Source organism: Armatimonadota bacterium, assembly GCA_017303935.1.
Taxonomy (GTDB): domain Bacteria; phylum Armatimonadota; class Fimbriimonadia; order Fimbriimonadales; family Fimbriimonadaceae; genus JAFLBD01.
On the sequence record JAFLBD010000002.1, the window covers coordinates 692059 to 747685 of the forward strand.

62 protein-coding genes, 2 tRNA genes and 1 other RNA gene (2 of these 65 running past the window's edge) are annotated in these 55627 nt (G+C 53.3%); 43 read left to right on the forward strand and 22 right to left on the reverse strand.

Annotation, left to right across the window (positions count from 1 at the left end):
- Together J0L72_07815 and J0L72_07820 are read left to right on the forward strand one after the other, a co-directional pair.
- Positions 1 to 671 carry the 3' portion of an ATP-grasp domain-containing protein gene (locus J0L72_07815; protein MBN8690684.1) on the forward strand. 463 nt of this gene lie to the left of the window's left edge, so the window shows 671 of its 1134 coding nt (coding positions 464–1134); the start codon falls outside the window, past its left edge; its stop codon occupies positions 669 to 671.
- Between the two features lie 13 nt (positions 672 to 684).
- Entirely contained in the window at positions 685 to 912 is a 228-nt protein-coding gene (locus J0L72_07820; GenBank protein MBN8690685.1) for a heavy-metal-associated domain-containing protein, read from the forward strand.
- Here J0L72_07820 and J0L72_07825 read toward each other — a convergent pair.
- Positions 909 to 1160, reverse strand: coding sequence for a hypothetical protein (locus J0L72_07825; protein ID MBN8690686.1), 252 nt, complete (start codon positions 1158 to 1160; stop codon positions 909 to 911). The genes J0L72_07820 and J0L72_07825 overlap by 4 nt on opposite strands.
- 175 nt (positions 1161 to 1335) lie before the next feature.
- Between J0L72_07825 and ssrA the strand changes: the two genes are divergently transcribed.
- The 3 genes from ssrA (at position 1336) to J0L72_07840 (ending at position 4599) form a co-directional block, all read left to right on the forward strand.
- Positions 1336 to 1688: a transfer-messenger RNA gene (gene ssrA / locus J0L72_07830) on the forward strand.
- 117 nt (positions 1689 to 1805) lie between these two features.
- Complete coding sequence (locus tag J0L72_07835; GenBank protein ID MBN8690687.1) at positions 1806 to 3494, forward strand: cellulase family glycosylhydrolase; 1689 nt, start codon at positions 1806 to 1808, stop codon at positions 3492 to 3494.
- A 61-nt stretch (positions 3495 to 3555) separates the two neighbouring features.
- A complete protein-coding gene (locus J0L72_07840) occupies positions 3556 to 4599 on the forward strand; it encodes a PEP-CTERM sorting domain-containing protein (protein ID MBN8690688.1) in 1044 nt (347 codons plus the stop codon).
- On the opposite strand, the gene J0L72_07845 is transcribed toward J0L72_07840, so the two are convergent.
- Positions 4596 to 5009: a hypothetical protein gene (locus tag J0L72_07845; GenBank protein MBN8690689.1), complete on the reverse strand. Its 414-nt coding sequence runs from the start codon at positions 5007 to 5009 to the stop codon at positions 4596 to 4598. The two genes, J0L72_07840 and J0L72_07845, sit on opposite strands and share 4 nt — an antisense overlap.
- A gap of 57 nt (positions 5010 to 5066) precedes the next feature.
- Between J0L72_07845 and J0L72_07850 the strand changes: the two genes are divergently transcribed.
- A complete protein-coding gene (locus tag J0L72_07850; protein ID MBN8690690.1) occupies positions 5067 to 5315 on the forward strand; it encodes a 4Fe-4S binding protein in 249 nt (82 codons plus the stop codon).
- Positions 5316 to 5321: 6 nt separating this feature from the next.
- On the opposite strand, the gene J0L72_07855 is transcribed toward J0L72_07850, so the two are convergent.
- Positions 5322 to 5930: a PilZ domain-containing protein gene (locus J0L72_07855; GenBank protein MBN8690691.1), complete on the reverse strand. Its 609-nt coding sequence runs from the start codon at positions 5928 to 5930 to the stop codon at positions 5322 to 5324.
- A gap of 104 nt (positions 5931 to 6034) precedes the next feature.
- Between J0L72_07855 and J0L72_07860 the strand changes: the two genes are divergently transcribed.
- Positions 6035 to 6580: a MarR family transcriptional regulator gene (locus tag J0L72_07860; GenBank protein ID MBN8690692.1), complete on the forward strand. Its 546-nt coding sequence runs from the start codon at positions 6035 to 6037 to the stop codon at positions 6578 to 6580.
- A 109-nt stretch (positions 6581 to 6689) separates the two neighbouring features.
- Entirely contained in the window at positions 6690 to 8951 is a 2262-nt protein-coding gene (gene lon, locus J0L72_07865; protein MBN8690693.1) for an endopeptidase La, read from the forward strand.
- Here the strand turns inward: lon and acs are convergent.
- Positions 8948 to 10966, reverse strand: a complete 2019-nt coding sequence (gene acs / locus J0L72_07870; protein MBN8690694.1) for an acetate--CoA ligase — start codon at positions 10964 to 10966, stop codon at positions 8948 to 8950. The two genes, lon and acs, sit on opposite strands and share 4 nt — an antisense overlap.
- A gap of 54 nt (positions 10967 to 11020) precedes the next feature.
- Here acs and J0L72_07875 point away from each other — a divergent pair, with 54 nt between their 5' ends.
- On the forward strand, positions 11021 to 11512 hold the full coding sequence (locus J0L72_07875) for a hypothetical protein (GenBank protein MBN8690695.1): 492 nt from the start codon (positions 11021 to 11023) through the stop codon (positions 11510 to 11512).
- Positions 11513 to 11595: 83 nt separating this feature from the next.
- The gene (locus J0L72_07880) at positions 11596 to 11991 is read left to right on the forward strand and encodes a hypothetical protein (GenBank protein ID MBN8690696.1); all 396 of its coding nucleotides are present in this window, start codon (positions 11596 to 11598) and stop codon (positions 11989 to 11991) included.
- Here J0L72_07880 and J0L72_07885 read toward each other — a convergent pair.
- The 4 genes from J0L72_07885 to J0L72_07900 all read right to left on the reverse strand — a co-directional run bounded on the left by J0L72_07885 (position 11966) and on the right by J0L72_07900 (position 16092).
- The gene (locus tag J0L72_07885) at positions 11966 to 12499 is read right to left on the reverse strand and encodes a hypothetical protein (GenBank protein ID MBN8690697.1); all 534 of its coding nucleotides are present in this window, start codon (positions 12497 to 12499) and stop codon (positions 11966 to 11968) included. The two genes, J0L72_07880 and J0L72_07885, sit on opposite strands and share 26 nt — an antisense overlap.
- A gap of 289 nt (positions 12500 to 12788) precedes the next feature.
- The gene (locus J0L72_07890) at positions 12789 to 13661 is read right to left on the reverse strand and encodes a hypothetical protein (GenBank protein MBN8690698.1); all 873 of its coding nucleotides are present in this window, start codon (positions 13659 to 13661) and stop codon (positions 12789 to 12791) included.
- Between the two features lie 220 nt (positions 13662 to 13881).
- A tRNA-Ser gene (locus J0L72_07895) sits at positions 13882 to 13969 on the reverse strand.
- A 62-nt stretch (positions 13970 to 14031) separates the two neighbouring features.
- Positions 14032 to 16092, reverse strand: a complete 2061-nt coding sequence (locus J0L72_07900; GenBank protein ID MBN8690699.1) for a thioredoxin domain-containing protein — start codon at positions 16090 to 16092, stop codon at positions 14032 to 14034.
- Positions 16093 to 16152: 60 nt separating this feature from the next.
- On the opposite strand from J0L72_07900, the gene gatC reads away from it, so the two are divergent.
- From gatC to J0L72_07960, 12 genes are all read left to right on the forward strand, one after another.
- A complete protein-coding gene (gatC, locus tag J0L72_07905; protein MBN8690700.1) occupies positions 16153 to 16443 on the forward strand; it encodes an Asp-tRNA(Asn)/Glu-tRNA(Gln) amidotransferase subunit GatC in 291 nt (96 codons plus the stop codon).
- A gap of 6 nt (positions 16444 to 16449) precedes the next feature.
- Positions 16450 to 17901: an Asp-tRNA(Asn)/Glu-tRNA(Gln) amidotransferase subunit GatA gene (gene gatA / locus J0L72_07910; GenBank protein ID MBN8690701.1), complete on the forward strand. Its 1452-nt coding sequence runs from the start codon at positions 16450 to 16452 to the stop codon at positions 17899 to 17901.
- Positions 17902 to 17974: 73 nt separating this feature from the next.
- Positions 17975 to 18793, forward strand: coding sequence for a hypothetical protein (locus J0L72_07915; GenBank protein ID MBN8690702.1), 819 nt, complete (start codon positions 17975 to 17977; stop codon positions 18791 to 18793).
- Entirely contained in the window at positions 18790 to 19614 is an 825-nt protein-coding gene (locus J0L72_07920) for a hypothetical protein (protein ID MBN8690703.1), read from the forward strand. Before J0L72_07915 ends, J0L72_07920 begins: the two co-directional genes overlap by 4 nt.
- Positions 19611 to 20330, forward strand: coding sequence for a nucleotidyltransferase family protein (locus J0L72_07925; GenBank protein MBN8690704.1), 720 nt, complete (start codon positions 19611 to 19613; stop codon positions 20328 to 20330). The genes J0L72_07920 and J0L72_07925 overlap by 4 nt, the downstream gene beginning before the upstream one ends.
- A gap of 30 nt (positions 20331 to 20360) precedes the next feature.
- Positions 20361 to 20609, forward strand: coding sequence for a hypothetical protein (locus J0L72_07930; GenBank protein ID MBN8690705.1), 249 nt, complete (start codon positions 20361 to 20363; stop codon positions 20607 to 20609).
- A gap of 124 nt (positions 20610 to 20733) precedes the next feature.
- Positions 20734 to 21987: a SufS family cysteine desulfurase gene (locus J0L72_07935; protein ID MBN8690706.1), complete on the forward strand. Its 1254-nt coding sequence runs from the start codon at positions 20734 to 20736 to the stop codon at positions 21985 to 21987.
- Positions 21978 to 22391, forward strand: a complete 414-nt coding sequence (locus J0L72_07940) for an SUF system NifU family Fe-S cluster assembly protein (protein MBN8690707.1) — start codon at positions 21978 to 21980, stop codon at positions 22389 to 22391. The genes J0L72_07935 and J0L72_07940 overlap by 10 nt, the downstream gene beginning before the upstream one ends.
- Positions 22392 to 22393: 2 nt before the next feature.
- Positions 22394 to 22756, forward strand: a complete 363-nt coding sequence (locus J0L72_07945; protein ID MBN8690708.1) for a DUF59 domain-containing protein — start codon at positions 22394 to 22396, stop codon at positions 22754 to 22756.
- A 31-nt stretch (positions 22757 to 22787) separates the two neighbouring features.
- Positions 22788 to 23255 (forward strand): Rrf2 family transcriptional regulator, encoded by a 468-nt coding sequence (locus tag J0L72_07950; GenBank protein MBN8690709.1) that lies wholly within the window; start codon positions 22788 to 22790, stop codon positions 23253 to 23255.
- Between the two features lie 50 nt (positions 23256 to 23305).
- Positions 23306 to 23593, forward strand: coding sequence for an iron-sulfur cluster assembly accessory protein (locus J0L72_07955; GenBank protein ID MBN8690710.1), 288 nt, complete (start codon positions 23306 to 23308; stop codon positions 23591 to 23593).
- Positions 23593 to 24090: a DUF488 domain-containing protein gene (locus J0L72_07960; protein MBN8690711.1), complete on the forward strand. Its 498-nt coding sequence runs from the start codon at positions 23593 to 23595 to the stop codon at positions 24088 to 24090. Before J0L72_07955 ends, J0L72_07960 begins: the two co-directional genes overlap by 1 nt.
- Here J0L72_07960 and uvrC read toward each other — a convergent pair.
- Positions 24087 to 26012, reverse strand: coding sequence for an excinuclease ABC subunit UvrC (gene uvrC, locus J0L72_07965; GenBank protein ID MBN8690712.1), 1926 nt, complete (start codon positions 26010 to 26012; stop codon positions 24087 to 24089). The genes J0L72_07960 and uvrC overlap by 4 nt on opposite strands.
- 36 nt (positions 26013 to 26048) lie before the next feature.
- A complete protein-coding gene (locus J0L72_07970; GenBank protein MBN8690713.1) occupies positions 26049 to 26414 on the reverse strand; it encodes a hypothetical protein in 366 nt (121 codons plus the stop codon).
- Between the two features lie 205 nt (positions 26415 to 26619).
- On the opposite strand from J0L72_07970, the gene J0L72_07975 reads away from it, so the two are divergent.
- From J0L72_07975 to J0L72_07990, 4 genes are read left to right on the forward strand one after another with little or no spacing between them, the layout of a single operon-like run.
- On the forward strand, positions 26620 to 27147 hold the full coding sequence (locus tag J0L72_07975; protein MBN8690714.1) for a sigma-70 family RNA polymerase sigma factor: 528 nt from the start codon (positions 26620 to 26622) through the stop codon (positions 27145 to 27147).
- Positions 27148 to 27184: 37 nt separating this feature from the next.
- Positions 27185 to 27376 (forward strand): putative motility protein, encoded by a 192-nt coding sequence (locus tag J0L72_07980; GenBank protein MBN8690715.1) that lies wholly within the window; start codon positions 27185 to 27187, stop codon positions 27374 to 27376.
- Between the two features lie 41 nt (positions 27377 to 27417).
- Positions 27418 to 27771: a hypothetical protein gene (locus tag J0L72_07985; GenBank protein MBN8690716.1), complete on the forward strand. Its 354-nt coding sequence runs from the start codon at positions 27418 to 27420 to the stop codon at positions 27769 to 27771.
- On the forward strand, positions 27764 to 27973 hold the full coding sequence (locus J0L72_07990; GenBank protein ID MBN8690717.1) for a hypothetical protein: 210 nt from the start codon (positions 27764 to 27766) through the stop codon (positions 27971 to 27973). The genes J0L72_07985 and J0L72_07990 overlap by 8 nt, the downstream gene beginning before the upstream one ends.
- 71 nt (positions 27974 to 28044) lie before the next feature.
- On the opposite strand, the gene J0L72_07995 is transcribed toward J0L72_07990, so the two are convergent.
- The 4 genes from J0L72_07995 to J0L72_08010 form a co-directional block, all read right to left on the reverse strand.
- Positions 28045 to 28602: a hypothetical protein gene (locus J0L72_07995; protein MBN8690718.1), complete on the reverse strand. Its 558-nt coding sequence runs from the start codon at positions 28600 to 28602 to the stop codon at positions 28045 to 28047.
- 88 nt (positions 28603 to 28690) lie between these two features.
- On the reverse strand, positions 28691 to 29170 hold the full coding sequence (gene coaD, locus J0L72_08000; GenBank protein MBN8690719.1) for a pantetheine-phosphate adenylyltransferase: 480 nt from the start codon (positions 29168 to 29170) through the stop codon (positions 28691 to 28693).
- A gap of 8 nt (positions 29171 to 29178) precedes the next feature.
- Positions 29179 to 30837, reverse strand: coding sequence for a protein kinase (locus J0L72_08005; protein ID MBN8690720.1), 1659 nt, complete (start codon positions 30835 to 30837; stop codon positions 29179 to 29181).
- A 70-nt stretch (positions 30838 to 30907) separates the two neighbouring features.
- The gene (locus J0L72_08010; protein MBN8690721.1) at positions 30908 to 31342 is read right to left on the reverse strand and encodes a hypothetical protein; all 435 of its coding nucleotides are present in this window, start codon (positions 31340 to 31342) and stop codon (positions 30908 to 30910) included.
- Positions 31343 to 31421: 79 nt separating this feature from the next.
- On the opposite strand from J0L72_08010, the gene J0L72_08015 reads away from it, so the two are divergent.
- The 6 genes from J0L72_08015 to J0L72_08040 all read left to right on the forward strand — a co-directional run bounded on the left by J0L72_08015 (position 31422) and on the right by J0L72_08040 (position 40623).
- On the forward strand, positions 31422 to 33092 hold the full coding sequence (locus tag J0L72_08015) for a DUF5107 domain-containing protein (protein MBN8690722.1): 1671 nt from the start codon (positions 31422 to 31424) through the stop codon (positions 33090 to 33092).
- Entirely contained in the window at positions 33089 to 35176 is a 2088-nt protein-coding gene (locus J0L72_08020; GenBank protein MBN8690723.1) for a M60 family metallopeptidase, read from the forward strand. Before J0L72_08015 ends, J0L72_08020 begins: the two co-directional genes overlap by 4 nt.
- 89 nt (positions 35177 to 35265) lie before the next feature.
- Positions 35266 to 36390: a CofH family radical SAM protein gene (locus J0L72_08025; protein MBN8690724.1), complete on the forward strand. Its 1125-nt coding sequence runs from the start codon at positions 35266 to 35268 to the stop codon at positions 36388 to 36390.
- A 30-nt stretch (positions 36391 to 36420) separates the two neighbouring features.
- Positions 36421 to 39177, forward strand: a complete 2757-nt coding sequence (ileS, locus tag J0L72_08030) for an isoleucine--tRNA ligase (protein MBN8690725.1) — start codon at positions 36421 to 36423, stop codon at positions 39175 to 39177.
- Positions 39171 to 39692, forward strand: a complete 522-nt coding sequence (lspA, locus tag J0L72_08035; GenBank protein MBN8690726.1) for a signal peptidase II — start codon at positions 39171 to 39173, stop codon at positions 39690 to 39692. The genes ileS and lspA overlap by 7 nt, the downstream gene beginning before the upstream one ends.
- 160 nt (positions 39693 to 39852) lie before the next feature.
- Positions 39853 to 40623 carry a PEP-CTERM sorting domain-containing protein gene (locus tag J0L72_08040; GenBank protein ID MBN8690727.1) on the forward strand — a complete coding sequence of 257 codons (771 nt, stop codon included), beginning with the start codon at positions 39853 to 39855 and terminating at the stop codon, positions 40621 to 40623.
- Here the strand turns inward: J0L72_08040 and J0L72_08045 are convergent.
- Both J0L72_08045 and J0L72_08050 read right to left on the reverse strand, forming a co-directional pair.
- On the reverse strand, positions 40620 to 41678 hold the full coding sequence (locus tag J0L72_08045; GenBank protein MBN8690728.1) for a glycosyltransferase: 1059 nt from the start codon (positions 41676 to 41678) through the stop codon (positions 40620 to 40622). The two genes, J0L72_08040 and J0L72_08045, sit on opposite strands and share 4 nt — an antisense overlap.
- Positions 41679 to 41684: 6 nt before the next feature.
- Positions 41685 to 42371, reverse strand: coding sequence for a hypothetical protein (locus tag J0L72_08050; protein MBN8690729.1), 687 nt, complete (start codon positions 42369 to 42371; stop codon positions 41685 to 41687).
- Positions 42372 to 42421: 50 nt separating this feature from the next.
- On the opposite strand from J0L72_08050, the gene J0L72_08055 reads away from it, so the two are divergent.
- Positions 42422 to 42496 (forward strand) — tRNA-Val (locus tag J0L72_08055).
- Between the two features lie 70 nt (positions 42497 to 42566).
- Here the strand turns inward: J0L72_08055 and J0L72_08060 are convergent.
- A complete protein-coding gene (locus tag J0L72_08060) occupies positions 42567 to 43163 on the reverse strand; it encodes a cytochrome P460 family protein (protein MBN8690730.1) in 597 nt (198 codons plus the stop codon).
- 135 nt (positions 43164 to 43298) lie between these two features.
- On the opposite strand from J0L72_08060, the gene J0L72_08065 reads away from it, so the two are divergent.
- The 3 genes from J0L72_08065 to J0L72_08075 all read left to right on the forward strand — a co-directional run bounded on the left by J0L72_08065 (position 43299) and on the right by J0L72_08075 (position 45132).
- Positions 43299 to 43949, forward strand: a complete 651-nt coding sequence (locus tag J0L72_08065) for a hypothetical protein (GenBank protein ID MBN8690731.1) — start codon at positions 43299 to 43301, stop codon at positions 43947 to 43949.
- A 350-nt stretch (positions 43950 to 44299) separates the two neighbouring features.
- On the forward strand, positions 44300 to 44635 hold the full coding sequence (locus J0L72_08070) for a winged helix-turn-helix transcriptional regulator (protein MBN8690732.1): 336 nt from the start codon (positions 44300 to 44302) through the stop codon (positions 44633 to 44635).
- On the forward strand, positions 44632 to 45132 hold the full coding sequence (locus J0L72_08075; protein ID MBN8690733.1) for an SRPBCC domain-containing protein: 501 nt from the start codon (positions 44632 to 44634) through the stop codon (positions 45130 to 45132). Before J0L72_08070 ends, J0L72_08075 begins: the two co-directional genes overlap by 4 nt.
- A 1-nt stretch (position 45133) precedes the next feature.
- Here the strand turns inward: J0L72_08075 and J0L72_08080 are convergent, their stop codons facing one another.
- A complete protein-coding gene (locus J0L72_08080) occupies positions 45134 to 45619 on the reverse strand; it encodes a DinB family protein (protein ID MBN8690734.1) in 486 nt (161 codons plus the stop codon).
- A gap of 24 nt (positions 45620 to 45643) precedes the next feature.
- Positions 45644 to 46108 (reverse strand): DinB family protein, encoded by a 465-nt coding sequence (locus tag J0L72_08085; protein MBN8690735.1) that lies wholly within the window; start codon positions 46106 to 46108, stop codon positions 45644 to 45646.
- A 93-nt stretch (positions 46109 to 46201) separates the two neighbouring features.
- Between J0L72_08085 and J0L72_08090 the strand changes: the two genes are divergently transcribed.
- The 7 genes from J0L72_08090 (at position 46202) to J0L72_08120 (ending at position 53371) form a co-directional block, all read left to right on the forward strand.
- Entirely contained in the window at positions 46202 to 46531 is a 330-nt protein-coding gene (locus tag J0L72_08090; protein MBN8690736.1) for a winged helix-turn-helix transcriptional regulator, read from the forward strand.
- A gap of 2 nt (positions 46532 to 46533) precedes the next feature.
- Positions 46534 to 47001 carry an SRPBCC domain-containing protein gene (locus tag J0L72_08095; GenBank protein MBN8690737.1) on the forward strand — a complete coding sequence of 156 codons (468 nt, stop codon included), beginning with the start codon at positions 46534 to 46536 and terminating at the stop codon, positions 46999 to 47001.
- A gap of 9 nt (positions 47002 to 47010) precedes the next feature.
- Positions 47011 to 48972 (forward strand): hypothetical protein, encoded by a 1962-nt coding sequence (locus J0L72_08100; protein ID MBN8690738.1) that lies wholly within the window; start codon positions 47011 to 47013, stop codon positions 48970 to 48972.
- Positions 48973 to 49458: 486 nt separating this feature from the next.
- Positions 49459 to 50658, forward strand: a complete 1200-nt coding sequence (locus tag J0L72_08105; protein MBN8690739.1) for a FixH family protein — start codon at positions 49459 to 49461, stop codon at positions 50656 to 50658.
- A gap of 11 nt (positions 50659 to 50669) precedes the next feature.
- A complete protein-coding gene (locus J0L72_08110; protein ID MBN8690740.1) occupies positions 50670 to 51143 on the forward strand; it encodes a hypothetical protein in 474 nt (157 codons plus the stop codon).
- Between the two features lie 3 nt (positions 51144 to 51146).
- Entirely contained in the window at positions 51147 to 52655 is a 1509-nt protein-coding gene (locus tag J0L72_08115) for a hypothetical protein (protein MBN8690741.1), read from the forward strand.
- A complete protein-coding gene (locus J0L72_08120) occupies positions 52652 to 53371 on the forward strand; it encodes a hypothetical protein (GenBank protein ID MBN8690742.1) in 720 nt (239 codons plus the stop codon). Before J0L72_08115 ends, J0L72_08120 begins: the two co-directional genes overlap by 4 nt.
- Positions 53372 to 53389: 18 nt before the next feature.
- Here J0L72_08120 and J0L72_08125 read toward each other — a convergent pair whose 3' ends face one another.
- The 3 genes in view from J0L72_08125 to J0L72_08135 are tightly spaced (at most 7 nt apart) and all read right to left on the reverse strand, a layout consistent with a single transcriptional unit that may run on beyond the window.
- A complete protein-coding gene (locus tag J0L72_08125; protein MBN8690743.1) occupies positions 53390 to 54220 on the reverse strand; it encodes a metal ABC transporter permease in 831 nt (276 codons plus the stop codon).
- Positions 54221 to 54227: 7 nt separating this feature from the next.
- Positions 54228 to 55229 carry a zinc ABC transporter substrate-binding protein gene (locus J0L72_08130; GenBank protein MBN8690744.1) on the reverse strand — a complete coding sequence of 334 codons (1002 nt, stop codon included), beginning with the start codon at positions 55227 to 55229 and terminating at the stop codon, positions 54228 to 54230.
- Between the two features lie 4 nt (positions 55230 to 55233).
- Positions 55234 to 55627, reverse strand: the end of a protein-coding gene (locus J0L72_08135; GenBank protein MBN8690745.1) for a hypothetical protein. It continues 686 nt past the right edge of the window; 394 of the gene's 1080 nt are visible here — the last part of the coding sequence; the start codon falls outside the window, past its right edge; its stop codon occupies positions 55234 to 55236.

The window sequence follows — 55627 nt, forward strand, 5'->3', positions numbered from 1 at the left end:
GAACACGGTTTGTCGAAGACACAGACGAGTTCGATCTCTACCGCAATCTTTGGCAATCGGGCGGTGGTTGGCTGGCTGAGCAGAAAGTGGATTTCAAACGCGAACTTGCCGTGATGGTTGTGGCCGCGCCAAATGGAATTTCGGTGTATCCGACGATGGAAACGCGGCAAGTCAATCACGTCTGCGATACGGTTTCTCCGGTGGATGCTGACGGCTCAGCGGTTGCGATTGCAGCAATCCGGGCGCTCGGCTGTATCGGGCTCTTTGGCGTCGAATTGTTCGAGACTCAATCCGGCGAAATCTTGGTCAACGAAATCGCGCCAAGACCGCACAATTCGGGCCACTACACCTTGGATTGGGGCGGCGCGAGCCAGTTCGAACAGCATGTCCGAATCGCGCTAGGACTGCCTCCCGCGCCGATTGATGGTTATCCGACGAGCATGGCAAATCTGCTTGGGCAAGAAACCCAGATCGACTACCGCGCCGGGCTTGGTGCAGCGTTGATCAAAGACCCAGGCTGCTTTGTGCATTGGTACGGAAAATCGAATCGGCCAGGAAGAAAGGTCGGGCACATCAACGCATCGGGACTGGACTCCCTTAACCGAGTTATTGAGGCAAGAAACACTTTTTATTCGGCTTGGGCACCCAAAGATTCGACCCAAGATAGTTAAACTATCATTAACCATGAAAACGGTTGAATTGAAGATTGTTGGAATGTCGTGCAACGGCTGTGTGAAGCATGCCACCGAGGCGCTCAACGGGGTTGATGGCGTGATCAGCGCGCGAGTTTCGCTTCCAAACAAGGGCGTGGTTTCGATGAACGACGATACAGCGCTGGAAGCGATCATCGAAGCGCTCATCGAAGCGCTCGATCAAGAGGGCTACACCGCCACCCCAGCAGAAGCCAGCTAATCGAGGCGCGCCATCAGCGGGTCGAGCACCGAATCCAGTAGCACCAGACACTCGATGTTGTGGTCGCGCACGATTGCGTTTTCGATGGCGAAATTTAGCGGGAGGAGCCGGGGCAACAAGCCTTCGACATCTTGAAACCACTCGCCATATTCCGCTGCGTGTTCGCTTTGGCTGAACACGGCAAGGCCGGCGAGCTTCCACTCGGGGACGTAATAGCAAGCCTGACGACCATCGGGCGCCTCTAGCACCCAGATCGGATCAGGGAACCCTGCCGCCTCGGGACAAGGCAGCAACCCCCGTGCGATAGACGGACTGCAAAGCCCACCGCTCATGAACCAAGGGACGTTTGAACTGTCCCAAAAGGTTTGGGACCATTGGAACGGGGCGCAATCAGGCGGTGTTGTATACTAGTGAAGACAATTTGGGGGCGAACGGGTTCGACAGGGCTGGTTCGACTTAGAGTTGCGAGCCGAGGCGCCGCTGGCCTCGTAAAAAGCGGCAAAAAAATAACTGCAAACAACAACTTTGCATACGCTGCTTAATTAAGCACGTCATCGAGCTGACGCCAGCCGTAAGCGTTAGAATCCGGTGTGATCAAATACGGATCGTTTCGTGAGCTTCTGTTCGTAGCAAGCGCGACTAAATAAACCGAACTGGGCAAGAAGTCAGCCGGCCCCTGGAGAGACTTCTGCCGAGACCAAGTAACGGGGAGACGCTCGTGGTAATTTTGAGGGCGACAGTTTTGGAACGGGGTTCAATTCCCCGCGCCTCCACCAAATTTTTCCTTTGTTGATTTTTCGCCAGCCAAGGTTTTCTGCCTTTTCCCGCATTTCGGCACAAAATTTGTTGCGTGACTGACAGATTCGTCTTATACTGGGAACAGAGGCAATGTAATGAATTCGTTCAAATCACTCTCACTTTTGGCATCAGCCATGTTCTTCAGTTCGTTGGCATCTGTTTCGTATGGGCAAGGTAATCCTCCGGGCGACCCACCGGGTGAAACTGAGTTGAATGAGCTAAGTTGCACTGATCCCATACCAAAGTACTTACGCTATGGCGTAAATCTTGACGGCGTGTATCAGGCAGATTGGGCATACATGCTTGGGCGACCTTGCTACGACGAGCGCCGACTAGATGACTTACTCATAGAGGCAGACTTTGTCAAGCTCCGTCTTGCTGGTTTTGAGCATGTTCGGATTCCGATTTCACCAGTGGCTTTCGGAGTCCATGACCAAACGGGCAAAGTCGAGCCAAGTTTCATATTTAAGAGAGAGGCTTCCGATCCATCCTTTAGCCCCGGTAATTGGCCAGTTGGATATCATATCAATGCCCAAGAGAATTTCGAGGCTCTTGCCGCCGACATCATTGCGGCACAAGCCCAAGGACTAGATGTCATTTTGGATTGCCATCCTTGGCTTGTGTCTCAAGCGCACTACGATTATGAGTGGAAAGGCGGTGCTGGAACAACGAAGCCACCATCGGGGACTTTCTTAGAAAATTTCTGCACCGATGGCCCCATGCCAATTCCGATCACTCAAAATCATCCACTACCAAAGTTTTGGTCCTCATTTTTGGCGGAACTTAGAATTCATCTAGACGTTCTTGAAAATCCGCTCTGCGGAGGAAATGTGTTTCAGGGCATTCACTTTGAAGTTTTGAATGAACCGATGGTGAATTTTTGGGGGCAAATAAGTGAAACGCAGTATGGTCCGCGATACTCCGAGGGTGCGTCGAATACATCTCTGGATCCTGCGATTGATCGACAGTGGAAGTTCGATCAACTGGCCAACTGGAAAGCAATCCAAGCCCAAGCAATAAAGGCTATTTACACTGAGGTCGATCCGGAAGGCAACCGGATTATTGTGTCGACTCTCACGAATCTTGTTGATAGTTTTGGCGAGCAAAAGCGGCAACCACTTGTCCCTGGAACGCCAACTTACCAATTCACACCGTACAGCCCCAGCGAAATGACGGCGATTGGGTGTCCAGAAAGTTACAGCCGGCGACTGATTTATGCCTATCATCCGTATTTGCCATTCAAGTACACGCACAAAGAACCGATAGGCGGAATCGCACCAGAGTATCTAAAAAAGCGAGATTACGGCGACAATTTTGTTGCTCCCCATACCTCATTTTTCTATCGCGATAATATCCTGGAAAGTGAGAACTCCAGCACAAGAACGAAGGCGATGCCCTACATGTTTGATTGGGTCGGCTCCTACGATAACCCCGCAATTATTGCAACGGAATTTGGCGTCATAAAGCGTGATGGAGACCCATACGCGGAACCGGACCCTGTACCCACAAATCCTACTACGCTGGACGTAGACGACTGGCAACGATACAAATGGCACTATGACTTGCGCACTCTAATGGAGGCTCACAACTCTGCATGGACAGTCTTTGGATATACCAGTACTTGGGGCGTGACTGGCAGGTTTGTCTATCTTGAGCGGTTTAAACTCAACGAAAACCCAATATATCACCGAAGTATAACCCGAAATGGCGGGGGAGTGATTCATCCGATGATGATCCAGGCTCTCTTCAGTGATACCAGACCAAGTGACGGTAATGATGACTAATCGAATTCTGTCCTTGGGGCTTGTTCTTGCATCAAGTTTCTCTCATGCATTGACTTGGTCAATGCGTGAAGTCAACGTGCCGGGACAAACCAATCTCAGGATCACCGGAATCAATAACTCTGGACAGATGTCTGCCCAGAGTAGCGATGTAAACTTTACAACTTCCAGCATTCACCGGATAAATATCAATGGGCAAGTCGAGTCCGCAACTGCCGGAAGTCTCCAGTATTTTGCTGTTCGCTCGGGCGGGATCAGTGAGGCAGGTGAAGTTGTGATCAACGGTGCGCCGCGTGCAGGAACAGGTGTAAAGCCAGTCGGTTATTGGACGCCAGGCGTAGGAGCAACAAGCCTAGTTTCTGTTGAGCCAGCTTTCTATAGTATCGGAACTTTCAATATGAACAGTTCCCATGTTGCAGTGGGCTGGGCGCAGTACACCGGACCTGACAGTTCAGTTCCCTCCGGTATGGCGATGGCGTTCTCTCCTACCAGCGGCGGTACGCTGAACCCAGGCTATTGGGACGGCGACAACATGGCCAGAGACATCGATGAAGCCGGAAACATTGTCGGATGTGTAAACCTAAATCCGATAATGTGGCGACCAGATGGAAGTTATGTTTCACTGGCCCAGCCGAACACGTATGGGTCGGCATGCAGCATCAATTCCAGCGGTCTCATTAGCGGCACACTGAACGATTCGGCCGGCAAACACCTTGCAATCTGGAATACATCTGGTCAGTTGCTCCACAAAATCTACATCGGCGATAAAGATTCAACGCCTAATCCACAGTCTGAGCAAATGTATATGAACGAGAACGGTGATGTGGTGGTAACTGTGCTCAAGAATGGTGCATTGCGCCACTGTTTTTGGTCGGAGTCAACAGGACTCCTTGACATCACCACGTCTTTCACCAACACCAGCGGTGGACGACTGAACATCATGGGGATCAACAACCGCAGGGAGATGATCGCTGGAGGCTATTTTGGAAACGCCTACAAGCAAAACCTCCTCCTCACCCCAGTGCCAGAGCCATCTGAGCTGATCGTTCTCGGGGTTGGGCTGGTGGGCGTCGTTCTCCGGCGACGCAAGAGAAAAGCAACCCGTTAGTTAGGGTCGCCGAGCTGACCGACGAGCACGACGTAGCCATCCGGATCCATGGCGCGAAGCTCGCCCGCAGGCATGTGGTGAGGGTGTGAAATGCCGAGCACGCATCCGTGACCAGCAAAATCGGCTTCCGACTCCGACAAGCCCGCGTCCACCAAATGCGCACGAAACGCCTTGACATCGGGGGCGTAGGTGTAGAACAAAACGGCCTGGATCGTGTGGTCAACCGGCCCGGAAGCCCGCGCCAGCATCAGCTTCTGGCCGCCGACTTCCATCATCGCCCAGAACGGATCATCGGCTGGCCCGTACACCGAAACGCAACTCATCCCCAGAATTTCGTAGAAGCGAATGGAGTTCTTCACGCTTGCGACGTGAGCATAGGGCGCAATCCCGGTGATCATCTTGTGGGTCATTCTACCCAGATTCTCAGCGGGTATCCTATGATTTCGAACTCAGAGGATTGAAAAACGATGCCTTACGTTGTCACAGAAGCTTGTATTGGAGTCAAGGACAAATCTTGCATGACCGTCTGCCCGGTGGATTGCATCTACGAAGGCGATGACATGGTGTTCATCCATCCTGACGAGTGCATCGACTGCGGACTGTGCGAACCTGAGTGCCCGGTCACCGCGATCTACGTTGATACCGACGTTCCTCCGAATTTCAAGAGCTATGTCGAGAAGAACGCGGTTGAAGCAGAGAAGCTCCGCAGCAAGTAATTCGGATTAGGCGGATTCGCGGCGGCTGACCAATGAATTGAATTGGTTGAGCCATTTTCCGGTGGTGATCCGGTCGTTTTGCCCGAGTTTGATTCCGATGCGATAGGAACCCATGCCGTCTTGCATCTCGCGGCAGTATTGCACCGTGCCATGAACTTGGAGCGTGCTACCTGGGCCTTTGATTTCCATTCGAACCACTGATCGCACTGTCACGCTGCGGCTCACGGCGATCGAAACTCCCGCCTTTGAGATATCCAGCACCATGCCCTTGAGCGGGCCATCCATATCCTGCATGTTGGCCAAGAACAACTCGGTGGCGATGCGCGCAGGCTCGGTGCAGTTGACAAATCGAAAATCGCCGTTGTTGCGGCAATGAGTTCCCAAAGCGTTGGTGGTAGACACCGTGCCCGAACCTAAAATTCGCTTATCGGGGCCGTGAATCTCGAAGATGACTGGCTCGTTGTCGCCGATGGTGGCGGGCACGTTGAGCAAAAACAACGAGTCTTCGGCGTCGATTGTCTTCACAACGGCGCTTAGAATTTTTCCGGTTGACAGCACCGTGATTCGTACACGCGTGCCTGCGACCTTGGCGAGCTCTTCTTGAGTCGTTGCCATCCCAAATAGGTTATATGGTCGAATTGAGGCTGATCTTTACTAAAACTGGTGTTTTGACCTGCCTTGCTGGGAGGGTCTAAACTGGGTTATCCTGTGGGTTAGAAGTGAACAACTACGAAGAGTTTTCTCGCGAAGAGCGCGCCGTTTACGATGTCCAAGAAAAATTCATCATGGAATGGGGGCGGATGAGCTCGAGCTGGGGCATCAATCGCACCATGGCGCAGATTCACGCGCTGCTCTTTATCACTGGCCGGCCGCACAATGTTGAGGAGATCATGGATCGGCTGAGCATCAGCCGCGGAAACGCCAGCATGAATCTGCGCGACTTGATGGATTGGGGCATCATCCGGCGGTTCCGGCGCAAAGGCGATCGAAAGGATATGTATCTGACCGATTCTGAGCCTTGGCAGATGGTCGCTCGGGTGGTGCGCGAACGCAAGCGCCGTGAGCTTGATCCGACGTCGAAAGTGCTTCAGGAATGCCTGGAGAACATCCCGCCGAATTCTCCAATGGATGAAGCTGAGCAGTTGCGCCATCGACTCGCAGGATTGTTGGAACTGTTCGCTTTGGTGGATTCGCTGTACGAACAGGTCTTTCGCAGCGATGAGACCTTCCGGCAAACGCTCAAGCTATTCGGCGCCAAAGAGTGAAGATTGAGGCCAAATGCGCCGAAAATTCACTCAAAGGTGAACCAATTTGGGCGTCCGCCAAAAGTCTTTTGCGTCTCAATCTGCTCCTGTTTTGCCCGTTCGCGATAACGTGCATTTCCCCCAGCTGATCAGCACATTGCTGGTCGGTCGCGAGATGAGTGCGCGCGCGGTCCATGCCGCATTGGGTGGTAACCAGCATGTTGTGGTGGTGGGGCAGCATGATTCTCTGGTCGAAAAGCCGAAGCCTGAAGACCTCTTTTCGATTGGAACCTTGAGCGAAGTGGTCCAGGTGATGCCAATGCCCGACGGCACTCAGCGCGTTGTATTGCGCGGCCTAAGCCGGGTGCGCTTGGACAAGCACGAGATGCACGATGGGCACTACTTTGCGTCGTTCGAAGTGCTGCTCGAAACGGATCGTGATGAACCGAAGGATGAAGCTCTTCGCCGGTCAGCCGTCGAGGAAATTATATCGATCGCCAACGCGGGCCGCGCGATTCCGTACGAAGCGCTGGAGCAGCTTCCCGAGATTCGATCCAACTGCTTGCTGGCGGATACCATTGCCGATTTGATGCCGATTTCAACGGCGCAAAAACAACAGATTTTGGAAGAGCTCGATAGCAGCGTCCGCATCGAAAAATTGGTCCAGCTGCTTGTGAGCGAACGTCAGCTGCTGGATATCCAAAGCGAAATTCGCGCTCGGGTAGAAGCTGAGCTCGGTAACACGCAGCGCGAATATTTCCTTCGCGAGCAGTTACGGGTCATTCAACAGCAACTCGGAGACGAAGCTGTCCTGAGCTCTGATAACGAGGGGCTTTGGGATCAGCTGGTGGCGAGCGGTTTGCCGGAAGAACAGCTTGCGAGAGCTCGTCAAGAGATTTTGCGGTTAGAGAGGCTCCCGTCGCAATCCCAAGAAGGCGGCGTTATTCGAAGTTATCTCGAATGCTTGGCGGACTTGCCTTGGCAAAAAGCCAGCACGTCAGAAATTAGTGTTAAAAATGCGGAAAAAATCTTGAATTCGCATCACTTTGGGCTTGATCAGATTAAGACTCGAATTTTGGACTTTTTAGCGGTGCGGCAATTGAACCCATCCATTCCTGGGCCGATACTGTGCTTCTCGGGGCCGCCTGGTGTTGGAAAGACGAGCTTGGCGAGGTCGATCGCGGAGGCTCTGGGTAGGAAATTCATCCGAATTTCTGTGGGCGGCGTTCGTGATGAGGCGGAGATCCGTGGCCATCGCCGAACTTATATTGGAGCCATGCCGGGGAGGATTATGCAGGGGATTCGGCAGTGTGGCGAGCGCAATCCCGTGATTTTGTTGGACGAGGTGGATAAGATCGCATTGGATTTGCGTGGCGATCCTACCAGCGCGCTGCTCGAAGCGCTCGATCCGGAGCAGAATTCTGCATTCAGCGATCACTACATCGAAGCACCGTTTGATCTGAGCCAAGTTTTCTTCATTTGCACCGCCAACGTACCGGAGCAGATTCCTGCCGCACTGCGGGATCGGATGGAGTTTATTGAGTTCAGGAGCTATACCGAAAGCGAAAAGCTACAGATTTCTGAGGATTTTCTCATCCCTCGTGCGAGGGACTCACACGGGCTCAAGAAAAATCAACTTAAAATCAGCAAAAAATCCTTGCAGTCGATTGTCCGGTTGTACACGCGAGAATCCGGAGTGAGGCAGTTGGAGCGGTGCATTGCGACCATTGCGAGAAAAAATGCTCGAAAAATAGCTGAAAATGCAGAGGCTACTTCCATTTCGAACGACGAGTTGTTGCAACATGCATTAGGTAAGCCGGTCTTTTCATACGGGAAAAAGTCTAAAGCGGACGAAATTGGTTCGGTGACCGGATTAGCTTATACACCGTTTGGAGGGGACATTCTGCCAATTGATGTTAATCTAATGCCAGTGAGTGGTGCACAACCAGAGATTCTTTTGACGGGTTATCTCGGAGAAGTGATGAAGGAGTCTGCGATGGCGGCAGTGACCTATCTTCGCTCGACCCAACTTCACCCGAAAGATGAAGAATTTAGGTTCGACGTCCATCTTCACGTTCCAGATGGTGCGATCCCAAAGGATGGGCCGAGCGCGGGGGTTTCGATTGCTACAGCACTTGCTTCAGCACACCTCAAGCGACCGGTCAAGGCAGACGTTGCCATGACTGGCGAGATCACTTTGCGTGGCAAAATCTTGGCCGTGGGCGGTATCCGAGAGAAGGTTATCGCGGCGCATCGGTCAGGGATACGAACAATTCTATTGCCGAAAGATAACGAGCGAGACCTCGATGAAATTCCGGCAGAAATTGCAAAAGAAATCCAGGTGCATCTAGTGACACACCTGGACGAAGTATTCGCTTTGGCTCTGGCTTAGCCCTCGGACGATTCGTACTTTTGCTTCAACGCCGCGACCACGGTGGGGTCGTTCAATGTCGTTGTATCTCCTAGTTCTCGACCCTCGGCAACATCTCGAAGCAGTCGCCGCATGATTTTGCCACTTCGAGTTTTCGGAAGCTCGGAGGTGATAATGATGTCGTCCGGCCTCGCCACCGGGCCGATCTTGTGTGCGACGTGTGTCTTGAGATCGTTTACCGTTCGGTCATCCACGAGATAGGTCGACTTGATCACAACAAAGGCACAGATTGCCTGACCTTTGAGTTCGTGAGTTTTGCCGATGACGGCCGCTTCAGCCACGCCCGGATGGTCAACCAATGCGGATTCGACTTCCATGGTGCTGATGTTGTGCCCAGCGACGAGCATGATGTCATCGACTCGACCGAGCAGGAACAAGTAACCATCTTCATCAAGCTTGACGCCATCACCAGGGAAGTACTTGCCTGGGAATCGCTCCCAATAGGTCTTCTTAAAGCGGTCTGGATCGCCCCAAATTCCGCGAAGCATTCCGGGCCATGGGTGAGTCAATGCAAGAATTCCGCCGATCGCGTGCTCAGGCTTTTCAACATGACCGCTGATCTCGGTGAGCACTTTACCGTCCTCATCGACAATCGTCGCGAAGATTCCAGGCAACGGACGGCACGCAGAACCCGGCTTGGTGGTAGTAATCCCCGGCAATGGCGAAATCATGATGTTCCCGGTTTCCGTTTGCCACCAGGTATCCACGATGGGGCACTTTCGCCAACCAATCCACTTGTGGTACCAGACCCAGGCCTCGGGGTTAATCGGCTCGCCGACGGAACCAAGGAGCCTGAGACTGCTGAGATCGCAATTCTCGGGATAGTGGGTGCCCCACTTCATAAAGGTCCGAATCGCAGTTGGAGCGGTGTAGAACACGGTGACCTTGTGCTTCTCGATCAGCTTCCAGAATCGGTCCTTGTCTGGCGTGTCTGGTGCGCCTTCGTAAACGACGACGGTCGCGGCATTTGACATCGGGCCATAGACAACGTAGCTGTGGCCAGTGACCCAGCCGCAATCTGCGCTGCACCAGTAGATGTCGAATGGCTTCAGGTCAAACACCCATCGGCTGGTGGCATTGACGCCGGTCATATAGCCGCCGGTAGTGTGCATGATGCCTTTTGGCTTGCCGGTCGAGCCACTGGTGTATAGAATAAACAGCAGGTCTTCGCTATCCATCGACTCGCAAGGGCAGTCTGTGGACTGTTGTGGAACGAGGTCGTGCCAGTAGAAATCTCGGCCAGCCACCATTGTTCCCGCGTTGAAGGTGCCGTCGCCAATTCTGCGAAGAACGAGCGATTTTTCAATGGTTGGACAGCCCAGTGCTAGGGCGTCATCCACAGTCTTTTTGAGCTCGACAACCTTGCCGCGTCGCCATCCACCATCTGCAGTGATGATGACCTTTGCACCAGCGTCATTGACGCGCTCGTGAATCGAATCCGCGCTAAACCCACCAAAGATCACACTGTGCGCCGCACCAATCCTCGCGCAGGCGAGCATTGCAAAACAGAGTTCAGCGACCATTGGCATGTAAATGCACACGCGGTCCCCTTTTTGCACGCCAAGAGATTTTAGGGCGTTGGCCAGGCGTTGAACTTCGGCTAGCGACTCTGCGTACGAGTAGTGGCGAACATCGCCCGGTTCGCCTTCAAAAATGATGGCGGTTTTGTCGCCCAGTCCTGCTTCGACGTGGCGATCCAGACAGTTGTAGCAAGCGTTGAGCTTTCCTCCGATAAACCACTTGGCATCAGGAAGGTCCCATTGCATCGGCTCGGTCCACTTTTCGAACCAGTCGAGTTGTTCGGCTTGCTCTTCCCAGAAGGCTACTGGGTTCGCGGCAGCGCGGGCGTACAGCGACGCATCCTTGACGTTTGCCTGGTGCCGGAAAGCTGCTGGCGGTGCGTAGAGGCGAGATTCTTCAAGAAGTGTATTGATTGTTTGGTGATCAGTAGGATTTGACAACAGCGTCTCCCTCATTCGTGACAAGATAATGAGTACATCCCATTTTAACCAGGGAAAGGCTCTAGAAACATGATCCTCCGCGTAGACAAGCAAAACTTCGCCGATGAAGTGAAATCGAGACTGGCCGTAAACGAGGTTTACGTACAGCCTCGTGGACGACGAACCGAGGTCACGGCGTCCAAGCCTGGCGCAGGATTGGTGATCGCCTCTAAATTCCCAGAGTCGGTGACGCTGGCAACGCGAACTCTGGAAGAAGCGGGATTCGTCGTTCGGGAAGGGCTGTGGGCGGATTCGATCGAGGACCTAGAGCACGACGAGCGCACGCCGTTCGTGCTGGCAGTGGCCTACAAGAGTGAGAACGGGGCGCCTGGAATCTGGGTCGATGCGGACCATTACGAACGATCGCATGGAGAAGTTCTCCGTAGGATGTTTGAAGAGTTCGTGGAGAATGGGGAAGTGAAGGAGACCACCTTCGACGAGTTTGTGAATGCGATTTCTGCGAACGTGGTGGTGCTCAGTCCACACGAGATCGAGTCGTTTGCCGAGAGAAACCTTTGCTAAAGTTGCAAGAAAATCGCAAAATATTCAACAAATATTCCTAAAGATTCCCCTATAATATCGGTTAGGAGCGTGGTTCTTCGCCAATGTCTACCGGATTCACTCAATTTGTTGGCATCGATAACTTAACGCCTGGCACTCAGGAGGCGCGGCATATCCCTCCTATCACCAATGTCGCCGTCGGAAGCCCTCGGCCCCGGGCTGTGGTGCTCGTTGATGAGCCGGTGAAGCGTCATTGCATCGTTCGGCGGTACATGGCGCAAGGCTACCGAGTGGTGTCGGGATCGATCAAGGACTTATGGCTTTACCGCCAGGTGTTTCCCAGGGCGACTTTTGTGTTTTCCGAAATGCACCCGCTTTGCTCGGCGATGGTTGAGTCTTCACAAACAAAATGCCACCTCGTGACGGAGTCAATCGAGGTGGCAGAGCTCGCTTATGCGATGGGTGCTCAGGCCGTTATCGGCCCAATCCACCCTGACTAAAGCGCATGGCCACGTTTACGACGGATAAGAGCGCTGAAATCACCGTCACCACAATCGCGACTGTTTTCAAGGTGCTTCCGGAAGGATTTCCACGTGCGATTTCTTTATCTGCACCTTTGATCGCCAAGTAGCCGAAGATTGGCCAGCAGCAGCACAAGGTCAGTACGATGAACGCGTAAACCTTGTTCGTCTCGGATGGCGAATTATCTATTGGTCCACCCATTGGACCTCGTGGATATGGTGCGCCTCCACCTGATGGTTGATTGGAGAATGCGCCTGGTGCCGACGGTGCTTGATAGGATGGTGGGTTGCTCGGCATTTGAGTTACCGGCTTGGGAACATTTAGTCCTGGCACATCCGCACCCATTACGCGCGCACCGGTGGCCGCGTCTTCGAGCTGGGTCTGAGCGGTCACGCGCCCTTCCAACGCCCACTGATTCAACGTCGCCAAGTCGGCTGGGCCATATTTTTGCCCTGTCGCCATATCCACAACAAAATACTGATTCATGTTTTGAGTCCCCTCTGGGTTCAAGACGCAACAACACTCAAGTTGGATGCACGCCGACTCGATGCTTGGGAATTGGGCGAGATTCTGACCGCACCTCCCCGAGGCCACGCCCTCGTGGGATTCGCTCCGCTCCCCCACTCCGCCTCGGTGCGGTCAGCGTGGCTAGGCAATGTGAGTTCTTGGCGAAAATCAGTAGGTGATCGGCTATCATGCGGTTCTGTATGGGGAAAGAATTTGCAAGTACTTCTGAATCCTCCCCGGCAAAAACAGAATTGAATTCTTATGAGACCTACATTGCGGTTTTGCTTGGCGTCGAAGTCAATTCACTCCATCGCTGGTCCGCAAAATTCGCAAATCTGAGGAGGAGAATCAGAGCAGTAAATGCCTCGTCCTCTGACAAGGCGGTGTTGGCACCATGTGCTGACTCGTCTCGCCAATAGTGGAGCAGGCCAGTGTAGTTCGCAAGACTGCTGGTTACAACACCATTTTGATTTGCAAGTATGATTCGTTCGATTTTGCTTCTCCCGCTTCCAGTTCGATATTGCTTTAGGACTTCTTCTTCGTTTCCAAGTCTCGCAATGGCAAGAGCAAGCAGGATAGATTCCGTCGCCGCTCCACACATTGCGCAACATGCAAAGTAAATTCTCGCCTGATAGCATGCCAGGGCCTCCTTGCTTCTCGTGAAAAACCCACTTCCAAATCTGGTTGAGTGAGAATAGAGCAATTGTGAGAATCTACTATGTTCATTGGGTAAACACTCATGCAAATTAGTTTCAGATAACCATTTGCGACCAAACTCCGTGATCGAGAAGTCTGCCCCGATTGTGCGTGTTGAAACTTGTCCGTTGTCCTGCATTGGATAACTTGGATTCGGACTTAGCACGCCGCGAAGTACAAGGTGCCAGGCTGCGGCATAAAGTGGTTCTGAGTTTTTCTTTAAATCGGTTCGTGCTGAGAACATTCCTTGACCCGAGTGCTCCTTTCGAAGCCTCTCGAATTGCTCATCGCACAATAGTTTTACAACTTCTGGAATATACAGGTCGGCAGATGATGAAAAACGCGAATTGGTCCCAACTTGAAGGCATCGACTTCGAAGAAATGTTATTACATGGACCAGGGCACATTCTTCGGAGAGTTCCGGCAAATGAATTGTCAAGTGCATTGAGTGATTTTAACAAATGGAACTGATGTGAAAGTGGAAAAACTAACAACAGGATCGATTGTTTTTGAATTTGAGAAGAACTCTGTTCTGCAAATTCGATTAATGTAACATTCGATGTTACTCTCCAATCACCAGCTGATTACTGCTCCTTGTGATAGCCATCCGATATGGGAAAAATGCCCATACGTCCCCGTTTCGGAAAGCGTTCTAGGCGGGAAAATGGCGGAGAGGGTGGGATTCGAACCCACGGTACCTTGCGATACACCGCATTTCGAGTGCGGCGCACTAGACCACTATGCGACCTCTCCGGGCCGGGCAAATTATATCCAAAAATAGGCGGATTCTGCCAAGGCAAGCATCGACCGCGCGTCTAGCGTACGGTCATCGCGGCTTGCTCAACGCTATCAGTATCGGTTCTTTCCCCGTTTTTGTACACCGAAAAAATCGGGCCGGGTTCGGTAGGGCGAGGAACGACCAGTGCGGCTGGTGCGCGTTCAAAAATCGCTTCTGAGTTCGCCAATGCGTTTGGACCACGGCAAATCACGACGCGGCCCTCGCGGGTCGAGTATCCGGCGGCGAATACGCCAGAACAGCGACGCTGAGTTTCATTGGCGATCAAGGCAAAATTGCCCACGCCGCCGCGGGCGAACTCGATGAGCTCTTGACCCGCCTTTTGCTCGGCTTCACCTTCAAACGTGGAGAGGATCAGACCGTAATCGTTGGCGAGATCGATGGCTTTCGCGGACGTGCTCATGCTCAGCCGGTCGACCAGTTCAGGAATGGATTGCCCGCCTGGAAGTACGTCCGAACGTTGCGGACTGTTGTTGATCAGAACCCCTTGGCGGCGAGTCGCAAACAACTCAATGGCCCTGCGCAGAACCTTTAATCCATCCGAAAAGTCGTCGGACGATCCGGTCAACAAGAACTGTTGCAGCGCGGCGTCGGCGTAGGCGAGATAGTCGCCAAGATAGGCCGGCTCGGCCGAAGCCTCACCCGCTTGGCGTAAGACGTCGTTGTATCCCGATCGAAACGTGGCGAGATTCTTGAACAGCGTTGCAGCTTCTCGGATATAGGTGCGGTTATCCATCAGACGCGCAGTTTCGATCAATCGCGCGACGACTGTCGAATTGACGTCGTTGACGTAGAGCCCAGATCGCTTGACATCAAGAGTCTTTGGACGCTGCCGGAGCGATTCTAGCATCGCCAAGATTTGGTCCTTGTATGATTCAAAATTTGCAATCGAGACCATGCGCGGGTGCATCTCTGGATTGCGGTTCGCGTTGAGGTCCAAGTACCAATCCAAGTTCAATTGCTCTTCGATAGAGAAGTTTTCTGCAAGAAATCGAACGGAAAAGCTACTGGCTTGGCTGCGGTTCATTCCGACCGCGTCGCTCTTTTCGTAAGCGTCGTAATAGGGCAATGCCGCACGTTCGCGCTGGAACATTTTCAGAGTCAACTCGGCGGCTTCCCGGTAGATCGTTTTGCCTGTGATTCGATAAGCCTTGGCACATATCAAGGCCATTTCGGCATTCAGAACGGCGTACTTTTCGTAGTCGACACCGGTCCAACCTTTCCCGCGCGCTTGATAGAAAAACCCACCGCGAATCCAGTCTACGATGCCCGAGCAAATGACAGGTTCGAGTGATGCCGAAAGGAGGTCTACGTCACCCACCCGGATCAGAAAATCGTACGCTTGCGGATTTAATCGATAGAGAGTTCGTACAGGCCATCCGCCAGAATTCTTGTCCAGATTGTCTGCGAGCCACTGGCGATGTTGATCGGTGTCCAGCGTCTGGTACGAGCCCGAATCCAGGAGTGTGTTGGCCTGCGTGGCTTGACTGGCTCCGGGCGCTGCACCGGTGTAGTTTGGGTTCTGAATCTGACGGAACGCGTTCAGTTGAAATCGCAGGCTCTCGGCCGCTCGCCGGATGTTCTGTGTCGGATCAGAATCGAAGAGGAGTCTGTTGCCGAACACCTTGGCATCCGGTGTCAAGTACCAGATTTGGAAGCTAGGGTCCCAGCCGTCGCGTGCGCGATAAATAGGATCGAATAGGCTGGCGAGATACGGCTGAAGCGTCGCGTCAACTCGAATGCAGACGAAATTGCGGCGATAAATCTCGGCGAACTCTGGATCTTTGAAGACCGAGTCCTCATAAACTTTTCCAGCTCGACTACTGGCATCGCCGACGACGAATAGAATCGGCTTGTCTTCACGTTTAGCCTGGGCCAGGGATTCGACTGAGAGCTTTTGCCACGGAATCTCTTGCTGGGTGCCCTGCTGGAAGAAAGGTGGATCGGTGGTATCGACATTCTGAGAACCGGGTGGCGGCACAAAGCGTCGCAAAGACTCTGCTACGGCTCCCGAAAATGCGATGAGGAGAACCGTCAAGGTGACCGCTGGGTAAAAAGTCTTTTCTTTTGAGCGACGCATGACTCGGTATCTATTGTGGGACGTTTTGAAAATGGATGAGAGAGGTTATAATCTAGGGCAATGAGCATTTCGCTCGATGAAGTCAAGCATATTGCAAAGCTGGCCCGGTTGGAACTTACCGCCGAAGAGCTTTCTGCGTTCCAGGGTGAGCTGAATGCGCTCCTGGGGCACTTTCAAGACGTCAACCTTGTTGACGTGACGGGCTTTTTACCAAAGCCTCATGCTGTCGCGCTCCAAAACATCATGTCCATGGATGTTGTCCGCCATGGATTGCGCCGAGAAGACGCACTTCGCAATGCGCCAACGAGCAAAGCTGGGCTGTTTGTGGTTCCCACCATCATCGAGGACTAAACCGAGATGCTGAATAAACTTTCTGCAACGTCCCTTGCGGCGAAACTCTCCGCACGTGAACTGACGGTTTCCGATGTCGTTCAGGAGCATCTTGCGGCCATCGACGCGAACGATTCCAAGCTTGGAACATTTCTCACTCGAGCGGATGAGGGGCAGATCGAAGCTCAAGTCAGTGCTGCCCAAGCCATGGTTGACGCTGGCACGGCAGGACCGCTCACCGGAATTCCAGTCGCGATCAAAGACAACATCTCGACTGAAGGATTGCGGACGACATGCGCAAGCAAAATCCTAGAGAATTACATCCCGCCGTTTGATGCGACTGTCATCAAAAAGCTGAAATCTGCGGGTGCGATCATCGTTGGGAAAACCAATCTCGATGAGTTTGCGATGGGCGGCTCCAACGAGCACTCCGCCTTCTTCCCGGCCCGAAACCCTTGGGACACAACACGATCCCCTGGCGGTTCATCCGGTGGTTCGGCTGCTGCTGTCGCAGGGCGATTAACCCCAATATCTCTGGGATCCGACACGGGTGGATCAATCCGGCAACCCGCCTCTTTGACTGGAATTGTCGGCTATAAGCCGACTTACGGAATGGTGTCGCGATATGGTTTGGTCGCATTCGGCTCTTCGCTCGATCAAATCGGACCCTTCGCCCGAACAGTCGAAGATGCGGCGGCACTCGCAACTGTAATTTCTGGGCATTGTGAATTGGATTCGACCTCGCTTCCTGGAAATGGCCTCGACTTTTCAACCCTGAAATCAGGAAGCTTGAAGGGTGTTCGATTCGCGGCTCCAAAAGAGTTCTTTGGTGAGGCACTTGATGCTGGAGTTGCCGCGAAGGTCCAAGAAGTGATCGAACTCTTGCGGCGGGAAGGTGCGGTCGTCGACGAAGTTTCCGTTCCAGAAATCGCTCAGGGCGTAACGACTTATTACATCATCGCTCCGGCCGAAGCCAGTAGCAATCTGGCACGGTTCGATGGCGTGCGTTATGGGCCGCGGGAAATGCCGACCGCAACGCACGACCTCACAGAAGTCACCCGAGGGCGACTCTTCGGTCACGAAGTTAAGGCGCGAATCATGATGGGCACCTACGTTCTGAGCGCGGGCTATTACGATGCGTATTACTTGCGCGCCCAGCAGGTCCGTGGAAAGATGGTGGCTTCATTCGAGGCGCTGTACCAAAATTACGATTTTGTGATTGGTCCGACATCACCGATTCCAGCGTTCAAGATTGGCGAACTGCAAAACGATCCGATGGCGGAAAAGCTAGTCGACCTTTGCACCATTCCGGCGAATATGGGTGGATTCCCGGCGGTTTCGTTGCCTTGCGGGCTCTCGAACGGACTGCCAGTCGGTGTGCAACTGATGGGCAAAGTGTGCGATGATGCGCGCATGATGAGCATTGCGTTCGCCCTCGAAAGCGCACTAGCATTCAGCGACGAACCCAACCTAAACTAGTTTCGTACAAAGGACCATGAACGCAGAGCAGCGTCATCGCAGGGAGATTGTTCTAAAAGGGATAAAGAGCCCTTTGAGGATCGCATGCGCTACCGCTGCTGGTCTCGGTCTGCTGTCGATTTTTCTTCCAATATCAACTGGATATCACGTTGCCGGCGCGATGCTGATGTTGGCGACGGGTGGGCTCTGGTACAGCAATTGGGTCGAAGATCGTAAGCGTCCGCTTTTCAAATATCACCCCTATGTTGCGCTTTGGAAGACGGTGGTTGACCGGCTAGAGCGATTTGAGAAGGCGTATGCAGGTGTGCATGGCACGCTTGATGAAGAACTCCCCATTCTGAAGAAGAAGGTTTTGGACACCGCGGACACGGTTTTTGGAGCGCTATTGCGCGCCGACGTCATGCGGATTGAGCTTGAAAAGAGCGAGGGACCCAATGCGGGAGCCTTCCTCGCTGCGCCGGATATGAGCCGCCCAGCCAACGATGCCAAGGTTCAAGAGCTGTATCAACTCGCAGACCGAAACATGGCTGAATATCGCCAGCGGTTAGGCGCGGTCACCTCGGGAATTCATCGCTGCGAAGCGCAGACGACTGTGTTCGTGACCACCCTCGATAACCTTAGAATGCGGTTGCTTGGATACAGATTGATCGGTAAATCGCCGGAGATCGAGCACCAGCAGTTCTTGGATTCAATTGGATCGGCAAAGGCCGAACTGGATGCAGTCGACAAGGCGCTTGAAGAGCTTAGCTTTGATCGACTCGTGGCGCAGTCTGAGCTCGAAATGGCGGTGGCTCCCGTGGAACTGTCGCCAACGCTTGAGGATCGATTGAATCAAGTGACCGCACCTCCACCGTTGCCGGTTGACGCCAAAATCGAGGATCGACCTGAATGAAAATTCGGGCGACGTGCCACGCGAAGATCAACCTTTTTTTGAGTGTCGGCGCGCCGGAGCCCAGTGGTTACCACCCCATTCGAACCGTGTTTCAATCCATCGCATTAGGCGATGAAATGACAGTCGAAACCGCTGATTCTGAAACCGTTATTTTCTCCGGAGCCGAAGTTCCTTCCGAAAACACCGTATCGAAAACCTTGCGGTTGCTCAGGGAAATCCACAACATTCCGCCACTTAAAATCCAGATCGAAAAGTTGGTTCCACCAGAGTCTGGGCTTGGCGGAGGTAGCGCAAATGCTGGGAAGCTGATGTTGATCGTTTCTCGGATTATCGGACGCCCGGTGGATGATTTCTTCGGAGATGTGGCAAGCGTAGTCGGTGCAGATGTCCCCTTCTTTTTGACCGGTGGGACCGCACTGGGCGAAGGTTATGGAGACCGGTTGACCGCAGAGGATGATATTCCGGAAAAGGCTGTGGTCATCGTCCGGCCGAATGAGGGGATATCGACTGGAGCGGCGTATGCGGCTTTGGATCGAACACCACGGCCTTTCTTAGATTTCCCGACCGAGCTTCCGCCGAGGTCACCCTACAACGACTTTGAGCGTGTCGCGCCGTGCGTCTGCGGTGAGATCGCCGAGCGGTTGCAAGCATTAGGTTCTGAATTTGCAATGCTCTCTGGCTCAGGAAGTGCTGTTTTTGGGCTCTTTTCGGACAACGAGTTAGCGCAGAAAGCTGCGTCAAATCTGCAGGAGTTTGGGAAGGTGATCGTCACACGCACCGCAACCCGTGCAGAATCACTACAGGTGGAGCAGATTTCATGAAGGCTATCGTGATGGCGGGGGCAAAACTGCGCGAACCTGATGCCAGCGAGCTCGGGCTGGTTTGGCGGTGCGAAGTGCCGGTCAAAGGGCGCCCGATGGTTGACCATGTTCTCGATGCGCTCAAGCCAAATTTTGAACCAATTGTCATCGGAGGGCCAGAACGGCACGATGTTTGCTGGATAGAAGGTGGACACACGCTCCTTGAAAATTTTAAGAAAGGGCTGGACGCAACCGATGAGCAACGGTTGATGGTGGTGGGGTCAGATATCCCATTCATCCAGCCAGAAGACCTTCAGCGATTCTACGATCATGCCGATCCGTTAGCAGCGATTAACTATCCGATTGTAGAAACGAGCGAGATCGACCGTGCGTTTCCGGGCATGAAGCGCACGGTACTTTCTCTGAAAGAAGGCACTTTTACGGGTGGGAACGCCTTCGTCGTCGACCGATTCTTAATGAACCGGATTCTGCCGACGATCGAAAAGACTTTCGAAGCGCGAAAGAGTCCGATAAAACTCGGTCAGGTGCTGGGGATGAGAACGCTGATGCTGGTTCTCAAAACGCAGTTCTTCAAGGGTTCAGTATCGATTTCTGAACTCGAAAGCCAGGTTGGCAAGTCGCTTGGAGCGAAGGTGAAAGCGATCACCGGGCAAGCCCCAGCAATTGCAGCAGATATTGACACAACTGAGCATTTTGCCTGGGTCCGAACTCTCTAGAAATGGCAATAAACAGCCGACATGTATTCCATGGCTGTTACAACGTCCATGCCCAAGATGATCGATCCGAAGCTCACGGAATCGTATCTCATGAATCTAGTCGGAGTAGTTGATGCTTCAGTCTGGTGGCAAGATGGCGACTTAAACGCCTACGTCACCGTGCTCGACGAGAGTCCGTTCTCGCAGAGCGACTACAAGCGATGCTGTGTACAGGATCTTGGCCTGCACCAAACGCCGCGAAACATCACGATCGAGCAACGCCGCCTTCGAGTAGCGTAAGCCCGATCTAACTTTACTTCAATGTCTGCAGAGCCCCACGCCGAGAGGCTGTGGGGCTTTGTTCTAACTGATGCCCGAATTTGCACTATTGCGTATAGATTTACGTATCTAATAAAATAGAACTATGGCCACAACCTCCCAGCAAGCGCTGGTGAATCAAATCCGCGCCGAATTCCCGATCCTAGGGAGATCGGTGAGAGGCAAACGACTGGCCTATCTCGACAACGCTGCGACCACCCAAAAACCCCAGTCGGTGATCGACGCGACCGCAAAATTTTATTCCGATCAGAACGCGAATATCCACCGGGCCGTTCATGAGCTTAGCGAGATTTCGACTCAAATCTACGACACAGTTCGGGCCGAGTTTGCTCGTTTCGTATGCGCTCCAGACGCGGACTCGGTGATTTACACCAAGGGGTGTACTGAGTCGATAAATCTGGTGGCAAGCAGTTGGGCGGAGCCCAACCTTGAACCCGGAGACGTGATTCTGGTCTCGCACATGGAGCACCATGCAAACATCGTGCCCTGGCAAGTCGCGGCCGAGCGGAAGGGCGCCACAGTTGTGCCGATTGCGATCACCGATTCGGGCGAAATTGATCTCGAGGATCTTCAGTCCAAACTTAAGGAACACCGAGTACGACTGGTCGCGGTCAAGCATGTTTGCAACACCTTGGGCACGGTCAATCCCGTTCGCCAGATCGTTGAAATGGCGCACTCCTCGGGAGCATTGGTGTTGGTGGATGGCGCGCAAGCATTAGCGCATGAAGAGATCGATCTGACTGAGCTTGATGCTGACTTCTATACTTTCAGTTCGCACAAGGCGTACGGCCCAACCGGGCTAGGATTCCTTTATGGTCGGAAGTCGCTTCTGAAGCAGATGCGGCCCTACCAAGTCGGCGGGGATAACATCAAAATCGTCAGTTTTGAAAAGACTTCGTTCGCCGATCTGCCCAACAAATTTGAGCCTGGCACTCCAAACATTGCGGGCATTGCGGGTTTTGCTGCGGCTCTAGAGTTCTTGCAGCGGATCGAAGTTTCGAATTCAAATTCAGCCGCCCGAGTGCACGAACAGAAGCTGCTCGAACTCGCGACAGCTGGGTTATTAGAGATTCCCGGCGTCCGGATTATCGGGAGTGCGCCGAACAAGGCTCCTGTGATCAGTTTCGTTTGTGAATGGGGCCACCCGCATGATGTCGGGACGATCCTAGATCAGCACGGAGTGGCAGTGCGCACGGGCCACCACTGTTGTATGCCACTTATGAAGCGTATGGCAGTTCCGGCGACAACTCGGGCGAGTTTTGCCGTGTACAACGACGAAGAGGATGTCGAGCAACTCCTCGTAGCGGTCAGGTCGGCAAGGAATCTACTTTGGAATTAAACGAGCTTTATCAAGAAGTGTTGTTGGATCACAACAAGCGGCCCAGAAACTATGGGTCACTGCCGGAAGCCACTCACAATGCCGATGCCGTCAATCCGCTCTGCGGGGACGAGGTGCACCTGCACCTCGTTGTGGATGGGGACACCGTCAGCGACGTTCGGTTCGAAGGGAGCGGCTGCGCGATCAGCGTGGCAAGCGCGAGCATGCTCACCGAAGCCATCAAGGGAATGAAGGTGGAAGAGGTGCGCGATTTGGCGAAGCGATTCCGCGACGTTCTGGTCGAAAAGAAGCAGGATGATCTCGGAGATTTGGAAGTTTTTACGGGAGTGCAGAATTTCCCGATGCGAGTGAAATGCGCCACGATGGCCTGGCACACGGCCGTCGAAGCGCTTGAAGGAGTTTGACCATGCCAGAACCTATTGACACCACAACAATCCAGGAGAGAACCCTGAATACCATCCAGAAGAGCTTGCTGGAAAACGATGTGGTGGAAGCCCTTCGCGAAATCTATGACCCAGAACTTCCGGTCAACATCTACGACCTTGGCTTGATTTACGACATCGACGTTGCGGACAACGCTGACGTGTTGGTCACCATGACTCTGACCTCACCCGCCTGTCCTGTCGCAGAGTCATTGCCCGGGGAAGTGCAGGACGCGGTCAATCAAGTTGCGGGAGTCAGGGACGGCCGAGTGAATTTGGTTTGGGACCCCCCATATAGCCTCGATCGGATGCCTGAGCACATTCAACTTGAATTAGGCTTGATGTAAAATCAATCATATATAGTAAAGTAAAGAAAACATGAAGGTTTCTGCGCAAAAAGAATATGGGCTAAGGTGCCTGCTGGCAATTGCCAACAAGGGCGCTGGTGCGACTATGACCATTCCGGAACTGAGTGAGGCTGAAGGAATGAGCCAGCCCTATGTGGGGAAGCTGATGTCGATCTTGAGAAAGGGAGGCTATGTGACCAGTACTCGCGGGCAGATTGGTGGATATTGCTTGGCGAGCCCAGCGAGCGAAATCAAGCTATCGGCGGTTTTGGCTGAACTTGGAGGACGACTCTTCTCGGAAGACTTTTGTGATCGGCATCCTGGGATTCAAGAGCAGTGCGCGCACCTTCACGACTGCGCGTTGAACGGACTTTGGGCAAAGGTGCAAGCCGTGGTTGACGAGGTTCTTTCCCAAGCGACGCTACAAGATTTGGTAGACCGCAAGTTCGACGTCTTCTCCAATGTCGATCGAGAAAGCACCATACCTGTAATGCAGTGAGCGAATTTCCTATTCAAATCGAACCTAGCGCGTTGGATTACCTAGCAAAAATGCTGGCACGCAAAGGCCAGCCGGGCGATTTCATTCGAGTCGGAGTCAATGGTGGCGGATGCTCCGGGTTTGAATATCTCATCAAGATCGAGTCGGTCCAGCGAGAAAGTGATCTCGAACTGATGATCGGTGAAGTGAAGTTCGTGTGTGACCCAAAGAGCGCAAAGTTTCTTTCTGGAGCATTGCTCAAATCCTCTGGGAACTTGATCGGTGGTGGCTTGACTTTTGAAAATCCGAATGCCGAAAGAAGCTGTGGCTGCGGCACTAGCTTCACCCCGAAGTCCTGATGCCGCTACTTTCAGTTGGTTACGGCAAAGACAATTTTGATGCGCTCATCGAGCGTTTGGCACCGTTCAGAATCAGCCATCTCGCCGACGTGCGAACCAATCCTTATTCACGGTATCAAACCGATTTCAGAGGTAAGGAGTTCGAAGACGCGGTCAACAAATCCGGCATCAAGTACGTGTTCTTGGGTGACCGGCTTGGAGGCAAACCGAGCGATCCAGAAGTGATGACCGATGGTGAAATCGACTGGCAGAAAGTACGCCACTCGGTTTGGTATGTCGAGGCTTTGGACAAGCTTGTGGAAGCGGCAGAAAACGATAAAAATCGAATCTGCCTGATGTGTGGATGCGGAATGCCAGGGGAGTGCCACCGTGGAACAAAGCTGTGCGAATACCTTCTGGAGCGCGGCCTCGATACCCTGCACATCCTGCCAAACGGGGAAACGATTCTCCAAAGCGAATTGCGCTTACAGTGGCTCTCGCAACCGGCTTTGTTCTAAGGCTCGTTCAGAAAATCGTGGATCTTCTTTGCGAGCACTAAGGTGATCGTGGGCACGGCGGCGATCTCTTCGACAGTCGCGCGCCGGATCGCTTCTGATGACCCAAAGGTTCGCAAAAGCAATCGCCTCCTTCTCGGTCCGATCCCTGGAATCTCGTCCAGCACGCTCCCATGAGCACGCTTTTCTCTCAACTTGCGATGGAACGAAAGCGCGAAACGGTGGGCCTCATCTCTCAGCTTTCGTAACATCAGCAGCCCGGGCGACATCATCGGCAGTTCAAGGTCGTTGTATGCGTAGCCTGCCTCTTGCCCTTCGTCATAGACATAACTGCCGCGACGGAGCTTTTCTTGTGGCGAGAGTTCGACATCCTTGACTTTGGTTGGCACCACGATGAGCTCTTGCTTTTTCGCGAGCCCAACCATCGGAACGCTGAGGTTAAGCTGATCTCGCGCCTTGAGAGCCGCCGCCAGCTGACCTCGGCCCCCGTCAATCATGATGAGTTCGGGGAGCTTGCTGAACTTGGGATCGCCATCCAGATAGGCGCGCAAACGCCTGGTGATCACTTCGTGCATCATCGCGAAGTCGTTGGGGCTTTCGGGGTGAAAACGCACTTTGAACCGCCGATATTCGCTTGGCATTGCTTGACCATTTTCGACCACCACCATCGACCCCACCGGCGCAGTGCCTTGAATGTTGGAGATGTCGTAACCTTCGATCCGCATTGGCAGCTCTGGCAGGCCGATCGATTCGTATAACTGCTGCATCGCTTCTTCGGCCCAAGCTTCTTTGGCGTCGATTTCCCGCTTGAATGCTTCAAGTGCTTGTTCGGCGTTTTGGGCGGCGAGATCGACCAAACGAGCCTTCTCACCCGTGCGTGGCACGTCGATGCTCACTGCCGCGCCACGCTTTTGCCGGAGCCATTGCTGCACGATGTTGCGCTCTTCGATTTCCACTGGCAAAAGGATTTCCCGCGGTACTTCGGCGGCGTCGGAATAATATTGTTTAACGAACTCTTGCACGGCCTCGACCGGGTTAGCCTCGGCTGCGCCATCCAGCATGAACTGACGTTGCCCGACGAGCTTTCCGTGCCGGATGTAGAGCATTTGTACCGCGGCACCACGATCATCTTTGACCACCGCCACGACATCCCGATCTTCTTCGTCGGTGCTGAGGACACGCTGACGTTCTTGGATTCGACTAAGCGCGGTGATCTGGTCCCGTAGTTGGGCCGCCCGCTCAAAATCCAGTTCTTCGGCCGCCGCAGACATTTCTTCCTGCAGGTTGTCCAGAATTCCTTCGTCTTTGCCTTGGAGGAAATCCTGCACCTTGCCGACGACCACGGCATACTCTGCTGGGTCCGCCATTCCGGCGCACGGTGCGAGGCATTGCCCCATGTGATAGTAGAGGCAAGGCCGCTGTTCAGCTCGCCCGCTCCAAGATTTCCCGCAGGGAATCAGTGGGAACGATTTGTGAAGCAGCTTGATCGTGTCTCGAACAGCGTACGATGAAGTGTACGGGCCGAAGTACTTTCCTCCACCCTTTTTGACTTGGCGGGTGAAGATCACCCTCGGGAATTTCTCTTTGGTGAGGAGGATGTAAGGGTAGCTCTTGTCATCACGAAGCCGAACGTTATATGGCGGGCGATGCTGTTTGATGAGATTGCACTCGAGAACGAGCGCCTCAACTTCGGACTCAACAACAATCCACTCGATGTCCGCGATCTTGAAGACCAACCGCTCGATACGAGAACTATGCCGAGTGGACTTTTGAAAATACGACCGGACCCGAGATTTGAGTGAGATCGCCTTTCCGACGTACAAAACCGATCCTTCGGCGTCACGATAGATGTAACACCCAGGTTGGGCTGGAAGCAGTTTCAGCCGCTCGTCAATGTGGGCTTTGTTCTTGTTGGAGGCGGGCATCGGCGGCGATCTATTCTACGCAGAAATTCTGCGCGATCACACCCAGCCGCTGGCTTGCCGGAAGAATCGGTCGGTGATCGGACGCCGAACCATGGCGAATAGGAAGTTGGGATAACCGACCATGGAGTCCAATTCGTAATCTGCAGGCGGCGCAAACACAACGAGCGGAGTCCCGCATGACTTTTCATGAGACATTTTTGCCTCCGCGAAATCTTCGTAACCTTTGATCTTTCCAGGTTCGGTGAGGGTGGCGATGAGATCGACGAACATCAAATCCGCATCGGATGCATCCTCTAGCGCCGGCCCCCAATGGTCATGGACTTTCAGTTGATAGTGCGTCCCGTAAGCCTTCTCAGCAGCCAAAATGATCTCCTTCTCTTTCGTGACCAGAACAAATTTCATGATAAAACCAATATGATGGTGCTTGCACCTGAGGTACAGACGTTCATGATTAACAAAAAATTGTCAGGAACCATTCCTGGATTAGTTGCGTTGTAAACTACAGCGATAGCGAATCTATACTTAGGAGTCAACAATGGAGATGGTTACAGAAATTTCAGAAGATCGGCTACCCCTTTTAGCGCCATCCGATGAGTTCGAACGTCGAATGAAAGAAACTCGTCGCCGAGCCTACTCAATGGCACTCCAATTGACTCGAAATCCGAACGATGCCGAAGATTTGGTACAAGAAACCTACGTCAAGGCATGGCGCCGATACGACACTTATGTCGATGGCCGACCGTTTTTGAACTGGCTGTTGCGCATCATGCAGCGCGCCTACCTTGATAATCGTCGGCGCGATAACCCGATCCGGAAGGCAGAGAGCTTAAATCAGGCGTTTGTTGCTCCAGACGGTTCGCCGCAAGAAGTCAATATTCCTGACGGCAAGATTGACCTGCAGAAGGATCTGGAATCGCTGGATTTCGCGGGCGAAGTTCACGATGCCCTGACCGAGCTCCCCGAGATTTATCGAGACGCGATTTACCTTTGCGATATCGAGCAGTTGAGCTATCACGAGATTGCCGAGGCGCAGAGCACGACGATTGGCACTGTTCGAAGCCGAATTCACCGTGGTCGCCGGTTGCTCAAAGAAGTCATTCTTCGACGAGGCCGGTTAAATCACCTGGAATTCTAAAGTTCTCCCCCGCCCTGCCCGACAATCTCAATTGGGCATGAACGTATCGAATAGCCAGAATATCGCCGCGACGCTTAAGGCGTTGGATGTGGACGCCGCTAAGGAAGCGACGACCACGCGATTGCAGGTCTCCATGCTCAAGAAAATGCTCGAAACCCAGAAAGAGCAAGCTGCCCAGTTGACCCAACTTGTTGAAGGCAAGGGGCAAATCATTGACATTCGGGCCTAAAATCGTCGAATTTTGAAGCTATTCGGGTACAATCCCGGGTCGTGAGCAAGAAGTCCGTTCCCGTGCCGCGTTGGTGGAAGAACACATATTTTTGGATCGCCGGGATCTTATTGCTTGTTGGGATTATCGGATTCATTGCCGGACAAGATATCATCCGGGATCCAGGGCAGACGGACGAGAACTTTTTGCCCCTAATCTATTTGGCTGGCGCAGTCGTGATGTTCGTCAACGGCGTCATGAGCCACAAGAACACTGAAATGCTCTATAACGAACAGGTTTCGGGAGCTCCGTTATCGGCTGATGCCATGGAAGAGACTTCGCTACTGAAGAAGCTCCAAGCAGAGGCAGGCGACGCGACAGAGAATTCAACTCAAGAAGAAAACAACAATGGTTAAATGTAGCTGCGGAAAAGCAATCGAAAAGGTGCCGGCTTGGTTGGAATCGGTCACCGTTGAATTCGTGTGTACCAACTGCCCATCGCGACAGGTGAAGACGATCGCCCAGTTGCACGCCGAGCAATCTGCGAGCCGAGCGGAAGAAGCCAAGATCGAAGATCCGATGGCTGAAGAGGACGACGAAGAACCTGAACTCGACTAATCCAGTCGATTGACGCAAAAAACAGTCCCCGCTGAATTCAGCGGGGACTGTTTGTTTCTGGACCTATCTTCTTAGTTGACCTTGACTCGGTCGCGATCTCTCGCAGGGACGACCGCCGAGTCCGGAGCCATCGTTGGACGAATCTCCGCCTTGCCTCGATCGATCGTGTTCATGACCTTGCTCACCACCGATTCCAGTTGGGTGAGTACTTGGAAGCTGTAATCTTCCGATCCTCTGCGCAACAGGCTGGCGTCTCGATCGGCTGACGATCGAATCTCATCTGCCTGCGCCTTGGCCAGCTTGAGGATTTCGTTCTCGGCGAGCATTCGCTCTTGAGCAACTTGCGATTCCTTGGTGATTCGGTCAGCTTCGGCTTTGGCTTCTGCGATCATGCGCTCGGCTTCTCGCTTGGCACCTTCCTGAATCTTGTCCGCTTCTTCGCGCGCAGCGACAACATGGCGCTCAGCTTCGCGAGTGAGAATTTGTGCTTGCTTGACTTCGCCAGGGAGCGAGGCCCGCACCTTCGAGATTTGCATCTGAATTTCGTCGCGATTAAGCCCCCACGCTATGGGGCCGAACGACTTTGGCCGTTCTACGGCCAGTTCTTCAAGGTCTTCAAGCAATCTCAAAATGTCCAACTTTCAAAAATCTCCTTACCGATATGGACGGCATTCATCTACATTGTGGCACTTCGAAATCGACTACTGCCAGATTTTTCTAGGACCTTAACTTGGCTTCGATGATTTCCGACACTTTTCCCGGTACAAATTGCTGGTATTCGCCACCAAGACGAGCGACTTCTCGAACTACGCTAGAGGAGATAAACGAGTAATCCCACTTAGTCATGAACATCACCGTTTCGATTTCTGGCGCGAGCTTTCGATTCGCGGTGGAGATTTGGAACTCGTAGTCGAAGTCCGAGATTGCGCGCAAACCTCGAATAATCGCGTTGGCCCCGTTCTCTCGGCAAAAGTCCACCAACAACCCTTGAAAAATCTGCACTTCGACTTTGGGCCGACCCTCTAGGCAGGCTTCGAGCGCACGTTTGCGCTCCTCATATTCCAAGAACATCCGCTTGTTTGAGTTGACGCCGATTCCGACGATTAGTCGATCAAACAATCTTTCGCCTCGCTCTATGATGTCGAGGTGACCAAGTGTGGGCGGGTCAAACGAGCCAGGGTAGACGGCTACGCGCATGTGGACCATTATCCCCCGTTTTCGAGTTCTTTGAGACGTTCGATCACAACCGAATCCAATTCCGATCCGGTGGTCGTTAAGTCTCGCGCCTTATAGAGTGCATTGCGTGCTCCCCTGCTGTCCCCAGAGGCTTGGAATTCTTGGCTTGCATTGATATAGGCGATCGCCCCACTTTCATGCCACTCCCGAGAGTCTGAACCTTCGCGCTCGCCGAGTTTCGCCGCTTTGCTGTACCATTCGCCGCATCGTTGCCATAGCTCAAGTCGGTCAGTCGAATTCGAAGCCCGCTCGGCCTGAAGCTGGAACAAAAATCCGAGATCAGAGGCGTAAGCTGGATTCGTCGGGTCCAGTCGGACCGCTTCAAGGTAGTTCTCTTCGGCGCGCTTGTAATCCCCCGCTTGTTGAGCTGAACGAGCCTGCTCTTCGTAGGTGATCGCGAGATCCCTCGTCTGCGCGCTTGATTGTTGTGGCCGGACTTGTTGCTTTTTGTCGTACGCCTTCGCGAGGCCCTGAATCGACACCACCACCAGCCCCAAAAACAGTCCAGACGTGATGAGAATGACAAAGAATCGCTTGATCGATTGGATGGTTTCCGGTTGGAAAAGCGGCACCTTTGGCGCAGGAACGTAGATCGGTAACGGATGCCCGCTCATTCCTGGATAGCCTGTCGTGTTGGACGGCACCGAGCCGTAGGTATAAGGCTGTTGGTGATAGGGCGCAGGTGTTCCGTATGGCGCAGGTGTTCCGTAGGACGCGGGTGTCCCTTGGATCGGTGGCGGAGTTGGTGAAACATGACCGCCGTAACTTTGGTGACCGAGTTGGGGCTGGACCACTCCTCCAGATCGTAGAAATTCGAGCGCAGCATTGAGTCTTTCAATAAACTGGGCAGCGCTCGACATCCGCATCGACGGAGTTTTGTCTAGAGCAGCGACCAGAATCTGCTGGAGGACGTGGGGAAGATGGGCTGGATAATCCGGGCTCTTGCTGGTGATCGCCATACTGATCGCCACGACATTATCTCCCTGGAACGCCTTGTAGCCAGCGAGCATCTCAAAGAGCACTGAACCAACGCTGAACAGGTCGGACCTTGCATCGATCTCCTTGCCGACGACCTGTTCTGGCGACATGTAGCTCGGCGTACCAAAAACCTGTCCATCCATCGTGATGTTCGGTTCAAACGTCAGCCGGGCGATTCCAAAGTCAGTGAGCTTAACCCTGCCGTCAGACAAGAGCTGGATGTTCTCGGGCTTGACGTCTCGGTGGACAACCCCATTTTGGTGCGCAAAGGACAAGGCGCCAAGCACGTCGATGATGATCTCGATCGCGCGAATCGGCTCCAGAACACCGCACGATTCTAGTTCGTTGCGCAAGGTCCGACCGTCCAGGTACTCCATCGCCATGAAGTGCCTTCCCGAGTCAACTCCGACCTCGAAAATTGTGACAATCCCAGGATGCGACAATGACCCTGCGGCTTTGACTTCGCGCTCGAATCGGCGCACGCGGTCTTCGGTCTGTTGGGGAGTGCTAGAACTCGGGATATTGAGTTCCTTGATCGCCACGCGCCGATTCATGATCGGGTCGTAACCCTCATACACGATGTCGTTCGAGCGCGCGATTTCTCGAATGATTTGATATTTTCCGAGATGTGTGTTGGGGCTCGCGCTCATGACAAAACCTTGTAGGAATTAGACGCAATTCCCATCTAAATTTTCGGAAAAAACTCTCCTTACAAGAGAATTACTGTGGCCCGTCTGGAAGTGTTTCAGGAGTATTTGGGGCGGGATCAGGGTCGGTGCTTGGTTCGCGAGTGGTTCCTTCACCCTCTGCTGGAGCACCTTCGGTCGGTGTGGTCTCCGTTTCACCGTTATTTTCAGTGACCGCAGGCTCATTTTCCTCGGTAGTCCTTTTCGCGGATTTCTCATCGACTTTGCGGCCGTTCACGTGGGTGACTTCAGTCGTAACGGATGGCTTTTCGAAGTTCTGCTCATTGCCAGAAGGCTTCACGTCGCTGGTTGCGGCGGCTTCTGGAGCGCTACCCGAGACCTTGTCTTGAAGAGCCTTTAGCGCGGCTGGAGTTGGCTGTCCGATGTGCGGGCCGATAAATACGTAGCCGACCATAGCAAACGCCAAAGGGACGACGAGCCATTTGAAAAGTAGCGTCAAGACCTTCATTCGATTTCTCTTCAAGAAGTATAACGCGCTCGGCCGACGAAAGGGTCCTTTGACCTGCAGGTACCCTTGCAAGATCACGATGCCTTGCGAACTGATCCACGACACTTTGACAATAGAGATTGGGATTCTTGAAGCCAGTTTTGGGTCGGAATGGCGTTGCTACCCGTTGCCATCGCTTCGAATCACCGGGCAAACGGACACCGTCGAATTTCGAACGATCGTCTTATCAAATGAATATCTTGAAGCCACTTTTTGCCTTGACCTCGGCGGAAGACTGATTCGGCTGTTTGACAAGCGATCAGGTGCGGCAGCCATAGAGCTCCCCGGAACACTGGTTCCTAGAGAAGATGAATTTCGTGGTGCTCGACTGGACGCAGGGGTCGAATTCGCAGCAATCCAAAATGGGCTCGCACCGGTCTTCTTTGACGAAATTGAGCCTGAAAATGAGTCCGACCCTGTCGAATTGAGGCTCTTCTCCATCAATCCCTGGAATGGTACGGATGCAGGAATTCGGGTGCGGTTGTCCCCAGGAGAGCCTTTCTTGACCGTTGAAACTTGTATCAACAACCGAGAAGTTCGGTCGATAAGTTTGGAAGCTGGAGTGCGATTCTCCGGAGCCAGCATGAGGCATAGCAGTGATCAAGTTGCACTCATTTCCAATGGCAGAGGTGTCGCCATAGAGTTTGAAAAAGGCACTTTTGATGCAGTCGAACCGGGCCTTGCTTCACGCAGAACAGAGCTTGCCGGAATCTCCAGAGACCGATTCGTCAATCGAATCCACCCGATTTCGACCCTTGGCAATTCACCTTTGATGCAAGGTGGGATTCAGTGCGGCGTCCGAGATTCTGAATTTCGTTGGATGTCGGCAAGCGATCTGGGTTCGGCGAAGGTGCTGGCTGGGCTGGCTGATGGCCGCACCGTGGAGAGCCAAATCAACTTATGCAGCTCAGAGGTCGGCGCGATAAATCTCGAAGGTTTGGGAAGCACCGTCGTCCGAGTTGTCATTCGATCTGAGTCCGGTGCGATTTTGCTCGAAGGGGACCTCACCGAACAGCCAGCCGAAGCGAAGGTGCTGCGCCCAAATCCAATGGGTCCGTTGCCTGGCCATGCACTCTGGTTGACGAGAGAGTCATCAAATCGAGCAGCCGCCCACTTTTGCCTCTCTCGCGAGAAGGCGGTGAGTGAGGACTGGCAGCAGGCCGACTTTCACTTGGAGGATGCTCTCAATTACGCCGGAGATCATCCGCTGATCTGGTGGGCGAAGGCTGCCGTTCGTCGGCAAGTGTCCGAAGGAGATGAGGAGCGACCAGAGCTCATGAACGCGCATTTCATCTCGCCGCTTGAACCGCTTCTTAGAGCAGAGGCGTTCTTGGCAAATCCTACTGTTTCTGCCGAGCCGTCACCCTTGATGTCGGTCATAGCGGCTGACCCGATGATCGCGCTTGAAGTCGTTTGCCGCTACGCCAGCGCAGGATTTACGCGAGATGCGATCCGACTGCTAGACGAACTTGCCAGGCACAAATCTGTACCGTTGCTCGGATATGTTCACGCCTATCTGATGTCCAATCAAGGAAAAATGGACGTCGATGTCGCTCAAGTGGTAAACCAATTCGAAGCGACGCCGATTGAGCCGCCATATCCCTATCGCGAATTAGAAATCTCTGCGGTGACACACCTTGCCGAGAAATTTGTCAATTCAGAAAGATTGCAGAAACTGACAAAGATTTTGCGCGATAGAATGGGTGAATGATCCCCGCGATCTTATCGGCATTAGTCTCGGCTCCGAGTCCAATCATTTCGGCTCCACTCAGCTTTCCCGTCACTGGCTCGCCCGGGAATGTGGTGGTTTGGTCAGAATCTGGGTTTGTGATCGGCGCGGACAAGTCGGGCATCGCGGTGGCGGCGGCAGTTGATGGGCCGGCCAGGATTTTGGCGCTAGGGCACAACGGCTACTTTTCAACTTGGAATCAACTCCAGGCTAAGGATTTCTTCAGCAAAGGAGTGCGTTGGTGCGCAAGGTCTGAAGATCCCACAGTGTTCATTGTAGGCAATCTCGCGATCGGTAAAGACCTCGCCTTTGCGGGATTTTCGGTTCAAACCCAGTCGGCGTGGAAGGCGGTGCCGGGTGCAGTCACGATCGTCGACGCACACGATATCACCGCGCAGGACATCCCGAAGATTCGGCAGTATTTGGCTGGCGGTGGCGGGCTTGTCACTGCCGCGACGGGATGGGGATGGCAGATGCTGAACCCAGCTAAGCGACTAACCGAGTTCAACGGAAATCTGGTTTTGCGTCCATACGGGATCGGATTCGGAGGGAACTTCTGCGAGCCGGAAGCTGGCAACAAGTTTACGTTTCTCCCCACCGATATCGCAGCGGCCAATTCTGGTTTTGCCTGGCGGAAGTTGATGCAAAAGCAGCAAGTCTCGCCGAGCGAAGGCAATGCCGCGTTAGCTCTACTTTCTGCCCTGCCAAGCACCGATCCATACCTCAAGCCGAAAATCGCGGCCCTTGGCGATCCGAAGGGCATCCAGATTACTGAAGCGAGCCCGCTCACGAGCAAGATGGCTCGCGAAAGAACGTTGGTGGCGGTACACCACCAGCAAATCGTGGCCGGCGACATGACGGGTGCATCACCTTTTGCGGCATCTTTCCCTGGATCGGTGGATCGAACGATCGAAAGAATTTCAAAAACCGTCGTCCTTGACGAAACAAACCAGCGATGGCAGAGCACTGGATTGTACGCGGCTCCGGGCGAAGTGATCACGATTCAGACCAGCTCTAAACTAGCTGATGGCAAGTCCCTAGCGATTCAGATTGGTTGTCACACCGACGCTCTTTGGGGACTCAACAAATGGACCCGCTTCCCAGAAGTCTCTCAGAACACTCCGGTGAACGCTCCAAACATGAAGATTTCCAGCCCGTTCGGCGGCTTGATCTACGTCGATGTCAAGAAACCGCTTGGCACGAGTGGGCAGACCGTTCGAATCACCGGTGGTGTGGAGGCTCTGCATTACGTTCTAGGCAAGACCAGCTACACCGATTGGGAGCAGAAGCGAGTTCGCGCCAAGGCTCCTTGGGCCGAGATCGAAACTCGTCGGATGGTGATCACCGTGCCGGTGGAATCGGCCCGAAATGTCGCCGACCCACGTCCGGTTGCCCTGTTTTGGGACCGAGTCGCGGATGCCACTGCCGATCTCGCGACGATCAACAAGAACCGAGGATTCAAGGAGCGGTATGTCGCCGATCGCCAGATTAGCGCGGGGTACATGCACAGCGGTTATCCGATCATGACTTGGCTGGATGTCCGGGATATGGTCGTGGACGCCAGGAAGCTCCAAGCGGAAGGAAGTTGGGGGCATTTCCACGAAATCGGCCACAACCATCAAAATGGCGACTGGACTTTTGAAGGAACTGGCGAGGTGACCGTCAACCTGTTCACGTTGTACAGCTTCGATACTGTCGTCGGCAAGCGACCTTCGGACAGAACTTTCGATCCAGAAAGTTGCTTGAAGGTTTATCGCGCGTTTGCCAATGGAGGCACTTTCGAGAAATGGAAGGATGACCCGTTCCTTGCTTTTACGATGTATGCCCAACTTCAAAACGAGTTCGGCTGGGAAGCGTACAAGGCGGTGTTTGCCGAGTACCTGACCATGCCCAAAGAGCGGCGTCCGAAGACAGACCAGGACAAGCGAGACTTGTGGCTGGTCACATTCAGCCAATATGTCGGACTAAATCTTCGACCATTCTTTGAAGCCTGGAAGGTCCCAACGCGCAAAGAAACGCTCCAAGAGATCGGAAAACTGCCAGTTTGGATGCCGAAAGGGATGTAATTGCGTGAACTTTCAAACAAGAGTGAAAGTTCACACTGTATAATAGGGGTGTGGCGATTGCACCCGAAAAGATCGTAAGTCCGGACCTAATGGACATCTACCGAAAGGTGGACGCCGGCCAGCGCCTCAGCAAAGAGGATGGAATGCGGCTGTTCCACACACCGGATTTGACCGGTCTGGGATACATGGCGAACCTTGTTCGTGAGCGACGCCACGGCGCAAAGACGTTTTATGTGCGCAACCAGCACATCAATTACACCAATATCTGCAACAAATTCTGCAAGTTCTGCAGTTTCTATGCAAAAAAAGGTGGTCCAGCTCCATATGAAATGGACATGGCGGAAGTCCAACGACGATTGGACTGGCACAAAGATACTCCACTGACCGAAATTCACATGGTCGGTGGGATTAATCCTCGCCTGAAGTACGATTATTATCTCGATCTTGTCCGATTGGTGGCCAATTCTCGCCCCGAAGGTGTACACGTCAAGGCTTTCACTGCCGTTGAGATCGTTCAAATCGCACAAATTGGCAAAGTTTCGATAGAGCAAGCCCTTCGAGACCTCATGGATGCGGGTTTGCAATCTCTTCCCGGTGGTGGGATCGAAATTCTGAGCGACCGGGTGCACTCAGAGCTGTTTGGCAAGAAGTTAAATGGCGAAGAGTGGAAGGATGTTGCTCGAGTTGCAGCGAAGCTCGGCCTCCCGCAATACGCCACGATGCTCTACGGCATGGTGGAAACCCTCGAAGAGCGCGTGGACCACATGATCCAGCTCCGCGAATTGCAGGATGAAACCGGTCACTTCCTGACCATGACTCCGCTTAGCTTCCATCCGGAAGCCACAGAATTGGAGCACATCAAGCCGATGACTGGCGACACCGATTTGCGAAACATCGCACTCTGCCGATTGATGCTCGACAACTTTGATCACATCAAGAGTTTCTGGATCATGAACTCGGTGCCGATCACCCAGATGGCGCTTTGGTACGGCGCGGACGATGCCGATGGAATGGTCCACGAGTACGAGATTACGTACGAACCAGGCAAGTTTGGCCACAAGTCGCAAGTTCTCACTCACGAGAACATGAAGCGGATGATCGAAGAAGTGGGGCGAATCCCAGTTGAACGTGACTCGCTGTACAATGAGATCATTCGGGATGAGCCGGTCCAGGAATCTGGACCTAGGCACTTGAGGCCGTTAGCCGTTCGCTAAACACGTGGGAAGGTAAACTTTCTCCTTCCCATGGACCTAAAAAGTACGCTAAATCTCCCTAATCCGGACTTCACAATCCCAATGAAGGCCGATCTCGCCAAGCGCGAGCCAGAGATTTTGGCGTCCTGGGATCTCGCCGAAATCTACAACGCGATTCAAAAAGCTCGCGCGGATGCACCGGTTTTCGTCTTCCACGACGGCCCACCCTATACCAACGGACCTATCCACGTCGGAACCGGAATGAACAAGATTCTCAAAGATTTTGTGTTCAAGAGCCGGACAATGATGGGTTATCGCGTCCCGTTAGTGCCCGGATTTGACAACCACGGCCTGCCGATTGAGCAAGCCGTGATGAAGGCTTTTCACGAGAAGAAGATCACGCCAGATTTGCCAACTCTGCGTCAAGCCTGCAGAGATCATGCTGCCAAATACATCGAATTGCAGACGCAGCAATTCAAGAGATTGGGCACTTTTGCGATGTGGGACAAGCCGTATCGAACAATGGACTTTCGGTTCGAAGCGGCAATCGTTCGTGTTTTCAAGCGGTTGGTGGAAGCGAATCAAGTCTATCGCGGACTGAAGCCAGTGATGTGGTCGCCAACAAGCAGGACCGCCTTGGCCGACACCGAAATTGTTTATCAAGACCACACGAGCAAGTCGATCTTCGTTCGATTCCCCCTGCGAGAAGATAAGAATGGTTGGTCCGAAGGACTTGAAAATGTTTTTTGCATCATCTGGACGACCACGCCATGGACGATCCCGGCCAATCTCGGCGTGGCGTTCCACCCAAGCCTTGAGTACGTGATCTTCAAATCTGGAGACGCGCACTACGTCGTGCAAAAGGACCTTTACGAATCCGTCACCACCCAGCTCGGCATGCAGGATGCCGAGATTGTTCGGACCTTGCTCGGGGCATCGTTTGAGTACTCCACGTTCAAGCATCCGATCTTTGATCGCGACTCGCTAGCGATGATGGCGATGTACGTCACGACCGAAGATGGAACTGGCGTCGTTCACACCGCTCCTGGTCACGGCCGCGAGGACTTCATCACTGGCGCAAAGTACGGACTGCCTGTGCTCTGTCCGGTGGATGAGCGCGGGGTTCTCACTAGCGAAGCGGGCGAGTTTGAAGGCGTGAGCTACAAAGATTGCGATAAGGTGGTCGTCGATCGGCTTGCCGAAGTTGGAAATCTGCTCAAATCCGATGACTATTCGCACAGCTATCCGCACGCCGAGCGGGATGGTAAGCCCGTGATCTTCCGCGCAACCGAGCAATGGTTTGTTAGCATGGAAGACAACGATCTTCGGAAGAAGATGATGGAGCAGATCGACTCCGTCGATTGGCATCCAGATTCGGCAAAGGGCCGGATCAGCGCGATGATCGGCGGTCGACCGGATTGGTGCATCAGCCGCCAAAGGCCTTGGGGCGTAGGCATACCGGTTTTCTACGGCGCAGAATCTGGCGCACCTGTTTTGGACCCAGCAGCGATCGAAGCGGTGGCTAAACTCGTCGAGTCGAAAGGTTCGGATGCCTGGTACACCACCCCACCATCCGAGATCTTGCCTCAAGGGTACAAGCATCCTGTGACTGGCGAAACCGAATTCCGAAAGGAAGTGGACGTTTTTGACGTTTGGTTCGACAGTGGATCATCAAGTCTTGCTGTCTTGGAAGGTGACGTCTATCCTGAATGGAAGGAGCGATGGCCCGCCGACCTGTATCTGGAAGGCAGCGATCAGCACCGCGGTTGGTTCAACGTCAGCATGATCATCGGCACCGCTCTGAAGGGCGAAGCGCCGTACCGCGAAGTCGTGACGCACGGCTTTGTAAACGATGAAAAGGGCCAAAAAATGAGCAAACGACTCGGAAACGTCATCGATCCGGTCGAAGTTTGCGATTCATTGGGCGCCGACGTACTCCGGTACTGGGTGGCCAGCGTTGATTACACAGAAGATGTCGGTTGCGGTCCAACTTTGCTCGCGGCGGCAGGAGAGGGCTATCGGTCGATCCGAAACACGCTAAGGTTCCTTCTAGGCAATCTGTATGACTTTGATCCGACTAACGCGCCCGAGTTGCTTGAGCTCGATGAATGGATCATCGAACAGACCGAATTGCTGGCTGTAGATGTCGTGGAATCGTACAAGTCCTACGAGTTCCGAAAGGCGCTGACGGCCATCGCCGACTTCTGTGCGAAGAAGATCTCCGCGTTCTACCTGGATGCGATCAAAGACCGGATGTATTGCGACGCGGCGGATTCAGCAACGCGGCGTAGCGGTCAATGGGCGTGCTATCAGGTACTTCGAAAGTTGATCTTGTTGGCTGCGCCAATCTTGCCATTCACGAGTGAAGAAACCTTTTTGCGGCTTCCAGGCGCAAAGCTGGATTCGGTCCATGTCGATCTTTTTGAACTGCCATCCGAAGAGCGATTGGCTCAGATCGAGGCTTCCGATCTGCAAGTTCGATACGCTCGACTGATCGAATATCGCGCATCTGTGTTCGCTCTTTACGAAGAGTGGAAAAAGTCGAGCGAGATCAAGAACAACCAGCAAGTTCTGGTCGACATCACGGATTCCGAGGAGAATATTGCCTTCCTGCGCAGTTTTGACCCGAGCGAGCTTGCCAACCTGTTCAAGTTCAGCTGGTTGCAGCTTCATGTGGGCAATCAGTCGTTTGCGTTTAGCGCCTCGCCTTATGCGCAGTGCGAGCGGTGCAAGCTCTATCGACCTGACGTTGCAGAGGTGAACGGTCACCTGCTGTCGGCGCGAGATCGCGCGGTGGTGGGATGGTAGGTTCGCGCCGCTTCCCGACGGTCTTTCTCTCCGTATTCGTCGGATTTGTCGTGTTAGATCAGCTCATCAAGGCGTGGTCGCGCAACACTGCGTTCGGCGAAGGGCACGTGTTCAACGCGCTCTGGCCAAACGTTTTTGAACTCAAACTGGCCTATAACCACGGAATCGCGTTTGGTTTGTTCCAAGGCTTCGGAGTGGTGTTTGCACCGATTGCGATTTTGATCGCGGGCTATGCGGCATGGCATGCATCTCGGATTGACCCGAGCAAGAAGCTGATGCATTTCACAATTGGGATGCTCGCAGCTGGAGCAGTGGGGAACCTCATCGACCGAGTTTGGATGGGCAAAGTCACCGACATGTTCTGGTTTCGGCTAATCAATTTCCCTGTATTCAATCTCGCAGATGCCTGCATCACGGTGAGCGCCGTTCTTCTTGCGGTCTTGAGTATTCGCGAGAACGAGGCGCGGCGACCCGAGTCCCAGGTCCCTCAAACAGATTCGATTCCTCCGGCGTAAATCCGGATTGATGAAAAATCGAAAACTGATTCTGCAATTGGCGCTCGTATTGGCTCCGGTCGTTGTGGATTGGGTCCGAAAGCGCGTTGCCCGTAAGAAAGCCGGGATTTGACCGCCATTTCATTCCATTCCGCGAGTTCCTGCTGTACATTAATGTGCAATGAACAAGGGAATTTGGACTTTAGCTGCATTGGGACTGGCGGCGATCAGTGGCGCCTCGCCCTTCGCATTCGTTGCTAAGGCGACCTGGACCATCGACAACGTGGACGTGGCCACTAACGCTGAACTGCCATTTTCAACCACTCCGTTCCCGCCGTACAGTCTGGCGATCACGCCAACCAACAAGCTGATTGCGGCCGACCCGACTGGAAACCTTTGGAATGTGACCGGACCGCCGATTCCGATGGGTTCGACTGGATTTACTCAAATCGGCGACCTCGATTACGGAGTGGGTGGTCTGTTTGGTTTTAGCAACGCGAACCAAACGCTATTCTTCTTTGATTTGAGTTCAAGTTCAATCACCGCTTCGTGGGTGTTTCCGGCATTGGCTGCTCTCAGTATTGAAGGCGTAGCCTACCGCCCGACCGATGGCGCAGTGTTCCTTTCGGGGCACAATGGGCTGAACAACGACAAGCTGATTCAGGTGGATACCACCCTCAGCACTGCGAGCTTGATCGGGAATGTCACCATTTCGGACGCGTTTAGCTATGTTTCAGACATCGACTTTGATGCGAGCGGAAATCTGATCGCGATGAGCTGGTTCCACAGGGATTTCTACACCGTGAACACCACTACTGCGGCAACAACATTAATCAGCTCGGGACCGCACCGCGACGCGAACGCGATGGCGATACAGTCGGTACCAGAACCTGGCACGATTGGCGCAATTGCTCTTGGTATCGTCGGGTTGTTGAAGCGACGAAAGCGCTAGGAATAGGTACGACCTTTCCATTGAATGCGTCCGGAACGCTTCCAACTTAGTGACCGGAAGCAGGTGTAGCCAGCCATGAGGAGAGTCAGTGGCATCAATGGCGCCGTCCAAAGTGGGCTGCGACCCACTCGGTCGACCGCGAGCTTGCTGATCACCAAAAGAGAATAGGGAAGCCACGCCATCGAGCCCGCCAAAAGCCATGCGAGCGACAGCCCAAAGAAGAATAAGCCTAGTAAGGCGGTTCCTATGTCGCTACCGGTGATAAAGCATGTGTTCTTGCTCATGCCATCGACCGCTTCTTTTAGGTTGGCGTACATCTTCACACCAAGAATCGAAGAGAGATTGGCGACCTCGACTCGGATTCCCTGCTTTGCTAGCAATCGACCGATGAGGACGTCTTCGAGCACGGCGTCCTTGAGCGTTTCATGCGGCATCACTTCAAAGTAGGTGCTCGTTTTCCAGACTTGAATCTGGCCGTTGGTGAATCTGCCGTGGCCTTTTCCCGTGAGCCTCACAATGAAAAACGGGTTGCTTGAGGCAAGAATCCACGGCACCCATCCTAGATACACTGGCTCTAGACCGTAACCTGGAAGCATGTGCGGGAAACCGGTCGTTACTGGCGCACGGCCAGCGCGAACGACGGCACCCAAGCGGTTCAAGAAATCCTTGGCGGGATAGGTATCCGCATCCAAGAAGACCATGTACTCGCCTCGGAAGTCCTCGGCGACCACTTTTGCAAGTTCGTGGCATGCGCGATTCTTTCCGGTCCATCCTGAGGGCAATGGCTCCGAAGCACGGATGACAATCGCGCCTGCTTTTGCTGCTGCAGTGGCGGTTTGATCGGTGCTTTCGTCATCGAAAACGTAGACGCGCGCCCCTTGCTGTACAAGAACGGGGACCAGCCGGGCGAGGTTTTCTTCCTCGTTGCGCGCTGGAATGCAGACAGCAGCTTCGAATGGTTGCTCACAGATGCTGGGCGGCCGCCGAAGACCAATAGCATTGCAGATGGCAATCAGCAAGAAGAAGCCGTACAGGCAGGTGAGCGCGATGACCATCAACCGCTATTTTGGAACAATGAAGGTGCCCTTAGCTGTGTACCAACGGTACAGCGTGAGCTTGAGCACGCCCTTACTGATCGTCGGATCTTGCGCGGTCTCCTTGAGTACGGTTTCTTGGTCGCAGTTAAAGACAAAAACGCCTCGGAGCTTGCCTTCGCTCACGAAAGGCCCAGCGATCTTGAGAATCCCCATATCAGCCATCCGATTGATGTTCGCCATGTGCCCCGTTCCCAAGGCATCTGACTCCTCTTTGCTCATCTGAAACGTGGTGTACGTTCGGCTCAGAAGACCAAACCACAGCGGTTCGAGGTCCAGAAACTTGGGGCCCTTTGCGAAGTAATTGGCCGCGGCGTACCACCGGAGTACGACCGGTTTGAGCCTGCCCGCCTTGATCGTAGGCTCGTTCGCAAGGATCGATTTTGCTTTATCAGGCGTGCCTACGTCCATGATCACGATTCCGGCAACCTTCTTGTCTTCCAGCGGACCGACGGCCAGGGCCCTCCTTGTTTGATACAGATTTTCAAGAAAACCAAGATGCTCCTTTTGGAGTTGTCCTGCTGCATCTGGCGACATTGGCGCCAGGTTCGACGGTCGTTCTAGCAACACGAGCTGGAGTTCCTTCATCTCGATTGGAGGGGCTGCTGGTTTTTGCTGTGTCAAAAGGACAGCGGCGGAAATTGCTGTAATCATACGGTTATGCTAGCACGACGTCTTCAAAATTGGTATAATCAGGTTCCTTTGGTCGATTAGCTCAGTGGTAGAGCACTACAATGACACTGTAGGGGTCACAGGTTCAAGTCCTGTATCGACCACCATTCTTTCTTCAAAGCCTTTGGTGCAGCCAATACGACTCTCATTCACTGTCAATTGGTAAGCCAGGCTGGTTCAATTTTTATCAATGGAATCGTATGGTGCCACGTAGGGCTTGAACACATAGTCCTGTGATTTGACTTTATCGTGGCAGTTGATACAAGTTTTCGAATTAGATTTTTGGAAAGACCTATCGGCGTTCGTGATGTGGTAACTCCAAGTGCCTTGGTTCTTGACCATTACGGTCATCAGGATCGGAGTTGCTGTTCTGATCGCTTCAGCAGCAGAACCTTGCACGGAATTGACATTATTTTGTAAGGAGCTTCGATCGAACTTCTCCTTAACGATGATCGTTCCGTCTGGGAATTCCACTGGCTGTTTTGACAACATTGCCTGGGTGCCAATTGGATTGACGAATACGCGGAAAACCTTTGGAAGATGTGGGTTATCGCCAAGTTGCGCTGAATCCGGACCTTTGCATAGCATGGCGACTGCAGGCGACATATCTTGCGGCACTTTGGTCACTAGAGTCCATTCCCGATAACCTTCAATTTGGTTGAGATGCTTTGGCGCTGATACCGAACCGGAACTGGTACGCACTGCTATGCAGCCCGCCAATGCCAGAGGTGCCGTAAGCACCAGCAATCTCCACAAAAAAAGTTTCTGAGTCATTTCTGAATTGCTTCGAATGAACCGATGCTAAGACCGGGTTCACTTGCAGTGTACGATTGCACTTGCCATGCTGTTACTCGAAATTGCAGAATTGGGCTAGAAACCGTCCTGGTTTGTGGTCGTCATAATGAAACGATGCTCACCACACTTCTTCTTGGAGCCGTTGATAACACCGAAGTCCGAACCCTCAAAGTCAACGGAATTCTCGATACCCAAGGCACCACAACCATTACTCGCACGATTAAGCCTTATGGCGAAATGAGCTATGTGATCCATGACAATTGGGGGAAGAACGACACCTGGACAGAAACGCTGGTACAAAGCGATGCTTCGGTGTTGTTGCAGCACTCGTTCAAGTGGGTCAAGCCCAAGGGTAACAACTCTCTGTGGAGCACAAAGATTGTCGATGGAGTGGCACAGTGGCGCGCGGAAGAATACGAGGGCGAGGCCATTGAGGGTGGGTGGCGCGCGACAAAACTGTCGGCTGGCGCCGTCGGAGATGCTTCCCTGTGGTGGTGGAGCTTGGTTGCTCCGAAAACAGGCGATAAGGTCGAGCGCAATCGGTTCGTCCCAATGTTTGGCTATGAATCGGAGGTCGTCACCTATCTGGGAGATAGCGAACTGACCTTTGGTGCCACTTCGGTCAACACGCACAAAGTCCAGCGGAGCTCACCCACTCTGACCTTGATCGTATGGTTGGATGATGTGGGCATGCCGCTCCGGAGAGAATTCTATCGATCGGGGAGCTCTTCCATTCATCGCGCAGATGTCTGGGTTCAAAAGTAACATTTTTTGAAATGTTTCTCGACGCACCTCCCCGAGGCCACGCCCTCGCGGAGGTCGCTTCGCTCCTCCGCTCCGCCTCGGTGCGTCGAGTCTGGGGTGGTTGGGGGGCGGTCGGTGCTACTGGTGGCAGTTCGTATAGACGGCATTGCGGATTGTAGGTGCGTCAAGTTCTGGGATTTTCAAGCAGCGGGTGTTGGATCTCAGATCTTCATCAAACTTTTGATTCCAATGGAATCCGGTCGCGTCCCGATTTTCGATTAGTTTGAACCTGAAATTTCATTTTTTCATCAAAATCCATCTTGCAGCTTGACAAAAGAATACTAAATAGTTATATAATCAAATGGTAATCTATGGCATCCGACAAACTGAGCCTCATCTTCTCGGCGTTGGCCGATCCGACTCGGCGAGCGATCTTGGCTGCGTTGGCCCTCGGTCCGCTTCCTGTGGGCGAGATCGCCAAGCCGTTTGACATCACGGAACCGGCGGTGATCAAGCATCTCAAGGTGCTGGAGCGGGCTGGGCTTGTGGAGACTGACCGGAAAGGTCAGACTAGGCCACGCCAGCTCAACGCTGCGCCTCTGGCCGAAGCGAATAGCTGGGTCGAACAGTATCGGCAGTATTGGGAAGCGAGCTTCGACCGCTTGGATGCCTATCTCGATTCAATTCAATCTGGAGAACAATCATGAAATACGAACCGTTTGTGCTCGAACGCACATTTAAAGCACCTCTGTCCCTCGTTTGGGCCGCATTGACTCAGGCTGATCATCTGGCCAAGTGGTTTGCACCGCAAGGAATCACGCCTGGTCGAAACACGATGGACTTTCGCGAAGGTGGATTCTATCATTACGAACTGTTGACGCCGGATGGGGGAGCATTTTGGGGCCGATGGATATTCAGAGAGATCGAAGATCAAAAGCGGATTGTGAATCACGTTTCGTTCTCGGACGAAGGTTGCGGGATTGTTGTGCATCCGATGGCTCCAGATTGGCCGCTCGAAACTCTCTCCAAGACCTCATTTACGGAAGTAGATGGAGGCACTCGGGTTCGAATTGAATGGTCGGCTATCGGCTCAAATCCGGTCGCGCTCAAAACGTTTGATGATGGCCGAGAGAGTATGACTCAAGGCTGGGGTGGCACTATGGACAAGTTCGATGCTTACCTTCAGAGCATCCAAGCGTCGTGATCTAGAATCCCATGTGCCAGTCGTGATCGCCAAAAATCGTCTGGATATATTCGATTTGGCTGACGTGACCTGTAGTGTGAAGGTGCGGGGCGTCTAGGAACGCCCTCGCCGGCACATCTCCGAGCCCGAAAGGCAGAGCCACGATCTTGTCGAGCTCAGACTCAGTAACGCAGGCATAGTAATCGAGAATTGCTTGCCGTGCACTCAAGAGGTCACTGACCGCTTGCTCACGTGATAGTGTCGTACGGTTGTTCACCCGAAAAACGGCGTCCGCCTCTTTGCTCGTTGGGATGTGGAATGGCGTCCCTTTCATCTGCGAGAGAATATTGACCATCGCCTCGCTACAATGCGCGACGATCTCCAAAATCGACCGCGAAGTCTCGCTAGGGCGAAATGTGAGCCGGTCATCTGGCGTCCTCTCAAGTAAGTTTAATAGCCGATCGGTGACCTGGATCAGTTGAGCGGAGGCGGATTCGGGGCTGGACATTTGCCGAGTTTAGCTGAATCGAAATTAGTTGTCGTTGGTTTCGTGTCCCATCAGATGTCGCGCCGAGTACATCTGACCGGTGTGATAAGCCACGTGGAATGCCATGTACTCCAGCATTCCGCCCCATGTCCAATCTTCTCGAATCGGCATGACGGCGGAGAGTTCTGGACGTGATTCAAGGATGTGCGCCTTGCACGCTTCGTGGACGCGTTTGACTTCAGCATAGAGTTCGGTGGCGGTCAATTCAAGCTGTATCGGCTTTTCGACTGAGTAGAAGTAATACGCAAAGGCGTCGGAGTTCAGTGGGCTCTCGAAGCTGGGGAGCATCCATCGAATTTCGCCATACGCGACGTGTGCGGCTAGCTCGCCGACGCTGAGGAGCCGGGGGTGCGGGCGAGTCCATAGGTCTTGATCCTGCAATCCGTCGAACGCCTCACTCATCTCCCAGATCGCCGTGTCGATAGGCTTGATGGCCTCTTCATGAGTCATGGGAGAAATCTACCAGACTCAAGTTGCCGAGAAAATCCAGAAAAACTATTTAACAACTTGATTATATAACAGTTGTGTTATATAATCATATGCATGCAGACGATTGACCTCGATGCACCCTTTGCGGCACTGGCAGATCCCACGCGTCGCGCAATTTTGGCGCGATTGTGTTCGGGCGAAGCGAGTGTCATGGAGCTGGCGGCGCCGTTCAAACTCAGCCAGCCTGCGATTTCTCGGCATCTCAAAGTGCTGGAATCAGCTGGACTGATTGCGCGTCGGGTGGATAAGACCCGGCGACCGTGCCGCGTTGTTCCCGATGCGGTGGATGAGTTGACCACCTGGTTGACTCAGCTGCGGATATCGCTCGAGGCTAACTATGCACGATTGGACCAACTATTGGCCCAAGAGGATGAAATCAATTAGAAATGGAACCATTAAAGATACGTTTAGAAGGGGACACCCAAGTTGTTGTCACTCGTCGATTCGCGGCGAAGCCTGAGGCCGTTTTCAGGGCACATACCGAAGCGGAATTGATCAAGCAGTGGATGCTGGGCCCAGACGGTTGGACGATGCCCGAATGCATCAGCGAACCGTTCCCGGGAGGCAAAACAAAGTTTGTGTGGGCCAATGATTCCGGGGAAAGTTTCTCGCTAACCGCAGAAACGATCTCAATCGATCCACCCCACAGGATTGAGCACGTTGAACGGATGCACTTGCCAGATCCGACGCCAGACAACCACGTTGTGACGACTTTTGAAGCCGATGGCGATGGCACTTTGATGACAATGGTGATGACCTTGCCGAATTCCGAAGTCCGCGAGATGATGCTCTCGACCGGCATGGATCAAGGGATGGAAATCAGCTATCAGCGAATGGAACGCGTCGTTCTTTGAATTCTGACGGTGCCCACTGCATGTGAATGTGGTGGGCACGACGTTCCTGTCCAGAATCTGGCATCATTTAAGTTATCCATGCCAGAAATCAACAGTGCTTGGTTTGCTGGACCAAAAGCCGAAAACGCCGATTGGTTCACCGATCTGTTACAAAAAGTAGCTTGGGATTACTATTTTTGGCGTCGTAACTATTTCCCAGGCGATGGCGCCGTCATCGGCTCAAGCGATCGTCGTCCGCAAGAAGATTTCCGCGACAATTTTGAAGACCGGCTGTTCGAACTTCTCGGCAAACTGAAGGGCGACTGTCCGTTTCATAGCCCGAGATATGCCGGGCACATGATCGCAGAACAAACTCTCCCCAGCATCGCGGGTTACTTTGCCGCAATGCTCTATAACCCGAACAATGTCACGAGTGAATCGGCTCCGGTGACCGTTCAAATGGAGCTTGAAGCGGCACAAATCATCGCTTCAATGCTAGGGCACGGGCCAGATGGGTGGGCGCATCTGTGTGGCGGTGGGACTGCGGCCAACATTGAGGCGCTTTGGGTGGCCCGGACAATGTTGTACTTGCCATATCTTGTCGCGGATTTGAAGAAGCATCTCGGCCAATCGGACCAACCAAATCTTCATCAAAACCCCCAGGATTGCCTTCTTGAACTGGAGAACATCTTTCTAAACAGTGGTACTCCCGAAGCCACGATTCGTCAGTGGATTGCGAAATCTCCTGCGAATATCGCTCAGTTCGGGTTCTCGGCGGTAGAAAGGTATTTCAATCTTCGCCCCGTTTTGATCGTGCCTGAATCGCACCATTACTGCTTCGATAAAGCCATGGACTTGCTCGGCCTAGGTCGGGAATCGCTAATTCGGGTTCGGGTTAATGCTGACTTTCGGATGGATGTGTCCCACTTGGCAGAGATTTTGGAGCAATGTGAAGCGGTAAATCGCTCTGTTCTTGCGGTCGTGGCAGTGATGGGCACCACAGAAGAAGGCGCGATCGACCCGCTGGAGAAGATTGTTGAACTTCGGAAGAGTCGTGAAATTAGCGGAAAGAGATCGTTCTGGTTGCACGCAGATGCGGCTTACGGTGGCTATCTGCGGAGCATGATCCTTCCGGAGCGTATCGGGCTCGGGCATTCTGACGTGACAACACAAATCAATGGTCTTCCAGAGAATATTCAGCTTCAATTGCCCGAAGGGACTGCCTGTGATTCACTCGCTGCGATGGGAGATTGCGATTCGATCACGATCGATCCGCACAAGCTCGGCTACGTGCCTTATCCCGGCGGCGCGATCAGTTACAAGTCGGCACGTGTAAAGCCGATAGTAAAGCAAACCGCCCCATATCTTGAAGATAATCGTGCCTCGTATAGCGCGGACATCACAAGTGGTCAGATCGGGATGTTTTCGCTCGAAGGGAGTCGCCCGGGGGCAATGGCGGCAGGAGTCTGGCTGAGCCACAAGTCGATCCCACTGAACACGAGTGGTCATGGCATTTTGATGCGCGAAACCATCCGAAATGCGTGTCTGTTGCATGCGTTGCTTTGCGCAAAAAAGTCTAAATCGGTGGAAGCTGTGCCCCTTTGCACGCCTGGTTCTAACATCGTCTGCTATGCGTTCCGAGCGAACGGATCGATGGATCTGAAGTCTATCAATCGCTTGAATCACGCGATCTATGAACGAATGAGTATTAACTCTGCGGATCAAGAGAGCATTCATTCAAAGTCATTTTTCGTGAGCCGAACGACGCTAGCGCCAAATCAATATAGTGTGGAGGCCACTCGCGAATTCCTATCAAAATTGGGCGTAACCGAGGCAGAATTTGCTGAATCCGGGGTCTTTTTGCTAAGAAGTGTGCTGATGAACCCCTGGTATGAACTAGCCGCACAGAAGGGGAATGCTGTTTTGGAACAACTGGTGGACTATCTGTTCGAAAAGGCCGAAACTCTACTGGAACCAATGCGGGCGAAATGAATGTCATGATGGAATAGAGCATGTGGTCGCGTAGAACTTGGATAGCGATCTTTTGCACCGTAGCACTGATCTTGCAGGCCACGGTGGGATTTGCTCTGTCAATCCAGTGCCTCGTCGATTGCTCGCGCCCCGCACCCGTTCCGACTACTGGCTGCTGCCAGAAAAAGCAAAAATTGCCTTCTCCGGAGGGCAAGCACCATAGTGATTGCAAAGGGTGCTGTGGAGAAGTCTCTGGTGCCAAGTCACCCGTTTCGGTAGGGCTTCCGCAGTTTGTTGGCTTTAGCCTACTGAAACTCGCTCCGGTCTCGACGCCGGTGATCGCTCTCAATTTTGATCAAATAGATGCACAAAAGCACCTATTTGCCGGCGATTCTAGTCCGCCGACGAGTAGCCCACCGGACCGGATTTCTGGCCGTGCCCCTCCTGTGAACTAATCGATAACACCCTCTTTTCGTTTAGGACTTTTCACATTCACAGGAGAATAAATTGAACCAAATCAAAGCTTTGTCACTGGCGTCGGCCATTTGTGCCGCGTCGTTTTCATCAGCTGTCATGCCTTTGCCAGCATTTCTGGGCGCACCCGCTCAAACTCAAGTCACTGAAGTCAAGCATCAAAAGTATCGCATCGAGTTGCTTGTCCCTGAAGAAGGAGTATTCGCTGGCGAAGAAATTGACATCGAATTTAGAATCACTGACACCACTCAGAAGGATGAGCTGCAAGAAGATCTCGGGATTGCAAACGTCGAGTCATCCGCGGTGGTCACCATGCCAAGCATGGCGGGGATGCCAGCCCAGATTCCAGAGATTCACCGAGAAGGGATTCCAGGCTATTACGGCATGCCGCTGTTCTTTCCGCATGGCGGCGACTATCAGATCAGTCTCAAGCTGAAATTGCCTACAGGCGAGATGATCAACGCAATCTTTCTGATTCTCGTTCAAGATGAAAGGCCCGCCGGAAGCCAGCCCACTCCTAAGCCGTTTTGGCTGAAGGTACTCGGTTTTCCGGCTAATGCGGCAGCTGGACAGCCGGTCGACTTGAAACTCCGGGTGATCGACCATAAGACAGGATTTGTCCAAAAGGACTTTCAGACCGTACATGAGCAGAAATTCCATCTCTTGATTGCGAGCGAGGACCTCGGATGGTTTGCCCATGAGCACCCAACGATGGCACCGGACGGGACATGGACCTACCGAGCGACCTTTCCCGCGAATGGGAAGTACTTCATTTACGGCGACGTCGCTCCGACCGGTAAGGGGTCGCAAATCTTGGTTTCCCATGTGAATATCGCCAAGGGACCGAAGCCGAACTGGAATACAAAGTGGAAGGCGAACTTGGGGCCAGTCTTGGTCCAGGGCGTAAACGCGAAAATGAGACCGATTGATCTGCCCGTCCCAATCGGCAAGGGAACCGTAGTCGAGATTGCACTAACTGACACCAAGGGGAAAGCGGTTCTGGATACAGTTCCGTGGCTCGGAGCTGCGGGGCACCTGATGATCTTGCATCGCGACGGCCGTACTGTTGTTCACAGCCATCCCAAGGAAGATGAAGAAGCCACGCGCTTGGCACGATTGGGCAAATTTAGATTCACCGCCAGATTTCCGAAAGCTGGGCTCTACCGAGCATACGCCCAATTCAGCCATCATGGAAAAATCAAAACCTTCGGGTTCGGGATAGACGTTAGGTAAGGAGGACGACCATGAAATTAGTAAAAATTGGGGCAGTTATTGCATTAGTGGCGGCGATTTTGTTCAGCTCGCAACCAGGGCAAGCCCACGAGGCCGATTGCCCTTACTGCAAAATCAAACTAGTTCAGAATACGAAAGATTCGGACAACGAAGTGGTCGTCAGGTTTGGGAACAAGAGAATCGAGTACCGGTGCATTTATTGCGTGATCGCGGATCAAGATCGAGTGAAGTCTGATCTGATCGTTTACGCTCCGAGTGAAATCGTCGGGAAGCCTGTTCTGCTCCGCCGAATCGCTGGCGAATGGACGGGCCCTGAAGGAGCGGTTTACTTGAATCTCCTCAAGGGGCACGAACAGTGCGCAGTTACAGCGCGCGCGTTCACCACGAAAGAAGCGTTTGAAAAATACGTCTCGCTCCATAAGCTGGACGGTGCGAAGCCATTGACTCTCAAAGAGTTCGTCGAGGCTGTGAGCAAGAAGGGTTAACCCATGAGAAAACTCATTGCAAACAAGCTTCTGGTGATGGCAGGAGTGGCTTGCCTTGCCGCAGTTGGTCTTGCAGAAACAGGTGAGCAGGGCGCGCCTCCCGCGTGGATGTCGAGTCCTTACTCGGATCACCTTTTCTACAACCGCGGACCTTACAACTTTGCGATTCGAAAATTGCCCAAGTTTGCTGCCGACATGTATGGCACTGGGGTCGGTCATGCCATGGCCTATGAAGCCCTAGTCACCGGGCGAGAGCAGCAGCTGGAAAGCCGAGTTTTCGAACAAATCACGAAGGCTCTGAAGGCACCACCCACGTTGCCGGTGGACGAATCGACAATCCAGCCAACGTTTGCCAAGCGCTATGGTGCGCTCGAAAAGGTCTTCGATTGGGCGCATTTGCTCCACTTCCAAACTCTGGATGTACTCACATACCGGGGTTGGAACGATGCGCAGAAAGAAGCGGAGCTAGACCGGCTGTGGAAGTTCTACAGCGCGCAACCGTTTGCGATTACAGGGCTTCCGATGAACATGGAAGTTCAGGATGGCCAATCCTATTCTGGTGCCTTCCGAAAGAAGTATCCGAAGGTCAATGGTCTCTTTTGGGGATATCACTGGCTACAGTCGTCGGGTTACGACATGCTGTATCGAACGCCAATGAATTCGCACGCGCCTCAGTATGAAGTGGTTGGCGACGCTTATCGACAGACGGAGTTGTTCAAGACCGACCGTGAATTCATGCCGATGATGGGCGAGCTGAGCCCAAGATTCTCCGCGCGGTTCCCCGAGATAGCAAACTCGTTCGACAACTTGCACATGTTGCATGACAACGTCAACGACATTTTGGCTACGCCAGGGCTGAATCTTGCCGAGCAAAAGCGGCTGATCGATGAGGCAATTTGGCGCGTTTTGCAATCCACGCATGCTGGGGAAATTTCAGGAGACGGATTGCCCAATTCGCTCCATGATCACCGGGCGGTTCCAGGAATGCCGGGCATGGGATGGATGAAGGGCACGACCGACGACGCCATGTATATGGCTGGCATGGGCTGGATGAACATGGAGCAGTGTGGGCATTGCTCGATGAATCTGCCGTCTGGTCCAGTTTGGGGAGCGACAGTCTCGGCAAACGGATGGACGATGCGTGTTCGATGCTTGCTGTGCGCTCGTGATATGGCGTCAGAGACGTTGGGACGGGCGATTATTCGTGCTGCCACCGAAGATCCAGACCAGACTTTGGTGCTGATCTCAGACGAAGAAGGGAACTGGACAACAAGCAATCCGAACGTTGTGTTTCTGGAGGAAATGGGCGAGCATCCTTCTTGTCAGAAATGGTCGCGGGCGTTCACCAGCGTCACTGCGTTCAGAGCGTTCGTGGCGGACAATCCAGAGTATTCGAACGCCAAGCCGCTTTCGCTCGCCGAATGGCAGCTATTGAGCGAAGGCAAGACTCCAGATACTTATGAGCGGATCGACAAACCGAGCCCCTATGGCACACGCGGGGGGACAAATTGACGCGAATCGCCCTCGTTTTGAGCTTGTGCATGATCGTTACAACCACGTTTGCCAGCGATCATAACAACCTCGATAGCGGCCGGCCTCTGAGTTTTGATGACGCAAAGACGTTGGCTTATGGAGAGCGCGCGATCGAATTTGGCACCGTTTGGAATCTTCGTGAAGATCGTAGACCACACCTTTCGCTGATGACGGAGTTCAAGTACGGCATTGCGATGAACGCCGAGATCGGTGTTGGGCTCGCGACACATGAGGACTACGCGCACATCTCGTACTTGCGGCAACTTCGCCGTGAAACCGATGCTGGCCCTGCACAAGCGTTCAAAATCGAACTCGCATTTCCGAGTACGGCAGAAGGTTCGGGAGTGCAAATGCACCTTCGCTGGATCGCGAGTCGCATGGTTGGTGCTTACGACACCATTCACCTCAATTTGGACATGGAAGCCGATTCGATTCACCGCTCTGGCGAATCGAAATTGCGGTTTGGAGCGACGCTTGGATACCAACGTCCGCTGGGTGCGCCAACTCAATTCCACCGAACTCTCGTGGGAGAAATTGGTTTAGAACCACTGCCGCGGTCTGGTTGGACGCCCAATTATGGAGTCGGAATGCGCGAGTTAATCTCTCCTCGGGAAGTAGTCGACTTTGGGATTCAGGCCAGGAATAGGCGAGGATTCGGAGCGACGATCACAGCTGGGTACTCGCTATCCTTCTGAAAAAGCGGTTGCTTGGGGTTAGTCCCCAAGCAACCGGCGAGGCAGTATCAGTTTGACGGCGTAGATCATTGAACCCAGGCAACCAAAGACAACCACGATCGCGGGGCCGGTGGGCCAGTCGCGGGTGTAGCTCATCCACAATCCGCCAAGATTCCCGAGGATGACCACGGGGAGGCAGATCAGAAGCGATGGCTCGAATTTGGACACCAAAAGGAAAGCACAAACCGGAGGCATCACGAGCCAAGTGAACACTACGAGAACTCCGGCCACCTTTACGGATGAAGCGACCACAAATGCAAGTAAGGCATAGAACAGAAAGTCTAACGCGACTCGCTTGATGCCAGTAGGGGCAGCGGATTCACCCGTGGAGATCGCGGCATTCGCCCGCCACGTCAACATGGCGATCACCACAAGAATTGAATACACCAAAGCAGTGTGATTCACCGACCCCGAATCGACGAGGAGCAGACTTCCGGAGAGGATGTCCTTAAGCTCTTCAACTCCGTGTTCGGTGTTTTCTAGCACGATGATTCCAAGCGCGGAGGCCACAACGAACACGATTCCGATGATTGCTTCGTGAGGCACCTTGCCAAGTCGGAATCGAGTCAGCGAGATCAGGAGCGCGGTTCCGAGAGCAAAGCCGAGCGAATAAAAGTACGTCGCTGAGTCGGTGATTTCATGCTTCTGTGCGAGGGCAATGGCCATCCCTAGAGCGGCCATTTGCGCAACGGCGAGATCGATAAAAATCACGCCACGTCGGACGATGTGGAGTCCAAAGAGGCAATGGACCGGGGACATCAATAGAGATGCCAAGGTCGCATTTTTCATGATGTCCCAGAATCCGTTCATGGCAGGTTTACAATGCCTCTCCGAGATTTGAAATGATCACGTCAAACAACGTGATGTAGTCGTTCGCTCTGGAAGCCTGCCCCACGCTTTGAGGAATTAGGACAACCTTTGCACCGATTTGACCCGCCACAGTTTTTGCCGCTTTGTTCGAAAAGAAAGGTTCTTGAAGAATCGCCTTTACTCCTCGTTCTCTGCCTGTACGAATCAGCGTCGCGAGGTGTCCAGGAGTCGGCTCGAGGCCCGGTTTGGGCTCAAGTTGTCCGATCACGTTGAGTCCGAATCGACGGGCGAGGTACGGCAATGACCTATGGTAAGAAAACACTGGTATCCCAGCGAATCCTTTTGCTTTGCTCACCCAGCCTCCCACCGCAGCTTTCGCTCCGGCACGCTTTACGGTCGACTCAAAGTTCCCCGCATTGTGCCACTGCCAGAGTTTCGAGCCTCCGAATTCGTTCACCAAGCCCGCTCCGAACATCGCCGTGTCGAGCCTTGACAGGAACGCGGAGAGGTTCGATTCGTACACTTTCGCGTTGGCAGCATCGATGCTTTGGAATCTTCGCGCGATTCCAATCGCCACTTGGCGGCCGTTGTATGGATCCAGCATGATGTGCGGGTTGCCATCTGGATGGATGTCGCCGTCTGCACGAGTTACTCCTCGAGTGGGCTTTTCCAATACATAGGCAAACTCACTCGCATAGATGTGTCCGGATGCGCCAATGATGACCTTCCGGTTTCGGGCGCCATCCAGAATGGCGCCCTCGTAACCCACCTCCAAGTCCAGACCGTTCGCGATGAACACATCTGCACCCGCCACGCGGCTGATGTAGCTTGGCTTCGCTTCGATATGGTGAGCATCTCGGCTTCCGGTGATGAGCGAGCTCACCGAGGCGTTTTTGCCACCGATTGCCGAAGCGATCGAAGCCAAATCAGCTGTTGTGGTCACTACTTTCAAGCTCGCTTGAGCTTGGATCGCGCACAAAGCACATGTCAAAAGAGCAATCTTCTTCATGGCCTCAATACTTGTGCGCAGGATGTGCTCCGATCATCCATTGGAACTGAATGTCCAGCGAATTACCTCGATCACCAGCGTTGCCACGTCGCTGTTCGTAAGCGACACGCCAGTGGTGAAACTCGGTTGGTTTCAACGTCAGGCCGATCGAGTAGGAACTATGCCAATCCGATGTGCCTGGAATCTCGCTGTAGTCGTATTTGAAATTCCCGAACAAGCGTGGGCCGAGTTGCTGAGTGTAGGAAGCGAAGAATCCAAACGCAGTTTCTGATCCGGCAAGCCCGTTCGAACCCCAGAAAGCTTCAGTTTCTAAAACCGAAGATCGACCAGAGCCCGGTTGGTTCTTCATCGTGAAGTCGATCCCGTAGAGGTTACTTCGGCGATCACCTTCCGACGGA

Excerpts from the sequence above, each read along its gene's own strand:
- J0L72_07820 (MBN8690685.1), top strand. The coding sequence starts at position 685 with ATGAAAACGGTTGAATTGAAGATTGTTGGAATGTCGTGCAACGGCTGT.
- J0L72_07835 (MBN8690687.1), top strand. The coding sequence starts at position 1,806 with ATGAATTCGTTCAAATCACTCTCACTTTTGGCATCAGCCATGTTCTTC.
- J0L72_07840 (MBN8690688.1), top strand. The coding sequence starts at position 3,556 with ATGCGTGAAGTCAACGTGCCGGGACAAACCAATCTCAGGATCACCGGA.
- J0L72_07845 (MBN8690689.1), bottom strand. The coding sequence starts at position 5,009 with ATGACCCACAAGATGATCACCGGGATTGCGCCCTATGCTCACGTCGCA.
- J0L72_07850 (MBN8690690.1), top strand. The coding sequence starts at position 5,067 with ATGCCTTACGTTGTCACAGAAGCTTGTATTGGAGTCAAGGACAAATCT.
- J0L72_07855 (MBN8690691.1), bottom strand. The coding sequence starts at position 5,930 with ATGGCAACGACTCAAGAAGAGCTCGCCAAGGTCGCAGGCACGCGTGTA.
- acs (MBN8690694.1), bottom strand. The coding sequence starts at position 10,966 with ATGAGGGAGACGCTGTTGTCAAATCCTACTGATCACCAAACAATCAAT.
- J0L72_07875 (MBN8690695.1), top strand. The coding sequence starts at position 11,021 with ATGATCCTCCGCGTAGACAAGCAAAACTTCGCCGATGAAGTGAAATCG.
- J0L72_07880 (MBN8690696.1), top strand. The coding sequence starts at position 11,596 with ATGTCTACCGGATTCACTCAATTTGTTGGCATCGATAACTTAACGCCT.
- J0L72_07885 (MBN8690697.1), bottom strand. The coding sequence starts at position 12,499 with ATGAATCAGTATTTTGTTGTGGATATGGCGACAGGGCAAAAATATGGC.
- J0L72_07890 (MBN8690698.1), bottom strand. The coding sequence starts at position 13,661 with ATGCACTTGACAATTCATTTGCCGGAACTCTCCGAAGAATGTGCCCTG.
- J0L72_07900 (MBN8690699.1), bottom strand. The coding sequence starts at position 16,092 with ATGCGTCGCTCAAAAGAAAAGACTTTTTACCCAGCGGTCACCTTGACG.
- gatC (MBN8690700.1), top strand. The coding sequence starts at position 16,153 with ATGAGCATTTCGCTCGATGAAGTCAAGCATATTGCAAAGCTGGCCCGG.
- gatA (MBN8690701.1), top strand. The coding sequence starts at position 16,450 with ATGCTGAATAAACTTTCTGCAACGTCCCTTGCGGCGAAACTCTCCGCA.
- J0L72_07920 (MBN8690703.1), top strand. The coding sequence starts at position 18,790 with ATGAAAATTCGGGCGACGTGCCACGCGAAGATCAACCTTTTTTTGAGT.
- J0L72_07925 (MBN8690704.1), top strand. The coding sequence starts at position 19,611 with ATGAAGGCTATCGTGATGGCGGGGGCAAAACTGCGCGAACCTGATGCC.
- J0L72_07930 (MBN8690705.1), top strand. The coding sequence starts at position 20,361 with ATGGCTGTTACAACGTCCATGCCCAAGATGATCGATCCGAAGCTCACG.
- J0L72_07935 (MBN8690706.1), top strand. The coding sequence starts at position 20,734 with ATGGCCACAACCTCCCAGCAAGCGCTGGTGAATCAAATCCGCGCCGAA.
- J0L72_07945 (MBN8690708.1), top strand. The coding sequence starts at position 22,394 with ATGCCAGAACCTATTGACACCACAACAATCCAGGAGAGAACCCTGAAT.
- J0L72_07950 (MBN8690709.1), top strand. The coding sequence starts at position 22,788 with ATGAAGGTTTCTGCGCAAAAAGAATATGGGCTAAGGTGCCTGCTGGCA.
- J0L72_07955 (MBN8690710.1), top strand. The coding sequence starts at position 23,306 with ATGCTGGCACGCAAAGGCCAGCCGGGCGATTTCATTCGAGTCGGAGTC.
- J0L72_07960 (MBN8690711.1), top strand. The coding sequence starts at position 23,593 with ATGCCGCTACTTTCAGTTGGTTACGGCAAAGACAATTTTGATGCGCTC.
- uvrC (MBN8690712.1), bottom strand. The coding sequence starts at position 26,012 with ATGCCCGCCTCCAACAAGAACAAAGCCCACATTGACGAGCGGCTGAAA.
- J0L72_07970 (MBN8690713.1), bottom strand. The coding sequence starts at position 26,414 with ATGAAATTTGTTCTGGTCACGAAAGAGAAGGAGATCATTTTGGCTGCT.
- J0L72_07975 (MBN8690714.1), top strand. The coding sequence starts at position 26,620 with ATGAAAGAAACTCGTCGCCGAGCCTACTCAATGGCACTCCAATTGACT.
- J0L72_07980 (MBN8690715.1), top strand. The coding sequence starts at position 27,185 with ATGAACGTATCGAATAGCCAGAATATCGCCGCGACGCTTAAGGCGTTG.
- J0L72_07990 (MBN8690717.1), top strand. The coding sequence starts at position 27,764 with ATGGTTAAATGTAGCTGCGGAAAAGCAATCGAAAAGGTGCCGGCTTGG.
- coaD (MBN8690719.1), bottom strand. The coding sequence starts at position 29,170 with ATGCGCGTAGCCGTCTACCCTGGCTCGTTTGACCCGCCCACACTTGGT.
- J0L72_08005 (MBN8690720.1), bottom strand. The coding sequence starts at position 30,837 with ATGAGCGCGAGCCCCAACACACATCTCGGAAAATATCAAATCATTCGA.
- J0L72_08010 (MBN8690721.1), bottom strand. The coding sequence starts at position 31,342 with ATGAAGGTCTTGACGCTACTTTTCAAATGGCTCGTCGTCCCTTTGGCG.
- J0L72_08015 (MBN8690722.1), top strand. The coding sequence starts at position 31,422 with ATGCCTTGCGAACTGATCCACGACACTTTGACAATAGAGATTGGGATT.
- J0L72_08020 (MBN8690723.1), top strand. The coding sequence starts at position 33,089 with ATGATCCCCGCGATCTTATCGGCATTAGTCTCGGCTCCGAGTCCAATC.
- J0L72_08025 (MBN8690724.1), top strand. The coding sequence starts at position 35,266 with ATGGACATCTACCGAAAGGTGGACGCCGGCCAGCGCCTCAGCAAAGAG.
- ileS (MBN8690725.1), top strand. The coding sequence starts at position 36,421 with ATGGACCTAAAAAGTACGCTAAATCTCCCTAATCCGGACTTCACAATC.
- lspA (MBN8690726.1), top strand. The coding sequence starts at position 39,171 with ATGGTAGGTTCGCGCCGCTTCCCGACGGTCTTTCTCTCCGTATTCGTC.
- J0L72_08040 (MBN8690727.1), top strand. The coding sequence starts at position 39,853 with ATGAACAAGGGAATTTGGACTTTAGCTGCATTGGGACTGGCGGCGATC.
- J0L72_08045 (MBN8690728.1), bottom strand. The coding sequence starts at position 41,678 with ATGGTCATCGCGCTCACCTGCCTGTACGGCTTCTTCTTGCTGATTGCC.
- J0L72_08050 (MBN8690729.1), bottom strand. The coding sequence starts at position 42,371 with ATGATTACAGCAATTTCCGCCGCTGTCCTTTTGACACAGCAAAAACCA.
- J0L72_08060 (MBN8690730.1), bottom strand. The coding sequence starts at position 43,163 with ATGACTCAGAAACTTTTTTTGTGGAGATTGCTGGTGCTTACGGCACCT.
- J0L72_08065 (MBN8690731.1), top strand. The coding sequence starts at position 43,299 with ATGCTCACCACACTTCTTCTTGGAGCCGTTGATAACACCGAAGTCCGA.
- J0L72_08070 (MBN8690732.1), top strand. The coding sequence starts at position 44,300 with ATGGCATCCGACAAACTGAGCCTCATCTTCTCGGCGTTGGCCGATCCG.
- J0L72_08075 (MBN8690733.1), top strand. The coding sequence starts at position 44,632 with ATGAAATACGAACCGTTTGTGCTCGAACGCACATTTAAAGCACCTCTG.
- J0L72_08080 (MBN8690734.1), bottom strand. The coding sequence starts at position 45,619 with ATGTCCAGCCCCGAATCCGCCTCCGCTCAACTGATCCAGGTCACCGAT.
- J0L72_08085 (MBN8690735.1), bottom strand. The coding sequence starts at position 46,108 with ATGACTCATGAAGAGGCCATCAAGCCTATCGACACGGCGATCTGGGAG.
- J0L72_08090 (MBN8690736.1), top strand. The coding sequence starts at position 46,202 with ATGCAGACGATTGACCTCGATGCACCCTTTGCGGCACTGGCAGATCCC.
- J0L72_08095 (MBN8690737.1), top strand. The coding sequence starts at position 46,534 with ATGGAACCATTAAAGATACGTTTAGAAGGGGACACCCAAGTTGTTGTC.
- J0L72_08110 (MBN8690740.1), top strand. The coding sequence starts at position 50,670 with ATGAAATTAGTAAAAATTGGGGCAGTTATTGCATTAGTGGCGGCGATT.
- J0L72_08115 (MBN8690741.1), top strand. The coding sequence starts at position 51,147 with ATGAGAAAACTCATTGCAAACAAGCTTCTGGTGATGGCAGGAGTGGCT.
- J0L72_08125 (MBN8690743.1), bottom strand. The coding sequence starts at position 54,220 with ATGAACGGATTCTGGGACATCATGAAAAATGCGACCTTGGCATCTCTA.
- J0L72_08130 (MBN8690744.1), bottom strand. The coding sequence starts at position 55,229 with ATGAAGAAGATTGCTCTTTTGACATGTGCTTTGTGCGCGATCCAAGCT.